This window comes from Gordonia sp. NPDC003425 (genome assembly GCF_053588635.1).
Genome location: NZ_JBSFQI010000012.1, coordinates 35,178 through 92,848 on the forward strand (window position 1 = coordinate 35,178; position 57,671 = coordinate 92,848).

Consider the following 57,671-nt stretch of genomic DNA (forward strand, 5'->3'; position numbering starts at 1 on the left):
GTGGTTTCGACAAGCTCAACCAGCGAGTGAACGCTCAACCAGCGGGGTGGTTTCGACAAGCTCAACCAGCGAGTGAACGCTCAACCAGCGGGGTGGTTTCGACAAGCTCAACCAGCGAGTGAACGCTCAACCAGCGGGGTGGACGGCTCAACCAGCAGGGTGGATGGACCCAACCGGCGGTTGGCTCCGACGGGTAACGTGAACAGACATGAGTGAGCAACAGTGGAAGGCGTTCGAGGTCTCGGTGTCCGACGGTGTCGCCGAGGTGATGCTCACCGGGCCCGGCAAGGGCAATGCGATGGGCCCCGATTTCTGGGACGAACTTCCCGAATTGTTCCGCGGACTCGACGCCGACGACGACGTCCGTGCCGTCGTCCTGCGGGGTTCGGGGAAGAACTTCTCCTACGGCCTGGACCTTCCCGCGATGGCCGGCGAGCTCGCGCCCGCACTCGCCGACAACGCGAAGGCCAAGCCACGCACCGCGCTGCTCAACACCATCACCCGAATGCAGAGCGGTCCCAACGCCGTCGCCGACTGCCGCAAGCCGGTCGTCGCGGCAATCAGCGGGTGGTGCATCGGCGGCGGAGTGGACCTGATCGCGGCAGCGGACATCCGCTACGCGAGTTCCGACGCGAAGTTCAGTGTGCGCGAAGCGCGTGTCGCGATCGTCGCAGACATGGGCAGCCTCGCGCGGCTGCCCGCGATCATCGGCGACGGCCACCTGCGTGAACTCGCGCTGACCGGCAAGGACATCGACGCCGCGCGCGCCGAAAAGATCGGACTGGTCAACGACGTGCTGGATTCACCCGAGGACGCTCTCACCGCCGCCCGGGACACCGCGGCCGCGATCGCCGCCAATCCCCCGCTGGTCGTGCAGGGGGTCAAGTCGGTCCTCGATCACACCCGCACGGCGGCCGTGCACGACAACCTGCGATTCGTGGCCGCATGGAATGCGGCGTTCCTGCCCAGTCACGACCTCACCGAGGCCATCACCGCGGCGTTCGAGAAGCGGCAGCCCAAGTTCACCGGGGCGTGAGCGGCGACCGCACCGACGGCTGGCGAATGGTCAGGGCGAAAACCGGAATGGCTCGGTCGGTGCGCTGTTCGTAGAGGTCGAAGTTGGGCCACACCGACCGCAGCGTCTGCCAGGCGGCCGATCTCTGGTCGCCGTCGAGTTCGACAACCTGTACGCCGACGGTTCGGCCGTGGTCGTGCACCTCGGCGGTGGCGGCCGCCCGCAGATTGAACACCCATTGCGGTGTTGTGGGGCCACCGAAGTACGAACCCGCGATCAGCCAACCCGTGTCGGTGGGAACCGCCAGCAGTTGCGTCCGGCGCATCACACCGCTGCGCCGACCGGGCACCGCGAGGGTGATATGGGGCAGTCCCGCGATGTCGAGCAGGCCGATCCGCTGACCGGTCACGAATTGAATTGCTCTGTCGCACTGGACAATCTGCGACAGAAACCGGGGCATCCAGGAGATCGATCCGATCCTGACCGCCAGTGGTGTGAGGATACCCATGACTGCCAGTCTGGCATGATCACAACGCCGATGACCTGGCCGTCAACTCCCCGGTCCACAATCGGGTGTTGTTGTGGACACTCATCTGCCGTGCTGCCCGCCGACCCCGATCATCGGTACATGACACACCACCACATCGCCACCGGTCAACCCGTCAACCATGCTGCCGCACAGCGAAACCCAACCGAGGATTCACTACCACCGCACATCGACACCGCCACCCTTCCGTTCAGGTCGACCGGCGAACTCCGGCAACGCTGGCGTGCACTGATGGGCCCCCTCGGTTTCGACGAACCGCGGCTCTGGTTCGGTGTCGTCGACGACGACCGACTGGTGCCCCCGCTCTCCTGCTTCACCCTGCCGACCCTGCCCGATCCGGTCGGTGTGGATCGCCTCATGGCCGCGCTGCACGAGATCACCCGAACCGGCTCGCGGTGCTCGGTGGCGATCCTGCTCACCCGGCCCGGATCCGACGGCGTCACCTCACGCGACCTGTGCTGGGCCCAACTCATCGAGGAGGCCGGCGCGCGCCACGGCACCCGGCTACACCCGATCCACCGCGCCAACGACATCGACCTGATCACCCTGCCGAACAGCGTCGACTCGGTCGCCTGAACGGGTAGTTTCGTGGCCAGGAGGCCACATGTCCGCACCCGATGCACCCACGGGCCGCCGTCTGATCATCGACGGCGGGCAAACGGGTACCCGTGTTCGCCTCATCATCGACGGCCACATCACCGAGCACGAAGCCGCCCCGGTGCGCACCGATCATCCGGTGGTCGAACAGATCGCCGATGTCGCGCGCGCCGCCCTCGCCGACCACCCGGACACCACGACGGTGCTCGCGGCCGGGGTCTCGGGGTTGACACCGGAACACAGTCGCCCCGGCGACCTGCTCCGCATGACCGCCACGATGGGCGTGAGCGAGGTCCGACTCGCACACGACTCGGTGTCGGCCTACCTCGGCGCCAACGGACTCGCATTCGGTGTGACGGCTGCCGTCGGCACCGGGGTGGTCACGCTCGGCGTGGGTCCGGCGGGCACGGCCCGTGTCGATGGCTGGGGACACATCGTCGGCGATGCGGGCAGCGCGTATTGGATGGGGAGGGCCGGGATCGACGCAGCGTTGCGCGCGTTCGACGGACGCGGCCAGGCCACCGGACTGTGCGAGGCCGCCGTCGCCGAATTCGGGTCGCTCCCCGAGATCTATATGAAACTGCAGGCCGATGCCGGCCGGGTGCGCCGTATCGCGGGGTTCGCCCGCACCGTCGGCCGGCTCGCGCAGGATGGCGACGACGTCGCGGTCACGATCATCCGCGCTGCGGCCACCGAACTGACCACTGCGGTGCGGGCCGCTCTCGATCGCAGCGGACGACAGCCGGGTGAACCCGCAAGGATCAGCTGGATGGGTGCGGTGCTGACCAACAATTCTCTGCTTCGCGCCGAATTCATCAGCGGCGTGCACTCATTGGGCCCCGGCGTGGAGGTGGGGCCACCGCGGGGTTCCTCACTCGACGGGGTGAATCGACTGCTCGATCTACCGCGCGATCATCCGCTGTGGGATCAGGTCTCCGCGGCCACCTGATCCCGGGCGTACGCTCAGCGGTCGGGCGTGTAGGTCGGCGGGTTCTGTGACAGATCCACCGAACCGTTCATGAAATCGGAATCGGTGGCGACGCTCGGACCCGACGAGGGCGAGGCGTAGGTCGCCGACCAGTTCACCTGACCGAGGACGTCGACCTTGTTGGGATCGTCGTACCCGATGCTGTAGCGCAGGTCGGAGAGATCGGTGGGCTTGGTCCATCGGACGCTGCCCGGCACCGCAGTGCGGTAGAGATCCTGTCCGCAGCCGGGCCGGTCGGTGGAGGCGTCATCGCTGGTCGAGGTGGCGCAATTGGCGAGGTACGCGTCGACGGCCTTGTTGACCGCCGATTTGCCCTGCGTACTCAGGTCGGCCTTCACCGATGACGACACGTAGTAGTCGCCACCGAGCGGAAACTCTTTGTCGTCGTCGGTGGTCGCGGTGAAGTTCGGGTTGCCCGATCCCCACAGCAGCGGTCCGGGAAACACGTAGACCTTGGTGTCGTTGCTGATGTCCACCCCGAACAGGGTCAGCTTGGGCACCTTGATGTTGCTGACGTCGACCGACAGCACGCCGTTGTCCACGGTCCACTTGCCGTCGGACTTGGTCAGGCGGTAGTCGACGTCGGCGTTGCGGTCGCCGAACTTGTAGGTGGCCTTCACGGTGGCGCTCGAACCGAAGTTGTTGGTGGGCTCGCTCACCGTGATGGCCGTGATCTTGGCGATCTCCTGCTGCTTGCGCAGGATGTCGTCGGTGAGCAGCTTCTCCGACGGCGGTGTGCGCACCACCCCGAGAACCTTCTTGGCGTCTGAGTTGGCGAGACCGTCGAGGTAGGTCTGGACCGCCCCGTTCGGCGACGAGCCCGGTCCCTTGTCGCGGGTGAGGACGACGACCAGCGCGATCACCAGCAACACGACGAGAACCAGTGCGCCGCCGGTCAACCACAGGAACAGTGCGCGGTTGCTCTTCTTCGGCGGGGTGGGCGGTGCCCCACCGCCGGGTCCCCAGGCGGCCTGAGGTTGTTGCCCGTATCCGGGGTAGGGCGCCTGCCCGGCGTGCGGATGGCCCTGTCCGTACGGAGCCTGGACAGGTACTCCGTACTGACCGGCGGTCGGCGCCACCTGGGTCGGCTGGTAGGGCTCACCCGGCGTATTCGGGTAACTCAACGGACTCCACCTCTTCGCGGTCATCGCGACCCCCCGGGTCGCAGGATCGCCCAACCTTAACGGACGTTGAGACAGCATTCCGCCCCGGGCCCGTCCACGGGTCCAAAACTATTCGAGCAGATGACAACCCGCGTGATGGGGAGTCTGGTTACGCCCCGTCGGTCGCCGACTCCGGGGATGCGGGAACGTCGTGTCCGACGCTCTCCGTCAGGGTGGCGGCCAGCAGCCGCGCGAACTCGGCGGGATCCTCGAGTTCGCCGCCCTCGGCGATGAGCGCCATGCCGTAGATCAGTTTGGCGGTCGCCTCGAGCGCGTGGTGATCGTCCGACGCGGAGAACGCGGTGTTCAACCCCGCGACGAGGGGGTGGTCGGCGTTGAGTTCGAGCACGCGCTTGCTCTTGGGCACGTCTTGGCCCGACGCGCGGTAGAGGCGTTCGAGTTGCGGCGACATCGAGTAGGTGTCTCCCACCAGACATGCCGGCGATTCGGTGAGGCGATGCGACAGACGCGCTTCGCTGACGTCGGAGCCCAGTGTCTCGCCCAGCCAGCCCAGCAACCCGGCAAAGTCGTCGCCGCGCTCGTCGGCGGTGTCCTTCTCCTCGTCGTCACCGTCGAGGTTGTCGAGGTCCACCTCACCCTTGGCGATCGACTGGAACGGTGTGCCCTCGAACTCGATGCCACCACTGACCCACATCTCGTCCACCGGGTCGCTGAGGAACAGCACCTCGATGTTCTTCGCCCTGAATGCCTCCATGTGGGGCGAGTTCTCGATCTGCTGACGCGACTCTCCGGTGAGGTAGTAGATCGCCTTCTGACCGTCTCGCATGCGTCCGACGTAGTCGGCGACAGACACCAGATCGTCGGAGCCGTAGCTTGATTCGAATGCCGACGCCTTGATAACCGCATCACGGTTGTCGAAGTCGTTGACCAGACCCTCCTTGAACACGCGACCGAAGTTCTGCCAGAACGTGCGGTAGTCCTCGGCGCGAGATGCCCGCATCTCGCTGATGGTCGAGATGACCTTCTTGGTCAGGCGACGTCGGATGGCTCGGATCTGGCGGTCCTGCTGCAAGATCTCGCGCGACACGTTGAGGGACAGATCCGCGGCGTCGACCACACCCTTGACGAAGCGCAGGTACTCGGGGATGAGCTCCTCACAGTCGTCCATGATGAAGACGCGCTTGACGTAGAGCTGCACCCCACCGACCCGCTCCCGCATGAACAGATCGAACGGCGCCTGAGATGGAATGAACAGCAGCGCTTGGTATTCGAAGGTGCCCTCGGCCTTGAGCGTGATGATTTCGAGCGGATCATCCCAGGCGTGGGCGACGTGCCGGTAGAACTCCTTGTACTCCTCGTCGGACACATCATCACGCGATCGTGCCCACAGTGCCTTCATGGAGTTGATGGTCTCGGTCTCGACCGTGGTGGTGGTTTGGGGTTCCTCGCCCTCGTTCTCGGGCTCGGCGGTGGTGGTCTTCTCCACATCCATCCGGATGGGCCAGCCGATGAAGTCGGAATACCGCTTGACCAGGGCACGCAGCTTGGTGGTGTCGGTGTAGTCGTACAGGTGGTTCTCGGTGTCGACCGGTTTGAGGTACAGGGTGACCGCGGTGCCCTGGGGCGCATCGGCCACCTCGGTGATGGTGTAGGTGCCGTCGCCGGTGGACTCCCATCGGGTGCCGGTCTGTTCGCCCGCCTTACGCGTCACCAGAACGACCTTGTCGGCAACCATGAACGTGGAGTAGAACCCGATCCCGAACTGGCCGATCAGTTCCTCGGTGCTCGTCGCGTCGGTCGCCTGGGCGAGCTTGGCGCGCAGTTCGGCGGTACCCGACCGCGCCAAGGTGCCGATCAGGTCGACCACATCGTCGTGTGACATGCCGATGCCGTTGTCGCGCACGGTCAACGTGCGCTGCGGCGCATCTCCCTCACCGGCGTCGGGTTCGAGGGTGATGTGCAGATCGGAGGTGTCGACGTCGAGATCCTTGTCGACGAGCGACTCCAGCCGCAGCTTGTCGAGTGCGTCGGAGGCATTCGAGATCAGTTCCCGCAGAAAACTGTCCTTGTCCGAATACACCGAATGCACCAGGAGGTCCAGCAGTTGCCGGGTTTCGGCCTGGAATTCACGGGTTTCAGTGTTGGTGCTCATCTCTTCGACCTCCGACGTGCCGTACGTGGCGTCCACATGATCCACGTGCCGCGGACGACCGTGCCCGGCGCCGCAGAACGCTCGCGCGATTCTACCGAGATGGCACGCAGTACCCTGAAACTGGGTGTCCGGGTTTCACCGATGCGAATGCCGGATACACCTGTGCTCTTGACCGCTACGGAAGCATGAGGATGTCGGCGCCTCGGATCATGTGTGTACACGCCCATCCCGACGACGAGTCGTTGTGGACGGGCGGTGCCATCGCGCGGAACGTCGAGCATGGCGGCGAAGTCACCGTCGTCACCGCGACATGGGCACCAGGCACATCGCGGCACGGCGAACTTCGCAACGCGCTGGCCGAACTCGGCGTCACCACCGAGCCGATCATGCTCGGGTTCGCCGACGACGGTGTGCCGGAGTCGGCGCCCGGCCGGCCACGGTTCTGCGACGTGCCCTTCGACGGACAGGTCCGCACGCTCGTCGGCCACATCCGCAAGTTGCGCCCCGAGATCATCATCACCTACGACCCGGTCGGCATCTACGGCCACCGCGACCACGTGCATGCGAGCCGGCTGGCGTGTGTCGCAGCCGACGCGGCCGCCGTGCCCATGCTGCATCGCAGCACCGGGCCGGCGTGGCGGGTGCGGTCGGTGTACATGGCGACGATCGCCGAATGGATGATCGAAGAGGTGGTCGACGACTTCTTCCCCACCATCTCGCGATACGCCCTCCCCGGCACCCCGGCGTCGGCCATCGACCTCGAGCTCGATGTCTCGGCGTGGGTGAAGCAGAAGGCGGCGGCCATCTCGTCGCATCGCTCCGAGGTGGAACGCAGCTACATGATCTCCAAACTGATGTCACTGCCCCAGGAACGACGTGACCGATTGCTGGGCACCGAGTACTACTTGCGGCGCGACCTCGTTCGCGGCGGGTGTGAACTCTAGGACGACCCGGGTAGGACTCTAGGACGTGCCGAGCGGCCGGATCACCGAACGCAGGCCGCTGGCCCGGTGCACCCGCCGCTGCACCGCCTCACGCAGCACCTCGGGGGTGCCGACGATCCGCACCCGCGTGCGGGCGCGGGTGATCGCGGTGTACAGCAATTCCCGGGTGAGCAGTTCCGATCCGCCCGGCGGGAGCACCACGGTGACGGTGTCGAACTGGCTTCCCTGGCTGCGATGAATGGTCATCGCATAGGCGGGCATCGTGTCGGCCAGGCGTGCCGGAGCGATCAGTCGTTCCTCACTGCCACGCCTGAAGGCGACAGCGGTGGGGCTCGCCGACCCGGCCGTGCCCGACCCCGCGGGCAGCGCGATGACCACCCCGCAATCGCCGTTGAACGTGGCGGTCTGCCGGTCGTTGGCGGTCACCAGGATCGGTTGCCCGGGTATCGAGGTGGCGGCATCGAGCAGAATCCGCGGATGACCGGGCAGCGCCGACAGCCAGTCCGCGATGCGTGACTGCCACCCGCGTACCCCCCAGGAACCGTCGCGGTGGGCGCACAGCACCCGGTGGGCGTCGAGTGCGCCGAGTGCGCCGTGCACATCCCCGTCGACAGCGGCCGCATGCAACCGCCGGCCCCACGCAACGATGTCGTCGTGTACCGCGCCCAAGGAATCCGGCGCGATCAGCTTCACGTCGTGCAGCGTCGGGGACGTCACCAGGTCGAGCACCGTGTCGGCATCGCCGGCGTTCACGGCGTCGGCGACCCGCGCGATCTGACTGCCGAACCGAAACCCGTGGCGCAGCGTCACCACACCGTCGCGCAGCCGCAGTCGTTCGTCGTCGGTGAGGCCCGCGTCGCCGGCGAGTGCTGCGATGGCCGGCTCGATCCCGCCGACGGCCGGGATCTGCGCCGGATCGCGTTCCACCAGATCCGCGAGCACGGCGCCGGCCTCGACGGACGCCAGCTGGTGGGGATCGCCCACCAGGATGAGACGCGCATCATCGCGGATGGCATCGAGAAGCCGGCTCATCGCCGTCATCGACAGCATCGACGTCTCATCCACGACAACCACATCGTGCGGCAGCTTGTTGCCTCGTCCGTAGAGCGGCGTCGATCCGGGACGCCACCCGAGCAGGCTGTGCACGGTGACCGCGTGCACCGTGCCGGGCAGCGACCCATCGTTGTCGACGGACGCCTGCAGCTGGGCGGCCGCCCGGCCGGTGGGCGCGCACATCCCGATGCGTGTTCGGCCTCCGGCGAGCAGATCGAGCACCGCGAGAATCCTTGCGACGGTGTAGGTTTTGCCGGTTCCGGGACCTCCGGCGAGGATCGAGGTCCACCGGATCGCCGCGAGCCGGGCGGCCACCCGCTGGCGGGGGGCCACGTCGCCACCGACGAACACCTCCGCGATGGCGGCGTCGAGCCGGTCGTCGTCGACGATGGGTGCTCGCTCCGCTCGCCGCGACAGGGCGGTGCGGATGGCCTGCTCCTGCCGGAAGTACTTCTGCAGGTAGAGCAGTGGACCGTCGTCGGATTCCATCAGCACCAACGGTCGAAGCGGCGCGCCCGGTGCCCCGATGACCAGCGGACAGTCCCGCAGTTCGGCGACGATATCGGCCGCCGACGGTAGCCGTACCGGTCCGGGGGTGGCGGCCGCGGCGACGTCGGAGACTGTCCCCAGCGCCAGGCACGTGGAGCCGAGGCGCACCGCGCGGACCGCGAGCGCGGTGGCCGCCAATGCGGCATCACCCACCGGCGCGCCGCACATGGTGACGAGTCGCTGCGTCACATGCACGTCGGCGGCGGCGAGAACACCGAGCGCGTTGAGGTCGTCGAGCACAGCCGGTGCGCGCCGAACCCGCTGCGCATCGTTGTGCGACCGCACCCCCTCAGCATTGCCGTTGCCGGGCGTGGGGGTGGACGTCGTGTCGACGCTCATGGCGAAACCTCCGTCATCGGTTCACCGGAATCAACCGGCGCGCCGGATGCCACACCGGCGAGCAGATCCGAGAGCGCCACGACCAGCTCCGGGGGAATCCGCCACTCGAACACACCACAGCCGGGTGGTGTCGACGGCCCGATCATCGCCCGCACGAAGTGGTATTGAACCGGGCCAAGGTGCCTGTCGGGCCGGTATCCGGGTTGCCGCCATCGCAGATAACGATGCAGGGCAACCGAATACAGCAACGCCTGCAACGGATAATGGGAGCGGATCATCTCCTCGGCCATCGCCGCGGGCGAGAAGTCGGTGGCGCGCAGCGGTCCGGGACGCAGTCGATTCGTCTTGTAGTCGACGATCACGAATCGGCCGTCGGACGTACGCAGCACCGAGTCGATGCTGCCGGTCAGATAGCCGCGCAACGTGCGTGAGGGAAGGTCGGCGAGAACCGCGGCATAGTCGCGGAGTCGATCGTCGGCAGTGAGGTGGGTATCCATCACAGCGGCGATGTCGGTGAGGGTGGCGACCCGCCCGGCGTGCCCGGCGGCACCGAGTGGAAGCTCGAATTCCAGCTCGGCCAGCCTGTTTCGGGGCTTCACCCCCCAGAGGTCGCCGAAACCGATGGGCGTGGTCAGTACCCCGATGAGCGCGGTGGCCAGGCGGTCGACATCCACGTCGGCGGCGTGTCGCGCCGCCGATACGCGACACAGGTCGCCGACATGGGTGGCCCGGTCCGGTTGTGCGGTGTCGACGTATTCCAGCACCTCGTGCACCAGGGTGCCGAAGGCGGCACCGAACGGCATACCGTTCATCAACGACGCGTCCGGCACGTCCTCGCTGGTTACGGAGCCACCCGGCTCGTCAGGAGGCTGCGGCGCCTCGGCCGGTTCGTCGTCGAGGACCTCGCGGCCACCCGGGTCGGCTTCGGGTTCGCTACCCGTCTCCACCACCGGGTGGGCGTGTCCGGCACCGGCGATGAGCGCCGAGTACGACGTGCGTCGCCACTGCTGATCGATGGTGCGGTCGAATCGCGCCACGTCCAACGCCGGTCGCGGCCCGTCGCCGTCACCGGGTTGCCAGATACAGGAGGCCCCGCGACCTGCGCGTTCGATCGCGATCGACGCCGATCCCGCGGCCAACCGGTTCAGGCGCGCACCCAGCGTGTCGGCGTCGGGCACTGGCGCCGACTCCGCCACCGCCCCTGCATGACCGGGGTCGCGCCCGAACAGAAGCCGGTGCAGTGGACCTCGGGCGGTGTTGTGCGATGGCGCCCACCAGGTGACCACCGCCGACGCGGCTCGGGTCAGCGCGACGTAGAGCAGTCGCAGGTCTTCGCCCGCATCGTCGGACTTCGATCTCGCCCAACGATCGGGACGTCCGGGGGTTCCCTTGCCACCCACGTCGAGATGCCGGGTCTCGTCGTCGTCGTGGTAGCGGAAGGTCTCCCGGTCGAAGGCGCCGAGGGTGTCCCAGGCGAACGGCACGTACACCACGGGAAACTCGAGTCCCTTGCTGGCATGGACGGTCATGATCTGCACCACGTGGGTGTCCCGGTCCAGGCGCCGGGTCTGGTCGTCCCTACTGTGCCAGCGTGACTCGTCGTCGATGCGGTCGGACAGCCAGGTGGTCAGGGCCGAGATCCCGCAGTCGGTCTCCACCACGTACCGGTTGGCCAGCGACGACACCTGCAACAGATCGGTGAGGGCGCGCTCGCCGTCGACGGTGCCCAGCACTCGGGGGGCCACGTCGCACCGGGCGAGTAGACGTTGGGTGAGCGCAGCGAAGCCGCCCTCGGTGAGTACGCGACCGAGTTCGACGCAGAACGCGGACAGCTCCGCGAGACCCTCGTCCCCGGCATCGGCGAGTCGGGTGGGGCTCCAACCGATCAGCGGCGTCAGCGCGGCCAGACGCACGCGGTCTGCACGGGCGGGTTGCTCCACCGCCCGCAACACCCACAGCCAATGCTGCGCGCCGACGGTGCGGAACACGCTGGTGCCGGTACCGATCACCGACGCGATGCCGCGAGCGGCGAGGGCGCGCTGCAGCGGGGCGATCGTGGGGTTGGTGCGGACCAGCACCGCGACGTCACCGGGATGTATGGCTCGCGGCCCCGAACCGTCGTCGATGCGGGCATCGGAGGTGAGCAGGCGGGCGATGTCGGCGGCCACATCGTCGATGACACGCTCGCGCACCGCACCGACTCCAGGCAATGGCTGGCTGCGGTTCGGGAAATCGTCGACGGTGAAGGCCCGCAACCGAAGTGCGGGCGTACCGGTGAGCCGGCTGCCCGGACGTGCCGCGGACACGGGACGCACCGTGATTGCCGGATCACCCAGGCTGGCGCCGCCGTACACACGGCCGAGCGCGTCGACCAGGTCACCGTCGGTGCGCCAATTGGTGTCCAGCGCCAGCCGCTGATCGGCGGACCGGACCGCCGCGAGATAGCTGCGCACCTCGGCACCGCGGAAGGCGTAGATGGATTGCTTGGGATCACCGACGAGCACCAGACGCCGATGCCCGTGAAAGCAGCGACGCAGGATCTCCCACTGGAACGGGTCGGTGTCCTGGAACTCGTCGACCAGCACCAACTGGAACACCGACCGGATACGTTGCGCAGCACGCTCACCCACCATCGGGTCGGTGAGGATGCGGTACAGGATCGTCTGCAGGTCGTCGTAGGTGCGCAGGCGGGCGGTGCGCTTGCGGGTGTCCACGATGTCCCGGACCCTGCGGCAGAACCGCACCCGTCGGTCGGCGACGGTGGGCTGATGATCGGACCCGCGCGGCGTCGCCGGCTCCGGGGACAACACCAACCCCGTGTTGCGGACGGCGTCGGTGGCGATCTCGGTGGCCACCTTCAATGAGAACGGGGGCTCGTCGGCATCGCCGGCGAACCCGGCGAGAAACAGGTCGCGGGCAACCTCCGCGACGAGATCATCGGTGTTCTCGACGATGTCGTAGACCATCTCACGTTCTCCGAGGAAGCCCAGCGCCTCGAGCATGCGGTTGCAGAACGTGTGGGTGGTGGCGATGGTGGATGCGTCGAAATCCGATAGTGCCCGGATGAGTCGTTCGCGGCGCACACCGACGTCGACGCTGCTACCCGAACGCAACCACGCCACGAGCGGATCGGGGTCCGGTTCGGCACAGTGTGCCGGATCGAGCGCAACCACCAATGCGCCGAGCCGATCTCGCATCCGTTCGCGCAGTTCGGCTGTCGCCGACCGACTGAAGGTGACCAGCAGCAGATCCCCGATCGGCACACCGTCGGCGACGTGCCGCGCGGCCACCCCGACGATCGCGTACGTCTTTCCGGTGCCCGCGCTCGCCTCGAGCACGGTGGTGCCCGCGGGTACTCCCTCAGCCAGGTGGAACGTTCCCTGTGCGTTCATGACAGCGTCTCGTGTCCGAGGAGGGGTTCCCAGAGCAGCCGGGCCAGACCGCAGAAGAGCGGTTCACCGGGTGCCGACGGCAGTTGCGGCCACTCTCCGTCGCCGTTGGCCGGGGTGGGTACCGCGAGGATGTCGTCAAACGTTATCGGCTCGGTGACATCGCCGACGTAGACCAACCGGTGGTACGGATCCTGCGCATCGCCGAACCTGCCCTCGAAGGTGCGGCGCGCGATGTGCAGGGCCGTGTCGTCGGAGGCTCTCCGCGCCCGCCGGGCCGCGTAGTCGGCGCCGGACCCCAGCGGCAGCGGGAGCGGTGTGCACAGTCCGCGATCACGCAGACGCACGAGATCGTAGATCAGTGATGCCGCGTCGGCGGGCGCCACCAGAAGCGATTGCGCCACGCCCGCATGACCTTCGCGCCCGAACACCCGCGCCGAGATCACCTCATCTGGCGTCTCGTGTGCCGCACTGAGGGCGAGGACTTTCAGCCAACCCTGCAGGCGATGTTTGGGAGCGAGCCTCGAATAGCTCGCCGCGATGATCGTCGGGCCGGCGCGACCGGCGAACACGTCGGGAATACTGCCCGACAGACGACGTCCGTCGGGCAACTCGATCACCACGTCGTGCGTCGACGGGTCCCCGACGCGATGCGGGGCCACCGCGTCATACACGGTGCCTGCGGCGTCGGCGATCGTCCTCAGGGCGCGCTGGCCGAACTCGAACGGCGGTAGATTGCCGCGCCGCAGTTCGGCGGCCCGGCACGTCGCGAGATCGTCGCCGGCGAGCATGCGTCGCAGGAATCGGTCTCCCACCTCCCACTTGTCGAGGTTGTCGAGGTCGACGTCGAGTTCGTCGTCATGCTGCCTGTCCTCACCGGGGATGCGGGCACCGAGTCGCTGCCGCACGAAACCCTCGACCGGCCCGACGAGAAAGGCTGTCAGGGTGGCCAGGTCGATGTCCTCGGCGCCGGTGCGTGACACCCGCACCCGGCCGATCGGCTGCGGGCTCACCGTGTCTGATTCCAGAGCTCTTGCCCCGGAGAGCAATTCGGCGTCGAAGCTGAACGGTCCGGAGGTGGTCCCGACCGCGCCCGGTTCGAAATTGCGTCGGTCGAAAGCGTGCAGGGTGTGATCGGTCACGATGACCGACGTGTCGGCGGCACCGCAGAGCACCGCAGCGGTCTCGGCCAGTTCGCTGACCACGACCGCAGGCGGAATCCGATTGCCACTCACCGGGTCCGCGCCGCTGTAGAACACCAGCAGGTGATCGCGTGCAGCACCGATGGCATCGAGGAAGAGCTGACGATCCTCGTCGCGTGGATTGCGTTCGCCGACCAGCGGAACCCGCCCCAGGACGTCATCGCCGTCGGTCCGCTGTGCTCGCGGATAGGCGTCGGCATCCAATCCGAGAATCACGATGGCCCGGTGGGGCACCGACCGCATGGGCACCATGGTGCACACGGTCAGTTCGCCGGTCCGGAAGTTCGCTCGGGTGGGACGTCCCGCGATCAACCCGGCGACCAGGTCGCGGATGTCGGCCAGGCGCAGTGCGATGCTCTCGCCGCCAGGTGCCTCGGTGACATCGTCGAGTGCCTCGGTGACATCGTCGAGTGCCTCGGTGATCAGCCGAATAGCCTGCGCCCGTTGCCATTCGTCGGTGCGCTCGGCTGCGGTGAGCCGGTCGACAATGCCGACGAGCCGATCGGTCCACACCGACTGCGATGCCTGCTTCCCCAGCGCTTCCAGAATGTCGGCGAGGCGGTCGAGGAACTCCGCGAACCGGCCGACGAGATCGATCTCGGTGCTCTCCACACCCGCCAGCGGCAGGGCCGTGCCCAGCCACTCGCCGTCGGTTTCCTCGGCGACCGCACCGAGCGCCACACGGTCGAGACCGGTGGCGAACGTGCCCTGCGGGAAGCCACCGAGACCAAAGCGCGCCCGGTCGGCGCGGCCCAGACCCCAACGGACATTGCTGTGCGCGAGCCAGTCCCGGATCATCTCGAGGTCGTCGTCATCGAATCCGAATCTGGCCGCCACCGGCGGGCGCGACGCGAGATCGGCGACGTCGGAGGCGGTGACCCGGCCGGCGGCGAGTTCGACCACGCACGCGACGGCGTCGAGAACCGGGTTGATCTGCCGCGGACCACGATCGGCGAGACGCACCCGCAGATCGAACGCCGGGTGCCCGAGACCCGGCTGACCGAACGCGCCGCGGATGAGTGGCGCGAAGGTCTCCACATCCGGGCACATCACGAGGACGTCGCGGGGCGTGAGCGTCTCATCGTCGGCGAACAGATGCAGCAGCCGGTCGCGGAGCACCTCGACCTGCCGCTCGGGACCGTGACAGGCGTGGATCTCCAAGGACGAGTCGACGTCGGCGACGCCGCCTCGCAGGTTGTCCTCGCGCAGACCCTGTTGCAGGGCCTGCAGCAACGTGGCGGGTTCGGTGCCGCCATCCGCGGCCTGATGGTGGACGTCGATGTCGACGATCGGCGCCACGCGTTGCTGCAACTCCTGCACGTCACGGGAGAGGCTCGCCAGCAGCGGATGTGTCAGCCGGGGTCCGGGACGGTCGGCACGCCGAGGACCACCGAGGGGTCCGGCCGCGGACACCGCTCCCCACAGGGCGGGCCCCGGATGGGGAACGAACAGGTGCACGTCGCGGTGTACCGCAAGCGCTGCGGCGACGGCGCGGAAGGATTCGGTGATTCGGGTGGGACCGAACACGGACAGCCTTTCGGGCAGGTCGACGCCCCCGGGTTCATCGCGCAGACTCGCGCACACCGTGTCGAGGTCGAGTGCGGGGTGGCGCACCGGGACCCTTTCGGCCAGTGTCCGCCAGAGCCACGGCTGCCACGCCATGTCGTCGGGTAGGCCGAGGCCGGTGCCGTCGGTGTCGTCGCCCGCGGCCCAGCCGATCAGCATCGCGGGCCGCTGACGCCCGTATCGCTCGAAGAGGTCGGCAAGGTGGCGGGCGGTGGCATACCGCCTGCCCGTCCGCATGCCCATCTCGTTGCGGGACACCGCGGTGTCGTCGGTCGCCGTCGCCCCGATATGGCGCGCGATGATCTCGAGGCGCCGGTCGTCGACGTGATCGTCGATCACCGCGAGCAATGGCCAGACCAGTGATGCGGCCTCCCAGGGATCATGCGCTCGGCCCCCCGGACCAGCCGCGGACCTCTCGGCCCCAGACGCCCGATCCCGCACCGCGGCAACCACCGTGTCGGTCAATGCCGCCGGTGACGAGAAGTCGATGTTCGCCGCGATCCCATCGGCCATGTCGTGACGCGAGCCCACCCCTCCCCCGGCCCGCTCACCGCACCCGAGGCGTCGCGCAAGGTGCTGCTGCAACCACCGTTCCACGCCACGCGCGGGAACGGCGACGATCTCGGCACACATCGGATCGGAGAGCGGCTCGGCCAGCACATCTGCGAGCGCGTCGGCGAGCGTGTCGGAACGTTCGGCCCGATGCAGGAACAGCACATCTCTCCGTTCGGTCGAAAACGATGCCGGGTGCCGGTCAGCCGGGCCGGTGGAAGGAAACGGGCGGCACGAGGTGGCGCTCGAGCACCGTGCGGCGATCCTCGCCGATCGGGGTCGGACGATTCGTCTGCGAATCGACCAAGATCATCGTGGTCTCCGCGATGGCGCAGGTCCGCTCCGCGGAGTCGACACACGTGGCCGCGACGACGAACGACGACGTGCCCAGCCGGCTCACCCCGACACGCACGCGCACCGGATCCCGGGTGGTCTCGATCATGGCGCGGAACTCGATGTCCTGGCGGGCCAACAGAATCGGCAGGCGACGGCCGTCCCCGAACCACTGCGTGAACGCCCGCACCCTGCCCTCCTCGAACAACCGGGCGTATTGCACGTTGTTGACGTGGCCGTTGATGTCCATGTCCGCCCAACGGAGTTGAACCGAGATCTCGGTGGGGCCAGACTCGGTGGGGCCAGAAACGGCGGACCCAGAAACGGCGGACCCAGAAACGGCGGGCACGTTCTCATCGGACACGGTGGCAGCCTATCCCCCGGTCCCGACACGACACGCGTGGCGCCGAATACGCCCGGTCGCAGGCAGCGAAACGTAGACTCACCCGGGAAAAGTATGGGGGATCAGTGATCGTAGAGACTCGGCGGATGCGGCTTCGGCCGGTGGATCTGCGCGACGTCGACGATCTTGTGTATCTCGACAGCGACCCGGCGGTGATGCGGTTCGTCAACGGCGGTGAGCCCACACCACTATCCGAGATCGCCGAGTGGGTGGTTCCCCGCGCGCAGAGCGAGCTGCGCACCGGCCGGGGCGGTATGTGGGTGGCCATCGACCAGCGCTACCAGGCCTTTCTGGGCTGGGTGGCGTTACGAGCACCGCGTCACAGTCACCGGCCCGAGATGGAACTGAGCTACCGGCTGCGGCGCGAGACCTGGGGGCGCGGTCTGGCCACCGAGGCAGCGCGGGCCGTCCTCACTCTCGCCTTCGAGGATCTGAACGCCGAGCGTGTGTTCGCGAGTACCACGATCGCCAACACCGCGTCGCGTCGCGTCATGGAGAAGCTCGACATGCGCGCGTCCTCGCCTGCCACTGCGATGAGGGGCGTCGACGTCGAACTCGAATACGAGTTGCTCCGGGCCAATTGGAACTCGGTGGCGTTGCGGTGGTATCCGCAGCGGTCGCGCCCGGCCGATCTGACCGCCTGACCCGACCGCCCGACGCCGGCCCGGCGCAAGTGTCGACGATGTCGGAATGTCGCATTTCGGGCATCGGTGGGCCATGCCGAAGCTCACCGCGACCTATGGTCGAACATTGACTACGGTAGGCGGTGTGCGCGTTTGCGCCGCCCGAATGTAATGAGGAGAGGTTTCCGGATGAGCAGCCCCGCTCCGACAACGCCCGCCCGGCCGCACGTCGTGATCATCGGCTCGGGGTTCGGCGGACTGTTCGCCGCACAGCGCCTGGCCAAGACACCGGTCGACATCACGCTGATCGCGCGAACCACCCATCACCTGTTCCAGCCGATGCTCTATCAGGTCGCGACGGGCATCATCGCCGAAGGCGAGATCGCACCCGCGACGCGCGTGGTCCTGCGCAAGCAGAAGAACATCCAGGTCCTGATGGGTGACGTCACCACCATCGACCTGACCGCACAGACGGTCACATCGCGACTGCTCGAACGCATCACGGTGACGTCGTTCGACAAGCTGATCATCGCCGCCGGCGCCGACCAGTCGTACTTCGGCAACGACCAGTTCGCCGAGTACGCACCCGGCATGAAGACCATCGACCATGCACTCGAGTTGCGTGGCCGCATCCTCGGCGCCTTCGAGCAGGCCGAACTGTCCGACGACCCGGCCGAGCGGGCGAAGCTGCTCACCTTCGTCGTCGTCGGGGCGGGCCCCACCGGCGTCGAATTGGCCGGTCAGATCGCCGAGATGAGCGACAAGACCCTCAAGGGCGCGTTCCGCAACATCGATCCGACCGAAGCCCGGGTCATCCTCCTCGATGCCGCGCCGGCCGTCCTGCCACCTTTCGGCGAGAAGCTGGGCCGTAAGGCCGCGGCACGACTCGAGAAGCTGGGCGTGGAGATCCAGCTCAACGCGATGGTCATCGACGTCGACTACGACGGCCTGGTGGTCAAGGAGAAGGACGGCAGCACCCGGCGGATCGAATCGCAGTGCAAGGTGTGGTCGGCCGGCGTCCAGGCCAGCGGGCTGGGCAAACAGCTCGCCGAGCAGTCCGATGTGGAACTCGACCGGGCAGGCCGCGTGAAGGTGCTCCCCGACTTGTCGATCCCGGGACATCCCGACGTGTTCGTGGTGGGCGACATGATGGCGGTCGACGGCGTGCCGGGTGTGGCCCAGGGCGCCATCCAGGGCGGGCGCTACGCGGCCGACGCGATCAAGGCCGAGCTCAAGCACGGCCAGACCCCGGATCAGCGCAAGCCGTTCAGCTACTGGGACAAGGGCTCGATGGCCACGATCTCGCGGTTCAGCGCGGTCATGCAGGTGCCGATTCCCGGGACGAAGAAGAAGTTCGAGACCGAGGGTTACTTCGCGTGGCTGGGGTGGCTCGCACTACACCTGGTGTACATGGTGGGCTTCCGCAATCGCCTCAACACCCTCATCAACTGGTTCTTCGCGTTCAGCACTCGCGGCCGCACCCAACTCGCGGTGACCGAGCAGCAGGTCTATGCCCGCACCGCACTCGGCCAGCTCGCCCAGATCGAGAACAAGTCGATTCCGGAGGTGGAGGCCGAGTCGGCGGGCGCAGACGACGCCAAGGATGCCGGTGCGAAGGAATCCGAGACGAGCGAGGCCGAAGCCGAGGCCAGCTGACGCTACCGGTTGTCGCTCACACGGTCAGGCCGGCGAGGTCCATCTCGTCACACAGCTGTCGTGTCCGTGCGACGACGCCGGCGAGCGCCGTGGTGAGCGAGGCGCCGTCGGCGAGGGCGAGTCGGGCCGCGAACGCATCCGGGTCGACGTGACCAATACGATCGTCGGGGTACCGGAACACGCTGCTCGCGGCGTGATGACCGGCGGGGTATGCGGTGGATCCCACCCCGAGCGCCATCCGATGCCGGAGCACGGGCCGCTCGGCGACGTCGACCCGCAGGGTCCCCGACCAGCAGCCGCGCAGGTCCTTATCCCGATACGCCGATGATCGCCCGATCTGGACGTGTTCGGCGATCACGACGGCGGCGTCCACTCCGACCGAGGCGACGATCGCGGACTGATGGTCGGCACCGCCGGCCACCACGGTGGGCTGCGGGTCGAGATGAAGCCGCCCGCCGTCGGCCACCTCGATGCGCCACCGGGCCCGGGAGTCGGCACGGTCGCGCGACGGCAGCGCGATCGTGGCCGCCACGGTGCTCAGGGTGAGGAACGCGCCCGGCTCGACGATCACCCTGATGTCGATCTCGTCTCCCCCGAGCGGTGTGGCCGCGGTGCCGATGAGGTGCGCCGCAGTCCGGCCGGTCTGACGCACCGACAGGCCTCCGGTGGCCTGGTGCCGCAGCGACCGGTCCGCGGTGGCGACGATCTCGACGCGAGTCCGCACTAGGCGGTCACCGCGGCATCGGACAGTTGCGCGCGCACCCACGTCAGGACGTCGGTGGCCGCGGGATCGTCGGTCAGCGAGATCATCGCGGTCGGCCTGCCGGCGCGGACACGTTCGGCGTCGCGGCGCATCACGTCGAGGTCGGCGTTGACGCGCTCGGCAAGGTCGGTCTTGTTGATCACCAGCAGATCCGAGTAGGTCACTCCCGGGCCGCCCTTGCGCGGGACCTTGTCGCCGCCGGCGACGTCGATGACGAAGATCTGCACGTCGATGAGCCCGGTGGAGAAGGTGGCGGTCAGGTTGTCGCCGCCGGACTCCACCAGGATCAGATCGAGCGGTGGGTTGGCCGCCACCAGGTCGTCAATGGCGTCGAGGTTGGCGGTGATGTCGTCGCGGATGGCGGTGTGCGGACACCCCCCGGTCTGCACCGCGGTGATGCGCTCGTCGGGCAGCACGGCGTTGCGCCGCAGGAAGTCGGCGTCCTCGGTCGTGTAGATGTCGTTGGTGAGGACTGCCACCGAGAGTTCGTCGCGTAGCTGACGGCACAGTGCCGCCACCAGGGCGGTCTTCCCGGAGCCGACGGGGCCGCCCACACCGATTCGCAGGGCCTCCCCCGGTTCACGGGTGCGGCGGGGTCGGTGATGGTCGTGGCCGTGGGGTTGACCGTCGATCAGATGGGGTGGCATCGGATTCCTCTCGGGTGGACGACTGCGGTGGTCAAGACAAGGGTGTTCAGGACCGGGGTGGTCAGGACATGAACAGCGGCATCGGTTGTCGCTCATGGCGTTCGGCGAACACGTCGAGCACGGGATCGGACAGGTCGGCGAGTTCCACCGCGGCCGCGGCGGCGACGTGTTCACATTCGGCGCCGAGATCGGCGATCATCAGGGCCACGTCGGCCGGGTCGAGGGCGAGGAGCCGCTGACCCGCGGTCGCCGACCCGCTCATCGTGGTGTACACGAGGACCAGCGCGGTGTGGAAACCCGACAATCCGCTTGCCCGACCCACCGCGCCGGAGATCACCGGAAGGTGGGTGGTCGGCGTGTGTGGTGACCAATCCTGTTGTGGCCACATCTTTTTGGCGAGCCGCAGCATTCCGCGTCCTTGCGTGAGCGACGCCTTGCGGGCCGCCGCGGACGGTGTTCGCGCGTCGGTCTCGGCCTGCGCGGGGGTCACGTCGAGTGCACCGTCGGCAACCGCCGCCGCGATCGACGCCGCGACGAGGCCGGTGGTGGTGACACGACGATGCAGATACGCGGCGAGATCGTCGACGCCGCGAACGAATCCATCGGCAATCGCCTGCTCCACCCCACCGGAGTGGACGTGCCCGCCGACCGGTAGCCGGGAATCGGCCAGCGTCAGCATCATCGCCAGCGGCGCGCCGGCATACGGCGCGGCGCCCGGGGCGCTCGGCTCGCCCGGAATGTTCGGATCAGGGGTCATTGCGATGTCAGAACAGGAAATACCGTTGTGCCATCGGCAGTTCCGACACCGGCGGGGCGTCCCACACCTCACCGTCGACGGTCACCGTGAAAGTGTCGGGGTCCACCGTGATCTCGGGCCGGGCGTCGTTGTTGGTCATGTCCGCCTTGCTGATCCCGCGGGTGTCGGTGACCGGCAGCAACCGCCGTTCGATACCGAGCCGGTCGGCCAGATCGGCATCACAGCCGGGTGCCACGAAACTGACCGAGGTGGCCGCAGCGACCTTCGGCGCCGCCCCGAACATCGGCCGCGGGAGCACCGGTTGCGGCGTGGGAATCGAGGCGTTGGCATCGCCCATCGCCGCCCACGCGATCGCCCCGCCCTTGATGACGAGTTCGGGCCGGACGCCGAAAAATGCCGGGTCCCACAGCACCAGGTCGGCGAGTTTGCCCTCCTCCACCGAACCGATCTCGCCGTCGAAGCCGTGCGCGATCGCCGGGCAGATCGTGTATTTCGCGACGTAGCGACGCGCACGCAGGTTGTCGGCGCGACCGTCGCCGGCCAGCGCGCCCCGTTTGCGTTTCATCACGTGAGCGGTCTGCCAGGTGCGAAGCACCACCTCGCCGATGCGGCCCATCGCCTGCGAGTCGGAGCCGATCATCGAAATCGCACCGAGATCGTGCAGGAGGTCCTCGGCGGCGATGGTCGACGGCCGAATCCGGCTTTCGGCGAACGCGAGATCCTCGGGGACCGTCGGGTTGAGGTGATGGCAGACCATCAGCATGTCGAGATGCTCGCCGAGCGTGTTGACGGTGTGCGGACGGGTGGGGTTGGTGGAACTCGGCAGCACGTTGGGGGCCGAGGCGACGGTGATGATGTCCGGCGCGTGCCCGCCACCGGCACCTTCGGTGTGGTAGGCGTGGATACTGCGCCCGGCGATGGCACCCAGCGTCTGTTCGACGAATCCGGCCTCGTTGAGGGTGTCGGAGTGCAGCGCCACCTGCACCCCGGTCTCGTCGGCGACGCGCAGGCATGCGTCGATGGCCGCCGGGGTGGAACCCCAGTCCTCGTGGAGCTTGAAACCCGAAGCACCCGCACGGACCTGTTCGTGCATGGCCTCGGCACTGACGGTGTTGCCCTTACCCAGCAGCGCGATGTTCATCGGCCACCCGTCGGTGGCGGCCAGAATCGATGCCAGGTGCCACGCACCGGGGGTCACCGTGGTGGCCTTGCTGCCCTCGGCTGGTCCGGTGCCGCCGCCGATCAGGGTGGTGATGCCGTTGCCGAGCGCCTCGTCCATGATCTGCGGGCAGATGAAATGCACGTGGCAGTCGATCCCGCCGGCGGTGACGATCTTTCCGTTACCCGCGATGATCTCCGTGGACGGGCCGATCACCAGGTCGGGATGGATACCGTCCATGGTGTCGGGGTTGCCCGCCTTGCCCATCGCGACGATGCGTCCGTCACGAATACCCAAGTCGGCCTTGATGATTCCCCAGTGATCAAGCACCACCACGCCGGTGATCACGGTGTCCGGGGCACCGTCGGCGCGGGTGGCGCGGCTTTGTCCCATCGATTCGCGGATCACCTTGCCGCCGCCGAACACCGCTTCCTCGCCGGCCAGACCCGGTCCGCCGCAACGGTCTTCGGTGACCTCGATGAGCAGGTCGGTGTCGGCGAGGCGGATCAGGTCGCCGGTGGTGGGGCCGAAGAGTTCGGCGTAGCGGTCGCGTCCCAGCAATGCCATGTCAGTCGATCCTTCCCGGCGCGTCGAGCGAGATTCCGTACACCTCGCGGGTGCCGCCGAGCGGTACGAGCGTCACCGTCATCTCGATTCCCGGCTCGAACCGCACGGCGGTGCCCGCCGGGATGTCGAGCCTGCGGCCGCGTGCGGCGGCGCGGTCGAAGTCCAGTGCGGCGTTGGCCTGCGGGAAATGCACGTGGCTGCCCACCTGCACCGGCCGGTCGCCGGAATTGGTGACACTCAGCGTCACCGCATCGGCACCCGCGTTGAGTTCGATGGTGCCCTCGGTGGCGATCACCTCACCGGGGATCACCGCATGACTGCTCTCGGACATGGGAACCTCTCGTGCTCACGGTCGCGGTTGGGGCTCTCGGTCGGGGTTGGGCGTGGGCCGGGCACTCAACCGATGGGATGGTGCACGGTGACGAGCTTGGTGCCGTCCGGGAAGGTCGCCTCCACCTGGACGTCGTGCAGCATTTCGGGCACCCCGGTCATCACGTCGTCGCGGGCGAGCACCTCACGGCCCGACGCCATCAACTCGGCAACCGAGCGCCCGTCTCGCGCGCCTTCGAGCACGTGATCGGTGATGATGGCGACGGCCTCGGGATGGTTGAGTTTGAGTCCGCGACCCTGCCGCCGACGTGCGAGTTCGGCGGCATAAGAGATCAGCAACCGTTCCTGTTCATGCGGCGACAGACGCACGACAACCTCTCTGTCGGGACCGGTGTGGCACAACACCACGAAGGTGAAGGTGGTGTCGTCATCCTGCCACGGTCGGGCGAGTGCGGCGCGCCGAAGAACCCGGACTCGGCATACCCGGCCACCGCACCCGGCACATCACTCGGAGATCAGCGCACCGCCGGTGGCGCGCAGCGCGGCCAGGCGTTGTGCGGTGCACAGCGGGGCGACGTCGGTCACCTCGTCGGAAGTGAACGCGCCGGCGGCCAGCCCGCGGGCAACGACCAGCGCCAGCGACATGGCGGTGGCCGGCTCGTCGACCACGTCACCCGAGCGTCGCTCGAAGTAGCCCTGCAGCCGGGCGGCCGCGGTGGGCATAGCCGAGCGGAAGAACCCCGTCACCGCGAGCCAACGCGTCACCAGATGTCCCGGGTGCATGTCCCATCCCTGGTAATAGCCCCGCTCCAGCGAGCGCAGCACCAAGGCGTGGTGGCGGGTGAGCGCGGCAGCCACCTGATCGGCGTCGCCGGTGGGCATCACCTGGGTCGAACCGTCGCTGATCCATACCCCGGTCTGCGCGGCGGCGGCCTGCATCACGGCCTTGGCGTGATCGGCCACGGGATGCGCCAGCGACTGCTGCGCCGAGACGATCCCGCAGGCCGCGCTGTAGTCGTAGGTGCCGTAATGCAGCCCGGACACGCGCGGTGCGCCCCGGTGCAGGGCATCGGCGACGGTGGCGCGGCCGTCCGGGCCGAGCACCGCCTGCGGGATCTCGACCTGGAGTTCGAACCGCAGCGAACCCTCGGCGATGCCGTGGACGCGTTCGAACTCGGCGCAGATCAGATTGACCGCGTCGACCTGACGTGCATCGCGCAACTTGGGCACGGTGAAGACGAAGCCGTCGGGCACCCCGCCTGCTGCGTCGAGCACCAGTTCGAGTGTGCGCAGGCCGCGGGATCGTTCGGCCGCGCCGAGCCCTTTGGCTCGTACACCGGCCATCCGGGGTGCGTGCGGACGGTCGGCGACCCATGCGGCCAGCACCCGTCCGGCGCGGCGGGCGTCGGCGTCCTCGGTGACATCCGGACGCCAGCCGTATCCGTCCTCGAGGTCGATGCGCAGATCCTCGATCGGATTCGAGGTCAGCCGATCCAGCACAATCCCGCGCACGTCGGCCGGGGCCAGGTCGGCCAGCACCGCGGTCGCGTCGTGAGCAATCGCCGTCGCCTTCTCACCCCACCGCTGCGGGGTCTGTTCGTCGACGTCGGCGGCGCTCACGTACACGGTGTGCGCCGGCTGCGCGGCCTGCCGGTCACCGGGAAACAGCCGGTCGAGATCCCGATCGACCGACGTCAGGATCTCGTCAACCGCCCGCCGGGTGTCGGCGCCGAGGCCACGGTGGTGTCCGCTCATGCCTGCGGCGCGCCGGCGGGGATCTCCACGTTCTGCAACCGCACCTGGGTGCGGGCCAGCGCGCGACCGTCCTGGTCGGTCATCTCGACCAGCCAGAGCTGCTGTCGCCGGCCGCGGTGGATGGGGGTGGAGCGCGCGGTGATCGTTCCGGTGCCGACCGATTTCAGGAAATCGGTGTTGTTGTTGACGCCGACGGCGGTCCCGCCCAGACCCGTATGCGCCAGCCAGGCGGCAGCGCTCATGCTCGCGACGCTCTCGCCGATGGCGCAGTAGACACCGCCGTGCACGATGCCGAAGGGCTGGTGATGCTTCGGCTCGAGCACGAGGGTCGCCACCACCGAGTCCGCGCCGACCTCCTGCAATTCGAGTCCGAGTGCACCGTCGAGCCCCTTGCCGGAGACGTATTTGATGAATGCGTCGGTGTCCAATGTCATGGCAACCAGATTCTCACGATCCGATTCTTCGGGAGAGTCGGACCTCGGTGAAGTGCCCGAGGAACCGATAGGCCCCACATCTCGTTGAGATGTGGGGCCTATCGTCGCGTGGACCGGGGGTCTCTGCAGCCCTCAGGACTCTCGCGCGGTCCAACGTGAGATGAATGTAGGCTAGCCTTACCAACGTTGTCAAGGGTTGTCTGCAACCGGGCTTCACCATGTCGCGGCAAAGAGGAGAGTCGGCAGTAAAATGCGAAAGATGAACGGATTGGGAGACCTGGAGCGCGCCGTCATGGACGCGCTGTGGTCGAGTCCGACGCCGCAGACCGTGCGTCAGGTACATGCCACGCTCTCTCGCGATCGATCACTTGCCTACACCACGGTGATGACCGTGCTGCAGCGGCTCGCGAAGAAGAACCTGGTGACCCAGATCCGGGAGGATCGGGCGCACAAGTACGTTCCAACCCGTCCGCGAGAAGACCTGGTGGCCTCACTGATGGTCGACGCGCTGAGCGAGGCCGACGCACCCGGATCGCGTCATGCGGCGCTGGTGTCGTTCGTCGGCAGGGTCGGCGCCGACGAAGCCGCCGCGCTGCGACAAGCGCTCGATGAGCTCGAAACCGCTCGCGCACCGCACGAATCCGGATAGATTTCCACCGAGAAGCACAGCAACACCGCACGAACACAGCAACACCGCTAGGACAGCCCACGATGACCGCCCTGCTCTGCCCACGATGACCGCCCTGCTCTTCGGCATCCTCACCCTGGTGCTCGTCGGCCCCGCACCCGAGGCGTTGTCGCGTGCCCGGTGGCCGGTCCGGGCGCCGCGCGGGGCGATGATGTTGTGGCAGGCGATCGCGTTGGCGGCGGTGCTCTCCGCATTCAGTTGCGGGCTGGCCATTGCCGCCAATCTGCTGTCACCGGGTGCCGACGGCGCACCGACCACCAGCCCGTTGCGCGAGATCGAACGACTGGGACTCGGCCTCTGGAGCATCTACGTCGGCGTTTTCGCCCTGACCCTGCTGATCGGCGCCCGGCTGATCTTCACCCTGGTACGGGTGGGTGTACGTACCCGCGCCCGCCGCGCGATGCACCGCGATCTCATCGACATCCTCGACCGCTGCGACCGCTCCGACGAGTCGAATCCCCTGTTCGGACGCGACATCCGGATGATCGACGTGCAGCAACCTCTCGCCTACTGCCTACCCGGCCTGCGGCAGCGGGTGGTGCTCAGCGAGGGGGTGGTGTCCCGGCTCACGCGCGACGAACTCGTCGCCGTGATCGCCCACGAGCGCGCGCATCTACGGGCTCGGCACGATCTGGTCCTCGAGGCGTTCATCGCGCTGCACGAAGCGTTTCCGCGGGTGGTCCGCAGCAGTTCGGCGCTGGGCTCGGTGCAACTCCTCGTCGAGGCCCTCGCCGATGATCAGGCCGTCCGCGCCACCGCTCCCACCACGCTGGGACGCGCGCTGGTGGCCTGCGCCGACGCGGTGGCGCCACGCGGGGCCATGGCGGTCGGCGGGCCGACCACCCTCACTCGCGTGCACCGGCTGCGGTACGGGCGGCCCCCGCGGTGGATGGCGCTGTGCGCCTACACGGCCGCGGTGGCCATTCTGGTGGTGCCCACCCTGGCCGTGGCCATCCCCTGGCTCACCGAACTCGGCCGGCTGGTGTCGGCCGTCTGACCCCGCCCGACAACGAGGTACGGCCACCAGACAGCCACCGATCGCGTCGAGGCAATAGGCTTGGGGACATGACAAACGCCGCCACACCGTCCACGTCGTCGAAGGCACAGATCGGGGTCACCGGCCTGGCCGTGATGGGTTCGAACATCGCCCGCAATTTCGCGCACAAGGGGTACACCGTCGCGCTGCACAATCGCTCGATCGCCAAGACCGACGCGTTGCTCGAAAACCACGGCAGCGAAGGCGATTTCATCCGCACCGAGACCATGCAGGAGTTCGTCGACGCATTGGAGAAGCCGCGCCGGGTGTTGATCATGGTGAAGGCTGGGGACCCCACCGACGCCGTCATCGAGGAACTGGCCGCGGTGATGGAGGAGGGTGACATCATCATCGACGGCGGGAACTCCCTCTTCACCGACACCATCCGACGTGAGGCCGCGATGGCCGATCGCGGCCTGAACTTCGTCGGCGCGGGAATCTCCGGCGGCGAGGAGGGCGCACTCAACGGCCCGTCGATCATGCCGGGTGGACCCGCCGTCTCCTACGAGTCCCTCGGCCCCATGCTCGAGAAGATCTCCGCCCACGTCGACGGTGAACCGTGCTGTACGCACATCGGCCCCGACGGCAGCGGTCACTTCGTGAAGATGGTGCACAACGGCATCGAGTATGCCGACATGCAGCTCATCGGTGAGGCCTACGACCTGATGCGACGGTCCCTCGGCATGGCCCCGGCCGAGATCGCCGAGGTGTTCGCCGAGTGGAACAAGGGCGAACTCGAGAGCTATCTCGTCGAGATCACCGCGCAAGTGCTCGCCCAGGTGGACGCCGACACCGGCAAACCGCTGGTCGACGTCATCGTGGACCAGGCGGGCCAGAAGGGCACCGGCCGGTGGACGGTGAAATCGGCCCTCGACCTCGGCATCCCCGTCACCGGCATCGCCGAGGCCGTGTTCGCTCGCGCACTGTCGAGCGCGGCCGATCAGCGCGCAGCCGCGCAGGGACTCGCGTCCGGCGACCAGGCCGACCCGCCCACCGACAAGAAACAGTTCGTCGAGGACATCCGCCGTGCGCTCTACGCCTCCAAGATGGTGGCCTACGCCCAGGGCTTCGACCAGATCAGTGCCGGCAGCAAGGAGTACGACTGGAACGTCGACCCCGGCGCCCTGGCGACCATCTGGCGCGGCGGCTGCATCATCCGGGCCAAATTCCTCAACCGGATCCGCGACGCCTACGCGGAGAACGCCGACCTGCCCAGTCTTCTGCTCGCGCCGTATTTCCGCGACGCGGTCGAAGGATGCCTGGACAGTTGGCGCCGGGTGGTGTCGACAGCCACTCTCACCGGGGTTCCGGCGCCGGCTTTCGCCTCGTCGCTCTCCTACTACGATGGCTTGCGCAGCGATCGGCTACCGGCTGCCCTGACGCAGGGACTGCGTGACTTCTTCGGCGCGCACACCTACCAGCGCACCGACAAGGAGGGCACTTTCCACACCCTCTGGGGTCAGGACCGCTCCGAGGTCGAGGCATAGTCAGGAGTCACGAACCGGAGTATGCGATTCATCGAGGGCCACCGCCCGGTCCATGACCTCACCTACGACGACGTGTTCGTCGTACCCAACCGTTCCGAAGTGACGTCGCGGTTCGACGTCGACATCGCCACCACCGACGGATCCGGCACCACGATTCCGGTGGTGGTGGCCAACATGACCGCCGTCGCAGGTCGGCGGATGGCCGAAACCGTGGCCCGGCGCGGCGGTCTGGCGGTACTCCCCCAGGATCTGCCGATCGGCGCGGCCGCGGACTCCATCGCCTTCGTCAAGTCACGCCACCTCGTCGCCGACACCCCGGTGACCCTGACACCCGACGATTCGGTGGCCCACGCCCTGGCATTGATCCCCAAACGTGCGCACGGCGCCGCAGTGGTCGTGGTCGACCGGGTACCGGTCGGGGTGGTCACCGAGCAGGCATGTCAGGAGATCGATCAGTTCACCCGGGTACGCGACGTCCTCGACAGTGAGATCGTCACCCTGCCGGCCAGCACCCCGCCACGCGTGGTCTTCGACACCCTCGTCGATCTGCATCGCGATCTCGCGGTGCTCGTCGACGACGACGGAGTGCTCGTCGGTGTGCTGACCCGCATCGGCGCGCTGCGGCACGGGATCTACCGGCCCGCGGTCGACGGCGCCAACCGGCTCCGGGTGGCCGCCGCGGTGGGCATCAACGGCGACGTCGCCGGCAAGGCCCGCGCACTCGTGGAGGCGGGGGCGGACGTGGTGGTGATCGACACCGCCCACGGCCACCAGGAGAAGATGCTCGCTGCTCTCGACGCGGTGGCAGGTGGCAACCCGGGGGTGCCGATCGCCGCGGGCAACGTGGTCTCCGCGGACGGCACGATCGATCTGATCAAGGCCGGCGCGTCGATCGTCAAGGTCGGGGTGGGTCCCGGCGCGATGTGCACCACCCGGATGATGACCGGAGTGGGCCGGCCGCAGTTCTCGGCGGTGGCCGAATGCGCCTCGGCGGCACGTGAACACGGCGCCCACGTGTGGGCCGACGGCGGTGTGCGGCATCCGCGTGATGTGGCGCTCGCGATCGCGGCGGGCGCCTCGAACGTGATGATCGGTTCCTGGTTTGCCGGCACCTACGAGTCGCCGGGTGACCTGCGCCGCGACGCGCAGGGACCGTACAAGGTGAGTTTCGGGATGGCGTCCAAACGCGCGGTGGCCGCCCGTTCGGTCGACGACAGCGCCTACGACCGTGCCCGCCGCAGTCTGTTCGAGGAGGGCATCTCCAGCTCGCGTATCCGCCTCGACCCCGAGCGCCCCAGCGTGGAAGATCTCATCGACCACATCTGCGGCGGACTACGCAGCACCGCCACCTACGCCGGCGCCCGATCGCTGGCCGAACTGCACGACAAAGCGCTACTCGGGGTGCAGTCGCCGGCCGGTTTCGCCGAGGGCCGTCCCCTGCCCGGCGGGTGGTGAGTCGTGCAGGTACTCATCTATGTGGCGAGCCTCCTCGGATTCATCGCGCTGACCCTCGGCACCGCCCTGTTCGTGGCCGCCGAGTTCTCGTTGACCGCATTGGAACGCTCCACGGTCGATCGCGACGTTGCCGAGCACGGCGACCGCCGGTCACGTCTGGTTCAGCGCGCGCATCGCACGCTGTCGTTTCAGCTCTCCGGCGCACAGCTGGGCATCACGATCACCACACTGATCACCGGCTACATCGCCGAACCGGTTCTCGCGCAACTCTTCAACCCCGCGCTGCAATCCGCCGGGCTGTCGACGCGAACCGCGTCGGGGATCTCGCTGTTGCTGGCCCTGTTCGTCGCGACCTCACTGTCGATGGTGCTCGGCGAACTGGTGCCGAAGAACTTGGCCATTGCCCGGCCGCTGGCCGTCGCCCGTGCCACCGCCGGACCCATGACCGTGTTCTCCGCCGCCTTCCGATGGGCCATCAACGGGCTCAACGGAGCGGCGAACTGGCTGGTTCGTCGTCTCGGGATCGAACCGGCGGAGGAGTTGCGGTCGGCTCGCTCGCCGTCCGAACTCGGGTCGCTGGTGCGGATCTCGGCACGTCAGGGTTCGATCGACGAGGACACCGCGGCCCTGGTGGCGCGCTCGCTGAAGTTCGGTGAGCTGACCGCGGAGGACCTGATGACGCCGCGGGTCACCGTGGAAAGCCTCGACCGCGACGACACGATCCGCGACCTCGTGATGGCGTCGGCGCGGACCGGGCACTCGCGGTTCCCGGTGGTCGACGACGGAGATCTCGACGACCTGCTGGGCGTGGTGCACATCAAACAGGCGTTCACGGTGCCCCCCGAACGCCAGTCGACCACCACCGTCGCCTCCATCGCCCGCACGGTGCCCACGGTGCCGACCACACTGGACGGCGACGCGGTGATGGAACGCATCCGTGCCGACGGCATGGAGGTGTGCGTGGTGATCGACGAGTACGGCGGAACCGCGGGCATCGTGACCACCGAAGACCTCATCGAGGAGATCCTCGGCGACGTCACCGACGAGCACGACGACGAGCGCGCCGACGTTCAGGTGGCCGGGGACGGATACCTGCTCGCCGGCCTGCTGCGGCTCGACGAACTCGCCGAGGCCACCGGCTATCGTGCGCCGGAGGGGTCCTACGACACGCTCGGCGGCCTCATCATGTTCACCCTCGGACGTATCCCGGAGGCCGGGGACGAGGTGGATCTCCCCGAGCGGGTGGTCCTCAACGAAGGCCGCGACGACGACGAGGAGGGTGTCGCGGGCACCGAGACCCTGTGGTGTGCGACGGTGGTGCAGATGGACGGCAGACGTGTCGACGTGGTCCGGCTGACCCCCATCGCCGGGGACGACGAGTCCACGGACGGGGAGGCCGGCGATGAGTGACGCCTGGGCGGTCGTCCTGACCGTCGTGCTGCTGGCCGGCAACGCGTTCTTCGTGGGCGCGGAGTTCTCGCTCATCTCCGCCCGACGCGACCGGCTCGAAGCGCTCGCCGAGGAGGGCAAGACCCGTGCCCGCACGGTCATCCGCGCCGGCGAACACCTCTCCCTGATGCTGGCCGGCGCGCAACTGGGCATCACGATCTGCTCCATCCTGCTCGGCCGGGTGGGTGAACCCGCGGTGGCCCACATCATCGAGAAACCCCTCGACCTGGTGCACGTGCCCGATGCGATGCTGCGCCCGATCTCGTTCGCACTCGCCCTGGCCATCGTGGTGGTGCTGCACATCCTGTTCGGTGAGATGGTGCCCAAGAACATCGCGCTGGCCGGCCCGGAGCGGGCCGCCATGCTGCTGGTACCGGCGCACCTGATGTTCATCCGGGTGGTCCGGCCGCTCATCGCGATCTACAACTGGCTGGCCAACATCACGCTGCGCGCGATGCGGGTGGAACCCAAGGACGAACTCGACTCGACGGTGTCGCCGATCGAACTGGCGCAGATGCTGGGTGAGTCACGCGAAGAAGGTCTCATCGACGCCGAGGAACACGAACGACTCACCCGTGCCCTGCAGTCCGTGGGGCGCACCGTGTCGGAGGTCATCATCCCGTCGGATCGCATGCGCAGCGTCGACGTCGAGGTGGATCCCGTGACCGGTGGTGTGGGTCCCACGCTCGGGGCGGTGGAGCGCGCGGTCACCGACACCGGGTTCTCGCGCTATCCGGTGCGCGGCCGGGACGGCACCTTCACCGGATACCTGCACCTCAAGGATGTGCTCGACGAGATTCTCGACGAGTCGATCGGACCCGACACGATCATCGGTATCGACAAGATCCGTCCGCTTCCGGTGATCGCCTCCGACACCCCACTCGACGACGCGACCCGCGCGTTGCGGCGGACGAGCTCGCACCTCGGTGCCGTGGTCGACGACTCCGGACGCACCATCGGGATCGTCGCGCTCGCCGACCTCGTCGAGGAGTTCGTGGGGACCGTCCGTGACGAGACCCACCGGGTGTGACATGACCGCGCCCGTCGTTCTCTCCCCGGCGGACTGGCGCCACCGGCGCGACACGCACCACCAACACGTCGAGAAGCTCGTCGGCGACTACCTGCGCGCCCGTGCGCGCGGCGAGAAACATCCGGTGATCGATTTCCTGTTCACCTACTACTCGGCGCGGCCGGCACACATCCGTCGTTGGCATCCCGGCTTCGGGGTGGTCCTGGCGGACGCCAGGCGCGGGTCGGACGCCGAAATGGCTGCCGTGGCCGGCGATCTCGCCGGGTACGCCGGTCTGCGCGGTTACACGCGAACCGCCGATGGGGTCACCGTTGACCCGGCGTTTGCCGCCGAACGTCGCGACATTCTGCGCAGCACCGTCGAATTACTCACCGCCACCGCGTCCCGGCCCGCGCGCCTGGGGTGTTTCGGACTGCACGAATGGGCGATGGTGTATCGCACCGACCGGCCGCGCCACAGCGTGCCGCTGCGACTGGGCGCCGCGGGCACCGACGCCGTGGTGCGATCGATGCCGTTGCGATGCACGCATTTCGACGCGTTTCGCTTCTTCACCGACGCCGCCCGGCCGCTGAACGACACCGAGTTGACGCGCCGGAGCGCACCCGCGCACGAACAGCCCGGCTGCCTGCACGCCACCATGGATCTCTACCGGCTGTGTATCACCCTGACACCGCTCATCGCGTCGGATGTGACGTTGCAGGCATTCGAACTGGCGTTACGTGCCCGCGAACTCGACATGCGGGCGAGTCCCTACGACCTGCGTGCCCTCGGGTACGAGCCGGTGACCGTGGAGACCGCGGCAGGACGAGCCGAGTACGTCCGCGAACAGTCGCGCATCGCCGAGTGCGGTGGCATTCTGCGTACCCAGCTCGCCGACCGGTGCCGGGAGTTGCTCGACACCAGGTGAAACGCTCATTTCCTGACGAGTAACATAGACGTGTTCATATTCTCCATCAGTTCGCAGAAAGGCTCTCATGTCGGACCCGAAGACCGAACGCGTGGATGTCGAGGGCTTGCAGGTTGCGAGTGTCCTCTACGACTTCATCAACAACGAGGCGCTGGCGGACACCGGGGTGGACAAGGACGCATTCTGGTCGGGTGCCGCCGCCGTGATCAACGATCTGGCGCCGCGGAACAAGCAATTGCTGGCCAAGCGGGATGACCTGCAGGCCAAGGTGGATGCCTGGCACCGCGACCACCGCGCCGCGCCCGCCGACTTCGACTTCGCCGCCTACAAGCAGTTCCTCGTCGACATCGGCTACCTGGTGGACGTGCCCGAGGATTTCCAGATCGGCACCGCCAACGTCGACCGCGAGATCAGCGAGACCGCCGGACCCCAGCTGGTGGTCCCGGTGCTCAATGCGCGTTTCGCGCTCAACGCCGCCAACGCCAGATGGGGCTCGCTCTACGACGCGCTGTACGGCACCGACGTCATCCCCGAGGCCGACGGCGCCGAGAAGGGCAAGGGTTACAACAAGATCCGCGGTGACAAGGTCATCGCCTACGCCAAGGACTTCCTGGACAAGGCGGTCCCGCTGGAGCAGTGCAGCTACACCGACGTCACCGGGTTCGCGGTGGCCGATTCCGCGCTTCAGGTGACACTCGCCGACGGCACCACCTCGACGCTGGCCGATCCGTCGGCCTTCTCCGGATACACCGGCGATCCGGCCGCGCCGACCTCGGTGCTGCTGCGCCACAACGGGCTCTACCTCGACATCGAGATCGACCCCGACTCGCCCGTCGGCAAGACCGATCCGGCCGGGATCAAGGACGTGGTGATGGAATCGGCGATCACCACCATCATGGACTTCGAGGACTCGGTGGCCGCCGTCGACGCCGACGACAAGGTGCTCGGCTACCGCAACTGGCTCGGGCTGAACAAGGGCGACCTCGCCGAGGAGGTCAGCAAGGGCGGCAAGACCTTCACCCGGGTCCTCAACGGCAACCGTGTCTATACCGCACGGGACGGCTCCGAACTCGATCTGCACGGGCGGTCGCTGTTGTTCGTGCGCAACGTCGGCCATCTGATGACCAATCCCGCGGTGCTCGACGCCGACGGCAACGAGGTGCCCGAGGGCATTCTCGATGCGCTCGTCACGTCGTTGATCGCGATCCACGGTCTCTCCGGCGGCGACTCCGGGCTCGCGAATTCGCGAACCGGGTCGATCTACATCGTGAAGCCCAAGATGCACGGACCAGAGGAGGTGGCGTTCACCGTCGAACTGTTCGGGCGGGTCGAGCAGGTTCTGGGTCTGCCGGAGAACACCCTCAAGGTCGGCATCATGGACGAGGAGCGCCGCACCACGGTGAACCTCAAGGCTGCCATCCTCGCCGCGCGCGACCGGGTGGTGTTCATCAACACCGGCTTCCTCGACCGCACCGGCGACGAGATCCACACGTCGATGGAGGCGGGTCCGATGATCCGCAAGGGCGAGATGAAGAAGCAGAAGTGGATGTCGGCCTACGAGGACTCCAACGTCGACACCGGCCTGCACGCCGGTTTGCAGCACAAGGCCCAGATCGGCAAGGGCATGTGGGCCATGACCGACCTGATGGCCGACATGGTGGAGCAGAAGATCGCGCAACCGCAGGCGGGTGCGTCGACTGCCTGGGTGCCCTCCCCGACGGGTGCCACCCTGCACGCAATGCACTATCACCTCGTCGACGTCTTCGAACGCCAGGATGAGATCGCCAAGCGTGATCCGGCGTCGGTGGACGACATCCTGACCATCCCGCTGGCACCCAAGCCCGACTGGTCGGAGGCGGAAAAGCGCGAGGAACTCGACAACAACTGTCAGTCGATCCTCGGATACGTGGTCCGCTGGATCGACCAGGGTGTCGGCTGTTCCAAGGTGCCCGACATCCACGATGTCGCACTCATGGAGGATCGCGCCACCCTGCGCATCTCCAGCCAGTTGCTGGCCAACTGGCTCCACCACGGGATCGTCACCGCCGACGATGTGGTGGCAGCGCTGGAGCGGATGGCTCCGGTGGTCGACCGGCAGAACGCCGACGACCCCACCTATCGTCCGCTGGCACCTGATTTCGACTCGAATATCGCATTTCAGGCCGCCAAGGAACTTATCCTCGAGGGTGCGAAGCAGCCGAGCGGCTACACCGAGCCGATCCTGCATCGCAAGCGTCGCGAGTACAAGGCGGCCAACGCTGCCGGCGCGTGACGACATATTTGTGATGTGACAGGGAGCCCGGGCCGTCCGTCGGCCCGGGCTGCCGTCTGCGAACGGAGGCGGTGTGGCGCATCATCGGGTAACCGGTGGCCGAGGCGGGATTCGCGGACGCGGCGTCAGTCGGGGCCTGGTGTTCGCGATGCTCGCGGTGGTGCTGGTGGCCGCAGTGATTGTCGCGTGGCAGCAGCTCGGCGACCATCTCGATCGGGAGGCCGACGAGGCCGCGGGCACCTGTGTGGAAGGCCGCGAAACGGTGTCGGTGATTGCCGACCCCGATCTGGTCTCCGGGTTGACCGCCATCGCGAAGGAATACGCCGAGACCAACCCGGTGGTGCGCGACCACTGTGTGACGATCGCCGTCCGCGCCGGTGACGCGAAGGTCACGCTCGATGGGCTCGCCGGAACCTGGGACACCGCGTCGATGGGCGCCTACCCGGCCGCGTGGATTCCGCAGTCGTCGGTGTGGTCGGCGGAACTCGAAACAGTCAAGCCGAATTCACTCGAGGGACAACCCCAGTCGTTGGTCACCACACCCGTGGTGCTCGCGACGTCGCCCGACCTCGGCAAGAAGTTCGACGACACGATCGACTGGGGTCAGTTGCCGCTGCTGCAGCAGCGCGACAACAGCCTGAGCGAGTTCGGGCTCGACGACTGGGGCTCGATCCGGATGGCGATGCCCGTCGGCGCACAATCCGATGCGTCGGCACTCGCCGCGCAGGCGGTGGCGATGCGGGTCACCCGCACCACCGGCGTGCTGACCGCCGACGATGCCGACTCTCCTCGTGTCGCCTCCAGCGTGGCGGCGATGACCAGCGGCGCGCCCGCCTCACCCGACGGAAGCCCCGGCGGGGCGGCGACAACCATCCGAGATGCCACCGACCCGTCGACCGCCGCCATCCACGCCGTGCCCATCACCGAGCAGAAGCTCTACCAGCTCACCCGTACCGACACGACAGCCCGCCTCGCCGAGGTCATTCCGTCCGGCCCCACACCCATCGCCGACTATCCGGTGATCCGGCTCGCCGGAGAGCAGGTACCCGCGGTGGCCGCCGATGCCGTCGCCGAGTTCCTGACCTTCGCCAGTGACGACAAGCACCTGCGGGTGTTGACCGAGCAAGGGTTCCGCGGCGACGCGGACCTGCCGAAACCCACACCCACGGTGACGTTCCCGCTCACCCGGGACCCGATGCCGAACCCCGAGAATCCGGCCATCGTCACAATCAACAAGCTTGTCTACGGTCCGGATTTCGGCCCGGGGGCCTGATCCTCACGCGAACGCTTCGATCGGCGGGCAACTGCATACCAGGTTGCGGTCGCCGTAGGTGCCGTCGATGCGCCGCACTGCCGGGAACACCTTGGCGCGCGCACCCGCCGACGGCAGGCCGTTGGGGTACACCGCAACCTCGCGCGAGTACGGGTGATCCCACTCGGCGACAAGGCATTCGGCCGTGTGCGGTGCGCCACGCAGCGGACTGTCGTCGACCGGCCAGGTGCCGTCGGCCACCTTGTCGATCTCGGCGCGGATCGCGATCATGGCATCGCAGAACGCGTCGATCTCGTCGAGGTTCTCACTCTCGGTGGGTTCCACCATCAGAGTGCCCGCCACCGGGAAACTCATTGTCGGCGCATGGAATCCGTAGTCGGCGAGCCGTTTGGCGACGTCGTCGACGGTCACCCCCGTCGCCTTGGTGAGTGGTCGCAGATCGAGGATGCACTCGTGCGCCACCCAATTGCCGTCACGAACACCCCCCGTCGCTCCGCTCGCCCCACCACCGGTGTAGAGCACCGGGTAGTGATCGTCGAGTCGGCGGGCGATGTAGTTGGCCGAGGCGATCGCGGTGAGGGTGGCCCGCCGCAGACCTGCCGCACCCATCATCGCGATGTAGGCGTAGGTGATCGGCAGGATGGATGCCGATCCGTAGGGCGCTGCCGAGATCGTCGCGGTACCCGATAGTTCCGCGGCAAGCGGGTGTCCCGGCAGGAACGGCGCCAGATGCGATCGCACCGCCACCGGCCCCACGCCCGGCCCGCCGCCGCCGTGCGGGATGCAGAAGGTTTTGTGCAGGTTGAGATGACTCACGTCGCCGCCGAATTGTCCGGGGCGCGCGACGCCCACCAGGGCGTTCAGGTTCGCGCCGTCGACATAGACCTGACCGCCCGCGTCGTGCACGGCGGCGCAGATGTCCTCGATGTCGTGTTCGAAGACCCCGTGCGTGGACGGATAGGTGATCATGATCGCGGCAAGCGAGTCGCGGTGAGTGGCGATCTTGGCCCGCAGATCGTCGACGTCGACGTCGCCGTTCGCGCGGCAGCCGACCACCACCACACGCATTCCGGCCATCACTGCCGACGCCGCGTTGGTGCCGTGCGCGCTCGACGGGATGAGGCACACGTCGCGCGCGGTGTCGCCGCGGCTGAGGTGGTACTGGCGGATGGCGAGCAGCCCGGCGAACTCGCCCTGTGAGCCGGCGTTGGGTTGCAGACTGACCCGGTCGTAGCCGGTGATGGCCGCCAACCATTCCTCCAGCGTCGCGATCAGTTCACGGATGCCCGCGGTGTCCTCGGCGGGTGCGAAGGGGTGCAGTCGGGAGAAACCGGGCCACGTGATGGGCTCCATCTCGGTGGTGGCGTTGAGTTTCATCGTGCACGAACCGAGCGGAATCATGCTGCGGTCCAACGCGATGTCCTTGTCGGAGAGCAACCGCAGGTACCGCAGCATCGCCGTTTCGGTGCGATAGCGGTGGAATGCCGGATGGGTGAGGTATTCGCCGTTACGATTCTCGATCGGCTGCGCGTACGCACGAGCCCTGACGCCGCGGGCACTGAACGCGTCGAGCACGGCATCGATGTCGGCCTCGGTGGTGGTCTCGTCGCAGGCGATCGACACGGTGTCGGCGTTTACCCGCCGCAGCAGGTAACCGGCACGATGCGCCGTGGCGACGATGGCGTCGGCCTGACCGGGGGCGCGCACCTCGACTGTGTCGAAGAACCGTGAGTAGGACACCCGGAAACCGGCGGCGGTGAGGCTGTCGGCGAGTCTCGTGGCGCGCTGGTGGACGCGTCGCGCGATCGCGCGCAGTCCGTCCGGCCCGTGATAGGAGGCGTACATGGCGGCCACCACGGCCAGGAGCACCTGGGCGGTGCAGATGTTGCTGGTGGCCTTCTCGCGCCGAATGTGCTGTTCACGGGTCTGCAATGCGAGCCGGTAGGCGAGGTTGTCGTCGGCATCGCGGGAAACCCCGACCAGACGTCCGGGAAGCTGTCGCGCGTGGCGGCTGTGCACCGACAGGTAGCCGGCGTGCGGTCCGCCGAATCCCATCGGGACACCGAACCGCTGGGTGGTGCCGAAACAGACGTCGGCGCCCTGCTCACCGGGTGGGGTGAGGAGGGTCAGGGCCAGCAGGTCGGCGCCCACCGCGACGAGAGCACCGGCATCATGCGCGGCGTCGATCACCGGCGCGGCGTCGAGAATGCGGCCGGACGCGCCGGGCACCTGCAGGATCACCCCGAAATACTCGCCGTCGGGCAGTCCGCTGCCGGGTAGATCCGGATTCAGTGACGCCTCCACCACCTCGATTCCGAGGGGCTCGGCACGGGTTTCGATGACGGCGCGGGTCTGCGGGAACAGATCCGCGTCGACCACCAGACGCGACGACTTCGACCTGCCGGCCCGGCGCATCAAGGTCATCGCCTCGGCCGCCGCGGTGGCCTCGTCGAGCATCGACGCGTTGGCCACCTCCATCGCGGTCAGGTCGGCCACCATCGTCTGGAAGTTCAGCAGCGCCTCGAGGCGGCCCTGACTGATCTCCGGCTGATAGGGGGTGTAGGCGGTGTACCACGCGGGATTCTCCACCACGTTGCGCAAGATGACGCCCGGAGTGATGGTGTCGTAGTAGCCGAGCCCGATCATGGACCTGTTGACCGTGTTGCGGGCAGCGAGCCCGGCGAGGCGGGTGAGCGCCTCGTTCTCGGTCAGCGGTGCGTCGAGGACCCCGAGACCGTTGTCGTCGACGGGGTCGACGATGACGTTCGGAACCACCTGCATGGCGAGTTCGTCGAGCGAGGACACCCCGATCATCGACAGGATGCGGCCGGTGTCATCCGCGTCGGGTCCCACGTGCCGATCGGCGAAGGACGCGCTGCGCGCAGCGGAGAAGTCATCGGGAAACGTGTTCATGGTCGGGTCAACCTCTCGCGGACGCCGGACAGCTCCGGCGGGTCGGCCCTCCCCCTCTGTCATGCCATCGTGTGGCGCCTGAGAGATTCGGCCGATGCGGCTGCTGTGGCGCGCCGGCCTTTCACCGTGGGCGGACGACCGGGACGATCGTCACTTTCCAGAGACGCCGTCGACATCACGGTCCGGGTGCCTGAGAGTTTGACGAGGAGGTGTTGCTCCTTCGGCGGCCATTCGAGATGACGCTCTCCCGCGATGCAGCGACGCGCCACCAGCTTACCGGTCGAGCCGATGTCAGCCGGTGCGGCGGGTCCGGTTCTTGCGCCGGGCCGCCAGTTCGTCTGTGCAGCCGTCAGCCGGTGCGGCGGGTCCGGTTCTTGCGCCGGGACGCCAGTTCGTCTGTGCAGCCGTCAGCCGGTGCGGCGGGTCCGGTTCTTGCGCCGGGCCGCCAGCTCGTCTTCGGGAGCGGTTTCGGTAACGCCCCCGTCGGCGCGCTCCCCCGGGAAATCGGCGATGGTGCCGGTGAGTTCACGCATCGCGCCGCTCACCGCGATCCCGAACACGCCCTGACCGCCCTGCAGCAGGTCGACGACTTCCTCGGCGGAGGTGCACTCGTAGACGGTGGTGCCGTCGGAGAACAGGGTGATCCGGGCCAGGTCCTCGACTCCGCGCTGGCGCAGGTGGTCGACGGCAACGCGGATGTTCTGCAACGAGATACCGGTGTCGAGAAGACGCTTGACGATCTTGAGGACCAGGATGTCCTTGAAGGAGTAGAGCCGCTGGCTGCCAGAACCGGCTGCGCCTCTGATCGAGGGCACCACCAGCGAGGTGCGCGCCCAGTAGTCGAGCTGACGGTAGGTGATGCCGGCGATCTGGCAGGCGCTCGGCACGCGGTAGCCGACGAGTTCGTCGGGCACCGTGTCGTTGGGGAAGAGTCCGGGGGCGATGTCGTCGAGGCTGCCCTGGGTGGCGGTCGCTGTGGTGTTGCCGTCGGCACCCACATCGCCGTTCGTCGCCGTGTCGTCGATCGACCGATCATCGATCAACCGATCATCGGACACCGCATCGCTGTCGAACGGCTTTTCGCCCACTGCAGACTCCTCGCCATGCTCAGACCGATGCGGATCTCGCTCTACCATACGCCGCGCCGCCCGATCTTCCGTCTCATCGTCGCGGGTGTCCGCGATGTCTGTTCGACCGTAGGGCCACGAATCATCGCCGATCAACACGACGCGCCCCAAACACTCGACCTCATGTAGAGATCGAGATCAATGGTGATCTGTCGGATGCGGATCCGTGACGTGTCGCTGCGCGATCGCGCTCACGCGCCGCCGCTGGCCTTGAAGTCGTCGGGCGAGACGTTGTCGAGGAATTCGCGGAACTTCTCCACCTCGTCCTCTTTCTCGTCCGGACCGTCCTCGCTGTCCTCGTCCGGGATCAACAATCCGGCCTCGGCGAGCACTTCCTCATCGGCGATGATCGGCACCTCGGCGCGCATGGCCACTGCGATCGAATCCGACGGCCGTGCCGATACCCGCACATCCCCGGAGAACACCATCTCCGCGTAGAAGGTGCCCTCCTGCATGTCGACGATGCGAACTTCGACGAGGGTTTGACCGAATTCCTCGATCAGGTTCACGATCAGGTCGTGGGTCAATGGGCGCGGCGGCTCGATACCCTTCTGGCGCAACGCAATCGACGCAGCCTCACTCTGTCCGATCCAAATGGGCAGATACCGCTCGCCGTCCACTTCACGCAGCAACAGGACCGGTTGACTCTGCGGCGGCTCGACCCGAATGCCCACCACACGCATCTCGCTCATCTCGCACCTCCGACCGCCTGGTAGTTGTCCACGACGCTACACCGCGTCAGTCGAGCACGCCGCGTACCGCCTGCTTGACCAGCTGGGTGTGCAGTGTCACCGACAAGGCGGCGATCTCGCGGACGAGTTCCTCGGCCCGGTCGCGGGCTCCGGTGCCCTTACCCTTCGCGATCGGGCTCGCGATCTGCGCGACGAGGCCGGCCTCACGTTCGGCCGAAACCTTGAACGCACGCAGGTGCCGGGTCTCGACGCCGTAGTTGGCCAGCGCCGCGGCCGCCTCGACCAGACGGACCGCGTCCTCGTCGAAGAATCCTGCGGGCCCCGGCGTCAGCAGTCCGTTGCGCTGTAGTTCGGTAACGAACGCCGAGTCGACCCCGGTGCGTTCGATCAGCGATTCGCGTGACACACGTCCGCCCCGGGCGGAGAAATCGGTGGCCGGGGCGACGACGCTGCGTGCCGAGGACAACGCCGTGGTGCCACCTCGACCGAATCCGCCGTCGCCGTTGTCGATGGCCTCGAGTTGTTCCTTGATGACCTTCAGCGGCAGGTAACGGTCGCGCTGCGCGGTCAGCACGAACCGCAGCCGCTCACAGTCGGCCTCACTGAAGCGCCGGTACCCCGAGGGCGCGCGTTCGGGCGTGATCAACCCTTCCGATTCGAGGAATCGGATCTTGGAGATCGTCACGTCCGGGAAGTCGTCGCGCAACAGCGCCAGGACCGATCCGATGGACATCGATCCTTCGCCGCGCTGTCCCGCAGTGGAGGCCGGCACTGCGCTCAGGCGCCGGTGCTATCGCGGGGACCGCTCAGGAACACCAGTCGGAACTTGCCGATCTGGACTTCATCGCCATTGGTCAGCGTCGCACTGTCGACGGGCTCGCGGTTGACGTAGGTCCCGTTCAGGCTGCCGACGTCGACCACCTGGAACTCGGTCTCGTTGAGCCGGAACTCCGCGTGCCGGCGGCTCACCGTGACGTCGTCGAGGAAGATGTCGCTGTCGGGATGCCGACCCGCCGAGGTCGTCGGCTGATCGAGCAGGAACCGCGAGCCCGCGTTCGGGCCGCGCTTGACGACAAGCAGCGCGGTACCGGGTGACAGTCGCTCCACCCCGGTATCGGCTGGTTCACCCGAGGACGCTCCCGCATCGAGTTCGTTGATGAACTCCTCACGGAACACCGATGTGGTTTCCACCGGCGCCTCGTAGTCATTGTCGCTATCGCTCACCGCTTCTCCTTCGTCGTCGTCCACTCGTCACCGGCGTCGACACCGAGTCGCACTGCGGGTGCAGGCCCATGAACGGGCACACATCCCAGCTGATTCCGATGAGGTAAACCGTACCGTCTGAGTCGAACACGCCTGCGCCCGACTCGACCGAACACCGATGATCATACGTTCCCGCGTAGCGGGAGGGGTCAGCCTTCGATGACCTCGCGGTAACCGTCGGCATCGAGCATGTCGGCCAGCTGTGCGTCGAGCTCCGCGGCGTCGGACACCGTGATCTCGACCAGCCAGCCGGAGTCGTAGGGTTCCGAATTCACCAGGTCGGGTGCCGATTCCAATTCGTCGTTGGCATTGGAGATCGTTCCGTTGAGCGGGCCGAAGATGTCGGAGACACTCTTGGTCGATTCCACCTCCGCGAACGATTCCCCCGCCTCGACCTCGGAGTCGATGTCGGGCAACTGGACGAACACCACGTCACCGAGCTGATCCTGTGCGTAGTCGGTGATGCCCACCCGCACCGTGGTCGGCCCGATCTTGCGCACCCATTCGTGCTCGGGGGTGTAGCTGAGTTCGGCCGGCACATTCGTATCGCTCACGTGGATACCCCTTTCTCGTCCCTGGCGACTCTAGGCCATGCCACCGGCGCTCGGCACGGCAGCGCGCGGCATGGTGCGCACAACCATGATCGTCTGCGCCCAGTAGAGGACGAACGACCACAGATAGAGTCCGACGCCCCAGATGAGGAATGCCCATCCGATCGGGTAGCAGATCGTGCCGACCACCGAATCGAGTTGTCCGGCAAGCAGCCACGGGAAGGCGCTCATCAACGCGAACGTCGCCGCCTTACCGATGTAGAGGACCGGCAACGCGAGCAGTCCCCGACTGCGCAGCAACGGGCCGGTGGCGAACAGCAGGACGTCACGCGCGATGATGACGCCGATCAACCACCACGGCACGAATTCGCGGATGCCGAAGGCGATCGGGATGATCACGATGTAGAGACGATCGGCGGCCGGGTCGAGCAGTTCCCCGATTCGCGACGACTGGTCGAGGATGCGTGCGAGCTTGCCGTCGAGCCAGTCGGAGAATCCGGAGAACAGCAGGATTGCGAACGCCCAGCCGTCGGCGTGCAGTCCCAGCAGCAGCCACAGGAACACCGGGATCAGGGCCAGCCGCAGCAGGCTCAGTGCGTTGGGAACCGTCAGGATGCGATCCCCGTTGTCGCCGGCCGGCGCCGGGCTCACCGGAAGATTCCGATGATGCCCTGCAGCGTTTTCGCCCCACCGGAGGCGAAGAGGTTGTCGTGGACCATGTACGTCCATGTGGTGGTCGACCGGTGCAGATGCGCGGACCCGAGGTCGACGCCGTCGTTGGTGATCGTCGCCTCACGGAAGGTCTTGCGCGCGTCCTCGACCGCCTGCGTCGGCAGGTTGGTGAACTCGTCGAGGATGAGGCGGTGGAACTCGTCGAGCGGGCTCTCCTTGCCGATCGCACGCAGGTGGATGCTCGCCCGGACGTCCGAGACGAACGCGAGGTGGTCGGCCCAGGCGCGGTCGAGGTGATAGAGCATGATCTCGCGGGCGGCCTGGACCAGCACGTCACGGTCGACGGGTTCGGTTGGCGCGGGCGCGGTATCGGGCTCGTCGGCGTCGGCAGCTGCCGCGGAGTCGGTGCCTGTTTCCGAATCGGTGTCAGTTGCCGAATCGGTGTCTTCCGAATCGGGGTCCACTGCCGAGTCGGTGTCCGCTTGCGAATCGGTACTGGTTCCGGTCAGCTCGGCGTATCGCGCGCTCTCGAGTTCGGCCAGTTCGTCGAGCGCGGTGTCGGTGGTGAGAACCTGCATCCGGCGGGCCACGACGATGTCGCGCTGCTGATTGACCAGCTTGTTGTAGCGCCAGGTATTGGCATGCAGTTCGAGCATCACGCCCTCGGCAACACGCTGCGCCTGCTCGATGAGGTCGATGCCCTTCTGACCCATCGACCCGTCCTCCTCCTGCGACACCGGGTCCCGCTTGAACGCGAGATTACGTGTCACCACCGGGTCCTCGAGGCTGCTGAAGAACACCGAGCGGCCGGGGTCGCCCTGTCGTCCCGCGCGGCCGCGGAGCTGGTTGTCCAGCCGCTCGGTGTCGTGGCGGCCGGTGCCCACCACGCAGAGGCCACCGAGTTCCACCACCTCGTCGCGGGCCTCCTCGTTCTCGTCGGAGCCGCCCAGCCTGATGTCGGTGCCTCGCCCGGCCATCTGCGTCGACACGGTGACCGCACCCTTGATGCCCGCCTCGGCGATGATCTTGGCCTCTTCGGCGTCGTTCTTCGCGTTGAGCACCACGCAGGGCACGCCGGCCTTCTCCAGGAAGTAGGCGAGCTCTTCGGATTCGGCGACGTCGTGGGTGCCGATCAGCACCGGCTGTCCGGTCTCGTGCACCTCGGCAACGTAGGAGACCACCGCTTCGACCTTGTTGGCCTTCGTGTCGTACACCCGGTCGGGCAGATCCTCCCGCACGTTCGGGGTATTCGGCGGGATCTGCGACACCCGCAGTCCGTAGAACTGGCGGAACTGCTCGCCGGCGGCCAGTGCCGTACCGGTCATGCCGCATACCGTCGGATACCGGCCGATCAGCGCCTGCACGGTGATCGTGTCGATCACCTCGCCCGAATCCGTTTGCGCGAGACCCTCTTTGATCTCCACGGCGGCCTGCACCCCGTCGGGCCAGCGCTGCAGTTGCGCCACGCGGCCGCGCGACGCGTTGATCAGGTGGACTCCACCGTCGCGCACGATGTAGTGCACGTCGCGGTCGAGCAGATAGTGCGCGTGCATCGCGATGTTGACGTGGACCAGTGTCGTCCCCACGTGCTCCTCGTCGTAGAGATCGATCCCGCCGAGTTCCTCTTCGACGAAGGTGGCGCCCTCCTCGGTGAGGGTGACGTTGCGTCCCTCTGCGTCGACCTCGTAGTGCTTGTTCTTCATCCGACCGACGACGTCGTGGATCGCGGTGTCGGGTACCTCCGCGTCGGTGGAGCCGGCAAGCACCAGCGGGATGAGCGCCTCGTCCACCAGCACCGAGTCGGCCTCGTCGATGATGGCGACATCCGGGGTCGGCGACACCAGATCGTCCGGTGACTGGGCGAGCTGGTCGCGCAGCACGTCGAAGCCGATCTCGTTCACCGACCCGTAGGTGACATCGGCGGCGTAGGCGCGCGTCCGCTCGGTCCGCGTCGAGTTCTCCGACACGGCGTGCACCGTGATGCCGAAGGCGTCGAACAGCGGTTTCATCCATTCGGCATCGCGAGTGGCGAGGTAGTCGTTCACCGAGATGACGTGTACCTGGTGACCCTCGAGGACGTGACCGACCGCCGCGATCGCACCGGCGAGGGTCTTGCCCTCACCGGTCGCCATCTCGATGACGTCGCCCTCGAGCAAACGCAACGCCCCCTGCAGCTGCACGTCGAACGGCCGCAGCCCGAGGGAACGGTCGGCGGCTTCGCGCACCAGGGCCATGAACTTGGCACGGTCGGCCGGTGAGTCGCCGATGTCGAGCTTCTCGGCCTCCGGCCGGAACTGATCGTCGTCGAGCTCCGCGGCCCATTCGGTGTGCTCCTCGGCGTCCTTGATCAAGCCCACCGATTTCGACTGATTGCGCGTCGACTGAGCTCCGAGCAACCGCCACATGCTGTTCGTCAGCTTTCCCACGAACGCCTCTCCTGCTTCGTCACCTGTTGCCGGCTCTGCCGACCCGGCGGAATCGACCACCACGGTACGCGGCCGCGATCTGCCCGCCCACGGTGGCGGTGGTGTTCGCCACACCCGCTCGACGCACCGTTCACGGATGTCGCCAAGATCACCGGTGATCGTCATCGCTGCGGCGCGGGCACGGTGCACCCTGCGCTGTTTCCTCGACTAACGTTTGTGACGTGGGCATCAATGTCGAAAGCTCGACGGATCCGCGGCACCAACACGGTTCACGCCCGGTGGTGGTGTGGCCCGTGCGTCGACGACGACCGGGTCGCGGTTTCACCAGATCACTGGTCGGCGCGACGTTGTTCGCCGTCGCCGCGACTGCTTGCGGGTCGAATTCCGCGACCGCGCATCCCTCGAATGATCCGGCCACACTCGTCGGGAAGTCCTTCACCTCGACATCGGTCTCCGGCACACCCATTCCCGGTGGCGGCCCGCTCTCGGTGGCCTTTCCCGAGGCCGGTCGCATCTCGGCCACCGCCGGTTGCAACCGACACATGGGTCGGCTCACCGTCAGTGGCGACACGATGTCCGCAGGCGATCTGGCATCGACGATGATGGCGTGCCCGCCACCACGCGACGGTGCCGACGCGTGGCTGAGCACCTTCCTGACATCTCCGGTGACCTGGAAGTACGGGGATTCGACACTCACCTTGACCTCTGCTGGGAGCACCGCCGTCCTCACCGAGGATCCCCCCAAGACCTGAGCGTGATCAGCTCGCTCACAATCACATTCACTCGAGACAGGAATTGCATTGACTGACGTCACGCCCACAGTGGTCACCGTCACCGGGGCCGCGGGCAGTATCGGATACGCCTCGGTTTTCCGGATCGCTGCCGGTGACATGCTCGGCCCCGACCAGCCGGTCGCGCTGCGTCTCCTCGAACTGCCGCAGGCGGTGGCGGCTGCCGGCGGGACGGCGATGGAGTTGCAGGACGGAGCCTTTGAGCTGCTCAGCTCTGTCGACATCTACGACGACCCCCGCGCGGCGTTCGACGGGGCCGACTTCGGCCTGCTCATCGGCGCCAAACCCCGCAGCAAAGGTATGGAGCGTGCCGACCTGCTGGCCGCGAACTCGGCGATCTTCGCCGAACAGGGATCGGTGATCAACGAGGTTGCCGCCGACGACATCCGCGTGATCGTGGTGGGCAACCCGGCCAACACCAACGCTGCGGTCGCCGCCGCGCACGCTCCCGACGTCCCCGGCGAACGCTTCACCGCGCTCACCAGACTCGACCACAATCGTGCGATCGCCCAGCTCGCCGCGCACACCGGGACCCCCGTGCGTGACATCCAACGGGTGGCGATCTGGGGTAATCACTCGGCCACCCAGTACCCCGACATCTTCCACGCCCGGGTCGGCGATCGCAGCGGCGCCGAGATCGCGACCGACGAGGATTGGCTGGTCAACGATTTCATCCCCACCGTGGCCAAACGCGGCACGGCGATCATCGAGGCTCGTGGCGCCTCGTCGGCGGCGTCGGCGGCCAACGCGACCATCGATCATGTCCGCGACTGGGTGCTGGGCACGCCCGGCGGGGACTGGACCTCGACGGCATTGCCGTCGCCCGGGGCGTACGGCATACCCGAGGGCATCCTCAGTTCGTTTCCGGTGCGTGCGGTCGACGGGCGCTGGGAGATCGTCGAGGGGCTCGAGATCAACGACTTCTCGCGGGCGCGGATCGATGCATCGGTCGCCGAGTTGCAGTCGGAACTCGATGCGGTGTCCAAACTCGCCGAAGCCTAGGACCAAAGACCCAACAGTCCAGCCTGAGAAGACACCCGGGCTTAAGCTTTGATTCATGGCAAAGAAGTCGAAGAGCAGTAAACCCCCGAAGATCTCGAACAAGGTGTACGAGGCGGAACTGTTCCGACTACAGACAGAACTGGTCAAACTGCAGGAATGGGTGCGCGAGACGCGGTCACGTGTGGTGGTGATCTTCGAGGGACGCGACGCCGCCGGCAAGGGCGGCACGATCAAGCGGATCACCGAGTACCTGAGTCCGCGGATCGCGCGCGTGGCCGCGCTGCCGGCACCGACGGATCGTGAACGCGGACAGTGGTATTACCAGCGCTACGTCGCGCATCTGCCTGCCCCCGGTGAGATCGTGCTCTTCGACCGCTCCTGGTACAACCGTGCCGGAGTGGAGAAGGTGATGGGCTTCTGCACCCCCGAGGAGCACACCCGGTTCCTCAGGCAGACACCGATCTTCGAACAGATGCTGATCGACGACGGCATCCTGCTGCGGAAGTACTGGTTCTCGGTCTCCGACGAGGAACAGTTGCGCCGGTTCCGTTCCCGCATGAGCGACCCGGTGCGCCAATGGAAGCTCAGCCCGATGGACCTCGAATCGGTCTACCGCTGGGAAGACTATTCGCGGGCCAAGGACGAGATGATGGTGCACACCGACACGGCGATGAGTCCGTGGTTCGTCGTGGAGTCAGACATCAAGAAGCATGCTCGGCTCAACATGATCGCGCACCTGCTCTCGACCATCGACTACGTGGAGGTGCCCCACCCCGAGGTGTCGCTACCCAAGAAGCCAGTCGAGAGCGGCAACTATCACCGCCCGCCGCGGTCCTTGTCGAAGTACGTACCCGATCACGTCGAGTTGCTGATCGAAAAGGACGACTGAGGCGAGTCTGCGACAACGATCCCCGCTGCCTGCGCGGCAGCGCGATATGCGGTGGCCAGTGAGTCCACCGTCTCGTGCGCATTGAGCCCACTGGGATTGGGTACCACCCACACCGCCGCACCATTCCAGTCGAGTGACTGTGGCCCCGGGGTGAGCGCACGGATGCCGAACGCCGTTCGATAGGCGGTGATCCCGGCGATCGCCACCACGGTGGGGCCGATCTCACGTACATGCTCGCGCAATTGCTCTGCGCCCGATCGGATTTCGGCGGCCGTCAGCTCGGCGGCTGCGGCCGTCGCCCGCGCCACCACATTGGTGATGCCGACTCCCCGGGCAATGAGGTGATCCCGGTCGGCGGCACGCATCCCGGCCGAGGCGTCGATCAGATGGTCGGTGATGCCGGCCCGGTACAGCGCCGGATAGAAGCGGTTGCCGGGACGTGCGAAGTGCGCGCCGGTCGCCGCGCTCCACAGACCGGGGTTGATTCCGACGAACAGCAGCCGACAACCCGGAGCGACGAGATCGGCGATCTCGCGGTCGCGATATCTCAGCAGTTCCGCGCGGGTGAATCGTGCTTTTGCCATCAAGTCACCGTAGCGACCGGCTTCACCGTAGCGACCGGCTTCACCGTGGCAACGGGTTGCGCCCGGCCCGCCGAGCGCCTTCGATCAGGAGAATGGGTGAGCACGGCACGTCCGGTGCGGACGGGATACCGCTGATCGTCGTCGATGCGGCCAATGTGGTCGGTTCGGTGCCCGACGGCTGGTGGCGTGACCGCCGCGGTGCCACCCGTCGCCTCCGCGATGCTCTCGTGCCGGTGGCCGCTGCAGGTCTGCCGGACTTCGCCGGCCCGGTGGAGGTCGTCATGGTGGTGGAAGGCGCCGCTCGCGGGGTCCCGTCGCGGCCCGAGGTGAGCGTCGTCGAGGCCGATGGTTCCGGTGACGACGCGATCGTCGCCCTGGTCGCCGCCCAAGCGGGCCGGACGGTGACAGTGGTCACCGCCGACCGCGAATTACGTTCGCGCGTCGAGTCTCTCGGTGCGTCGACGGCCGGTCCCAGCGCGGTTCGACGATGACCGGCCGAGGCGAAATCCCAGTCGCTACCATGGAAATTGGGGTTGCTCCCCCGGGATGCGACGAAAGGATGATCATGGCCCGCTATGAGCTGCCGACACTGGAGGATCTGCGAGATCTGGGAGTGCGGCAGGAGAATGCGATCACAATCTACGCGGAGACCTCGCCGGCACCCGATGAGCGCGAGGACAGCTACCTCAACGCCAAGAGTGCCTTCGACCGCGCGGTGCGCGAATTACGCGAATCGGGTATTCGTCACGCCACCGAGGAGGCGTTGCGTGAGCAGTGGGAGAAGGTCCGCACCGATGAGGCGTGGGCCCGGCTGTCCAAATCGCTCGCGATCTTCCTCTCCCCCAGCCAGGCGCAGGTGTTCATCCTGCCCAACCGGCTGGAGAACCAGATGCAGGTGGGCACCTACTTCGACCTCGGCCAGATCGTACGGGCGGTGACCAGCGAGCAGACCGCGTACGCGTTGACGCTGTCGGCCAATGGCTGGAATCTGTGGAAGGCCACTCCGACGACCGTCGCCACCGAGATGCCCCTCACCGGCGATCACGCGGTCGACGTCGCCGACGCCACCAATCGCGCCACCATCCGTGACCGCGGACATGTCCGCCGCCTGGCAGGCGACGAAGGCAAGAAGGTGCTGCTCGAGAAGTACGCCAAGCGTGTGGCCGAGGCCGTGCGCGCCGAGTTGGCCCCCGGAGACCCCAATGGGGAACAGCCGCTGTTCCTGTTCGCCACCGATCCGCTGCTCGACATGTACCGGGCCGCCGAGACCACCCGCCGCGTCATTGCTGTGCCCGGCGCCTCCGACGAACTGCGCGCCGACGAGATCGACGCCGCGATCCGCGCCGAGATGCCGGCGTTGAACGCCGAACGCGACAATGCCCTGGTTGAACGCATCGCCGACGGTGTTGCTCGTGGCCTGGTGGCCACCGACCTCGCCGACATCAGCAAGGCCGCCGCCGGCGGAGCGGTCGACACCCTCGTCTACGAGTTCACCGTCGACATCTTCGGCCACATCGACGCCGAGACGGGAGACCTCACCTACGACGACGAGGGCTACGACCTGCTCTCGAAGATCGTGGTCGCGGTCCTCGGTCAGGGTGGCACCGTGGTCGCCGTGCGCGCCTCGGAGATCACGTCGTCGGTGTGGAACGGCACCGCAGTCGCGGGTCTGCGTTACCCGATGAGTTGATTCACGAGCACCGCCGGGTCCTGGCACGGGACTCGGCGGTGAGTCATTTCCGGAGTGTTCGGACCGAAGAACCCACCAAGGAGTAGCTCTATGGCACGGACTGTGGCGGACAACATGATCGAGACACTCGGACGCTGTGGGGTGCAGCGTGTCTACGGGATACCCGGAGACTCGCTCAACGGCTTCACCGACGCCCTCCGCCGAGACGGATCCATCAGATGGCAGCATGTCCGTCACGAGGAGGGTGCGGCGTTCGCCGCGGCCGCCGAGGCCACCCTCACCGGCGAACTCGCCGTGTGCGCGGGGAGTTGTGGGCCGGGAAACCTGCACCTGATCAACGGATTGTTCGACGCCCAGCGCAGCCGTGTGCCGGTGCTGGCGATCGCAGCGCACATCCCCGCACCCGAGATCGGTAGCGGCTACTTTCAGGAGACGCACCCCGAGCAGTTGTTCGTCGAGTGCAGCGACTTCTGCGAGATGGTGAGTACACCGGAACAGCTTCCACGGCTCCTCGACGTCGCCATCCGGACGGCGGTGGAACGGCGCGGCGTTGCCGTCCTCGTGATCCCCGGGGAGATTTTCCTGGCCAAGGAGACCGATCGGCGCGACGGCAGTCCGATCCGGGCCATCGAGAAAGTGGTGCGTCCCACCGCAACTCAGTTGCAGCAGCTCGCCGATCACCTCAACTCGTCGGAGAACGTCACGATCCTGGCCGGGGCCGGAGTGCAGGGAGCCCACGATGATCTGGTGGAACTCGCCAGCGCCCTGCAGGCACCCGTGGTTCATGCGTTGCGTGGCAAGGAGTTCGTGGAGTACGACAACCCCTACGACGTCGGCATGACCGGTCTGCTGGGATTCTCGTCCGGCTATCGCGCCATCGAGAAGTGCGACACGCTCCTGATGCTGGGCACCGATTTTCCCTATCAACAGTTCTATCCGTCGAAGGCGACGATCGTCCAGGTCGACATCCGCGGCGAACAGATCGGACGACGCACCCCGGTGGACATCGGTTTGGTGGGCAGTGTCGCCGACACTTTGCCGGCGCTCACCCCGCTGATCAACCGCAATCGCAGTTCGGATCATCTGCGGTCATCCCGCGATCACTATGTGAATGCCCGTAATTCGCTCAACGATCTCGCCGTCGACGACGGCAAGACACCGATCCATCCGCAGTACCTCACCGCTCTGCTGAGCGACCATGCCGCCGAGGACGCGGTGTTCATCCCCGATGTCGGCTCACCGGTGGTGTGGGCCGCCCGCTATCTCCGCATGAACGGTGCGCGCCGGCTCATCGGATCGTTCACACACGGTTCGATGGCCAACGCGGTGTCGCAGGCCGTCGGTGCCCAGTCCGCGTTCCCCGACCGTCAGGTGATCGCGCTGGCCGGAGACGGTGGACTGACGATGCTCCTCGGCGAATTGATCACGATCACCCAGAACAAGCTGCCGGTCAAGATCGTCGTGTTCAACAATTCGTCGCTGAACTTCGTCGAGGTGGAGATGAAGGCCGCGGGATTCGTCAACTACGGCACCGATCTGCAGAACCCGGATTTCGCGAAGATGGCCGAGGCCATCGGCGTGTACGGGCGGCGGGTGGAAGCCCCGGGCGAACTGGATTCGGCGGTGCGCGAGTTCCTGGCGCATGACGGTCCCGCCTTGCTCGACGTCGTCACCGCTCGCCAGGAGCTGTCGATCCCCCCGACGGTGTCTGCTGCGCAGGCCAAGGGTTTCACGCTGTACGCGATCCGCACCGTCATGTCCGGCCGTGGTGACGAGCTCGTCGACCTCGCCGAGACCAATCTGTTCCGTCGCCTTTTCGACTGAAAACGTCGCGCGCCCAACGCGTCCGGCTTGTCAGCGGGTGATCCGCCGCAGATCGGTGCGCAGCATCATCACGTTGTAGTCGGTCCAGCGTGACGCGTTGAAGTACAGGTACGGCGAGTTGCCGGTCAGTGCAGGCGATTTCGGTTGCATCATCGGCGCGTACAACACCGGATACCCGGGTGTGACGATGTAATGCGCTGCGCTCCAAGGCCCCTGGGGATGGTCGGCTGTTCGCAGGCGTATGCCGTTGTCGCCGTCGAGCATGATGTATTTGTTTAGGTACGGGCTCCACGACACCGAGAGTTCGGTGATCGGCGCGGAAACGACCGTTCTGGCCGCGTCGATGTCGTTGACGATCCACCCCGTGCCGTTCCAGTACTCGTACTTTTCGAGAGTCATGATGTCCGCGGGATGAAACCGTGCCAGGTACGCAGCCCCATGTCGTCCGTTGGGTGTGCCGAACTGGTAGACGTATCCGACGTCGGCGCCGTGACCGATCGTGTAGGCGCTCTGTTGAAAGTTGGCATTTCCCGGCGTCACGGGCGGAAGCCCGAATGGGAGAACCACTTTCACCGGAGCGTTCACCAGATAGGTCGACTGATCCCGCGTCCACGTCTGACCGTTGTCGTCGGAATAGGCGATACCGGAGAAATTGGTGTCCCACACACCTGCCGAGCCCCAATGCCGCACCGACATGAAGTTGATGTACTGCCGATGACCGTCACCTCGCGGTAGCGAGATGGCGGCGGTGGGAATGTTGGTGACCTCGACATAGTCGACGTTGGCCGCCCGGAACAATTCCTTCGCAAAGGTGGGCTGGGCGGCGTCGACGATACTCCCCGAGGTCGCGTCTCCCGGCTTGGCGTCTGGCACGGCGATCCCGTTGGAGAGGTCGTTGTCGTTACTGCGCAACAGTACGTTGTTGCGCCATTGCTGACCGGCCACGCTGCAGTCACCGAAGGTGTCGCCGAAGGCCATCAACGTCTGCCCGGAACCGTTATCCCAGCTCACGCCGACATCGGTGCCCGAGATGGTGAACCGTTTGAATGTACTGTTCGCGCTTCGCGGTCCGGTCACCCAGGCGACGCTGCTAGTGCTCGCACTCGCGTAAACCGGCAGTGGTCCCTGAGTTCCCTGCGCGGGATTCGACGACGATCCCAGCGACCCCGACGATGAGCCCGAGGAGCCGAGCGATCCCGAACTGCTGCCCAGGTCGGGAAGTGAGCCCGTCCCCGAGTTGCCGCACGGTTCGGCGGCCGCCGTACCGGCGTACGCGGTGGTCAGCCAGGCCGCCGACGCGACGAGCGCACACGACACCAACAACGGTGCGATCCGTCGGCGCATCACCTCACCTGTCCTCTCACCGGAGCCGAACCACACGAACGATGTGGTCCATGTGACCAATGTGATTCAAGAGGAGATTGTGACAGAAGTGACTTCCGTTGCGCTTGACACCTGATCACGAACCCGTACCGGCTCGGACACGGTCCGCACCGACTACTCCGCGCGGGAGAACTCCGACGCTCGGGCCACCTGCTCGGCGGAGATCGCGACCCCGGTGTACTTCTCGAACTGGGCGGCCGCCTGCAACGCGATCACCTGGGCGCCGGTGATGACCTGCTTGCCGGCCGTTTCCGCGGCAACCACGAGCGGCGTGCGATCCGGGAAGGCGACCACGTCGAATACGACATCGGCGGCGGCGATGGCGTCGTCGGCAAACGACTGCACCTGCGAGTCGGGCCCCTGCATACCCAGCGGGGTGACGTTGACGATCACCGATGCGCCAGGCGGCACGGTGTCGGAGGTACTGCGGTAGCCGTACTTCGCCGCGAGCGCCGCACCCGCATCCGCGTTGCGCGCCAAGACAGTGAGATCGGTGAACCCGGCGCCGCGAAATGCCGCGACCACCGCCTTGGCCATGCCACCGGATCCGCGAACCACCACCGGGGCGGCCGGGTCGATCGCGGCGTCGGCGATCAATGCGGCGACCGCTTCGTAGTCGGTGTTCGACGCTATGAGCCGTTGTCCCTCGTGCACGATCGTGTTGACCGACTCGATGGCGGCCGCCGACGGCTCCACCTCGTCGACCAGCGGTATCACAGCCTCCTTGAAGGGCATCGACACCGAACACCCTCGAATACCCAGTGCCCGCACACCGCGGATCGCGCCTTCGATGTCGGTGGTGGTGAACGCCTTGTAGATGAAGTTGAGCCCGAGCTCGTCGTACAGGTAATTGTGAAAACGTGTGCCGATGTTCGACGGCCGGGCCGCCAGCGAGATGCACAGGGTCATGTCCTTGTTCAAGATCGGCATGAATACAACGTAGCCCCCTTCGCATCCCATACGGCCTCTGTCGCTTTTGCGGAGTACCGGAACGGCGTCTAGCCTCAGCCCCGGCGCACCAGACTAATTCCGGGAGGTCGGCACTGTGGGATGGAACACATATGTGGCACTGGGTGATTCGTTCACCGAAGGTGTGGGTGATCCTGATCCCGCTCGGCCCAACGGGCTGCGAGGATGGGCCGACCGCGTGGCAGAGCAGCTCGCCGTGACGAATCCGGACCTGCGCTACGCCAACCTCGCCGTGCGCGGCAAGCTGCTCGACGAGATCATCGACGACCAGCTCGCACCGGCGGTGGCGATGTCACCGGATCTGGTCACCATCCACGCGGGTGGCAACGATCTCATGCGTCCGGGCGTCGACATCGACGCACTCATCGACCGATACGACAATGCGCTGGGCGAACTCGCCGCCGGCGGTGCCACCGTGGTGGTGTTCACCGCGTACGACGCCGGTTGGGCGCCCGTGTTCCGGATGATGCGGGGTCGCTGCGCGATCTTCAATGAACTGCTCCGGGAAGCAATCGACCGTCACGGCGCGCGGGTCCTCGACTTCTGGCGCCTGTCCGGCTACGACGATTACCGCATGTGGGACACCGACCGGCTGCACATGTCCACCGCCGGCCACACCCGAATGGCCGCGGAGGTCCTCGATCTGCTCGGCGCACCCCACGACATCGCGATCACCCCGCTCGCCCCGCAGCCCACCATGCCGCGCGACGCCCGGCGCCGCGACGACCTGCAGTGGGCGCGCACCTTCCTCTACCCGTGGGTGATGCGGCGTGTGCGCGGGGTGTCGTCGGGCGACGGCGTCGCACCGCGGTGGGCCGCACCGGTCCCCGCGCTCGATACACTCGGCTGAGATCAGCGGCCGAATCCGGCGTCGCGCAGCGCCTGCGCCATCGATCCGCTCGGTGCCGAATCCCGTTGTGCCCGTTGACCTCGGCCACCCTGGCGGCGTCCGGCTGCTCCCTTCGCACGGTCTGCGCCACCGTCGCCGCGGGCCGCGCCACCCCGTTCGGCACGCCCACCGGGTTTCGCGGTTTTCGCGTCGTCGTCGAGACGCAGGCTCAGGCCGATGCGCTGACGTTGCACATCGACGTCGATCACCTTGACCCGTACCACCTGCCCGGACCGCACCACCTCGTGCGGGTCGGAAACGAATCGGTTCGCCATCGCCGACACGTGGACGAGCCCGTCTTGATGGACGCCGACATCGACGAATGCGCCGAAGGCGGCCACGTTGGTCACCACGCCTTCGAGCACCATGCCGGGGGTGAGGTCGGCGACCTTGGTGACACCGGCGGCGAAGGTGGCGGTGCTGAATGCCGGTCGCGGATCGCGTCCGGGTTTCTCGAGTTCGGCCAGGATGTCGGTGACCGTGGGAACCCCGAACCGGTCGTCGGCGAAATCGGCCGGTCGCAGCGAAGTGAGTGTGCGATGGTCGCCGATCAGTTCGGCCAGGGCCAGTCCGGATCGGTCGAGTATGCGGTGCACCACCGGATACGCCTCGGGGTGCACGCCCGACGCGTCGAGCGGGTCGTCGCCCCCGGTGATCCGCAGGAATCCCGCGCATTGCTCGAATGCCTTGGGACCCAACCGCGGAACATCGAGCAGGGCACCACGGCTAAGGAATGGTCCGGTGGCGTCGCGGTGCGCCACGATCGCCTCGGCCAGACCCGGCGTCACTCCTGAGACGCGCGCGAGCAGCGGTACTGACGCGGTGTTGAGGTCCACACCGACCGCGTTCACGGCGTCTTCGACCACGGCGTCGAGGCTGCGCGCCAGCGTGCCCGGTGTCACGTCGTGTTGGTATTGGCCCACACCAATGGATTTCGGGTCGATCTTCACCAATTCTGCCAGCGG

49 protein-coding genes and 1 riboswitch (1 of these 50 only partly in view) are annotated in these 57,671 nt (G+C 67.2%); of the genes, 22 read left to right on the plus strand and 27 right to left on the minus strand.

Annotated features, from left to right (window positions below; genetic code table 11):
- The first annotated feature begins 208 nt into the window (after positions 1 to 208).
- On the plus strand, positions 209 to 1,036 hold the full coding sequence (locus ACWDTD_RS14720) for a crotonase/enoyl-CoA hydratase family protein (RefSeq protein ID WP_449747865.1): 828 nt from the start codon (positions 209 to 211) through the stop codon (positions 1,034 to 1,036).
- Here the strand turns inward: ACWDTD_RS14720 and ACWDTD_RS14725 are convergent.
- The gene (locus ACWDTD_RS14725) at positions 1,023 to 1,523 is read right to left on the minus strand and encodes a nitroreductase family deazaflavin-dependent oxidoreductase (protein WP_449747866.1); all 501 of its coding nucleotides are present in this window, start codon (positions 1,521 to 1,523) and stop codon (positions 1,023 to 1,025) included. The genes ACWDTD_RS14720 and ACWDTD_RS14725 overlap by 14 nt on opposite strands.
- 120 nt (positions 1,524 to 1,643) lie before the next feature.
- Here ACWDTD_RS14725 and ACWDTD_RS14730 point away from each other — a divergent pair, with 120 nt between their 5' ends.
- Both ACWDTD_RS14730 and ACWDTD_RS14735 read left to right on the plus strand, forming a co-directional pair.
- Entirely contained in the window at positions 1,644 to 2,138 is a 495-nt protein-coding gene (locus tag ACWDTD_RS14730) for a hypothetical protein (RefSeq protein WP_449747867.1), read from the plus strand.
- Between the two features lie 28 nt (positions 2,139 to 2,166).
- Entirely contained in the window at positions 2,167 to 3,108 is a 942-nt protein-coding gene (locus ACWDTD_RS14735; RefSeq protein ID WP_449747868.1) for an N-acetylglucosamine kinase, read from the plus strand.
- A 14-nt stretch (positions 3,109 to 3,122) separates the two neighbouring features.
- On the opposite strand, the gene ACWDTD_RS14740 is transcribed toward ACWDTD_RS14735, so the two are convergent.
- Complete coding sequence (locus ACWDTD_RS14740; protein WP_449747869.1) at positions 3,123 to 4,271, minus strand: hypothetical protein; 1,149 nt, start codon at positions 4,269 to 4,271, stop codon at positions 3,123 to 3,125.
- Between the two features lie 148 nt (positions 4,272 to 4,419).
- A complete protein-coding gene (htpG, locus tag ACWDTD_RS14745) occupies positions 4,420 to 6,423 on the minus strand; it encodes a molecular chaperone HtpG (RefSeq protein WP_449747870.1) in 2,004 nt (667 codons plus the stop codon).
- Between the two features lie 191 nt (positions 6,424 to 6,614).
- On the opposite strand from htpG, the gene ACWDTD_RS14750 reads away from it, so the two are divergent.
- The gene (locus ACWDTD_RS14750) at positions 6,615 to 7,367 is read left to right on the plus strand and encodes a PIG-L family deacetylase (protein ID WP_449747871.1); all 753 of its coding nucleotides are present in this window, start codon (positions 6,615 to 6,617) and stop codon (positions 7,365 to 7,367) included.
- Between the two features lie 18 nt (positions 7,368 to 7,385).
- Here ACWDTD_RS14750 and recD read toward each other — a convergent pair whose 3' ends face one another.
- The 4 genes from recD to ACWDTD_RS14770 are packed head-to-tail and all read right to left on the minus strand — an operon-like array spanning position 7,386 to position 16,699.
- Positions 7,386 to 9,308, minus strand: coding sequence for an exodeoxyribonuclease V subunit alpha (recD, locus tag ACWDTD_RS14755; RefSeq protein WP_449747872.1), 1,923 nt, complete (start codon positions 9,306 to 9,308; stop codon positions 7,386 to 7,388).
- Positions 9,305 to 12,700: a UvrD-helicase domain-containing protein gene (locus ACWDTD_RS14760; RefSeq protein ID WP_449747873.1), complete on the minus strand. Its 3,396-nt coding sequence runs from the start codon at positions 12,698 to 12,700 to the stop codon at positions 9,305 to 9,307. Before ACWDTD_RS14760 ends, recD begins: the two co-directional genes overlap by 4 nt.
- A complete protein-coding gene (recC, locus tag ACWDTD_RS14765) occupies positions 12,697 to 16,182 on the minus strand; it encodes an exodeoxyribonuclease V subunit gamma (protein WP_449747874.1) in 3,486 nt (1,161 codons plus the stop codon). The genes ACWDTD_RS14760 and recC overlap by 4 nt, the downstream gene beginning before the upstream one ends.
- A 37-nt stretch (positions 16,183 to 16,219) precedes the next feature.
- Positions 16,220 to 16,699: an acyl-CoA thioesterase gene (locus tag ACWDTD_RS14770; RefSeq protein WP_449747939.1), complete on the minus strand. Its 480-nt coding sequence runs from the start codon at positions 16,697 to 16,699 to the stop codon at positions 16,220 to 16,222.
- A gap of 119 nt (positions 16,700 to 16,818) precedes the next feature.
- Between ACWDTD_RS14770 and ACWDTD_RS14775 the strand changes: the two genes are divergently transcribed.
- Together ACWDTD_RS14775 and ACWDTD_RS14780 are read left to right on the plus strand one after the other, a co-directional pair.
- On the plus strand, positions 16,819 to 17,397 hold the full coding sequence (locus ACWDTD_RS14775; RefSeq protein ID WP_449747875.1) for a GNAT family N-acetyltransferase: 579 nt from the start codon (positions 16,819 to 16,821) through the stop codon (positions 17,395 to 17,397).
- A 168-nt stretch (positions 17,398 to 17,565) separates the two neighbouring features.
- A complete protein-coding gene (locus tag ACWDTD_RS14780; RefSeq protein ID WP_449747876.1) occupies positions 17,566 to 19,032 on the plus strand; it encodes an NAD(P)/FAD-dependent oxidoreductase in 1,467 nt (488 codons plus the stop codon).
- Between the two features lie 16 nt (positions 19,033 to 19,048).
- Here ACWDTD_RS14780 and ACWDTD_RS14785 read toward each other — a convergent pair whose 3' ends face one another.
- The 8 genes from ACWDTD_RS14785 to ACWDTD_RS14820 form a co-directional block, all read right to left on the minus strand.
- The gene (locus ACWDTD_RS14785) at positions 19,049 to 19,756 is read right to left on the minus strand and encodes an urease accessory protein UreD (protein WP_449747877.1); all 708 of its coding nucleotides are present in this window, start codon (positions 19,754 to 19,756) and stop codon (positions 19,049 to 19,051) included.
- Positions 19,756 to 20,442 (minus strand): urease accessory protein UreG, encoded by a 687-nt coding sequence (ureG, locus tag ACWDTD_RS14790; protein ID WP_449747878.1) that lies wholly within the window; start codon positions 20,440 to 20,442, stop codon positions 19,756 to 19,758. The genes ACWDTD_RS14785 and ureG overlap by 1 nt, the downstream gene beginning before the upstream one ends.
- A gap of 61 nt (positions 20,443 to 20,503) precedes the next feature.
- Entirely contained in the window at positions 20,504 to 21,121 is a 618-nt protein-coding gene (locus ACWDTD_RS14795; RefSeq protein ID WP_449747940.1) for an urease accessory protein UreF, read from the minus strand.
- A gap of 85 nt (positions 21,122 to 21,206) precedes the next feature.
- Positions 21,207 to 22,925: an urease subunit alpha gene (locus ACWDTD_RS14800; protein ID WP_449747879.1), complete on the minus strand. Its 1,719-nt coding sequence runs from the start codon at positions 22,923 to 22,925 to the stop codon at positions 21,207 to 21,209.
- Position 22,926: 1 nt separating this feature from the next.
- Complete coding sequence (locus tag ACWDTD_RS14805; protein WP_449747880.1) at positions 22,927 to 23,256, minus strand: urease subunit beta; 330 nt, start codon at positions 23,254 to 23,256, stop codon at positions 22,927 to 22,929.
- A gap of 65 nt (positions 23,257 to 23,321) precedes the next feature.
- Positions 23,322 to 23,624 (minus strand): urease subunit gamma, encoded by a 303-nt coding sequence (locus tag ACWDTD_RS14810; RefSeq protein ID WP_449747881.1) that lies wholly within the window; start codon positions 23,622 to 23,624, stop codon positions 23,322 to 23,324.
- A gap of 135 nt (positions 23,625 to 23,759) precedes the next feature.
- Positions 23,760 to 25,010: a DUF6986 family protein gene (locus ACWDTD_RS14815; RefSeq protein WP_449747882.1), complete on the minus strand. Its 1,251-nt coding sequence runs from the start codon at positions 25,008 to 25,010 to the stop codon at positions 23,760 to 23,762.
- A complete protein-coding gene (locus tag ACWDTD_RS14820) occupies positions 25,007 to 25,444 on the minus strand; it encodes a PaaI family thioesterase (RefSeq protein ID WP_449747883.1) in 438 nt (145 codons plus the stop codon). Before ACWDTD_RS14820 ends, ACWDTD_RS14815 begins: the two co-directional genes overlap by 4 nt.
- 250 nt (positions 25,445 to 25,694) lie before the next feature.
- Here ACWDTD_RS14820 and ACWDTD_RS14825 point away from each other — a divergent pair, with 250 nt between their 5' ends.
- The 9 genes from ACWDTD_RS14825 (at position 25,695) to ACWDTD_RS14865 (ending at position 37,041) form a co-directional block, all read left to right on the plus strand.
- Positions 25,695 to 26,093 (plus strand): BlaI/MecI/CopY family transcriptional regulator, encoded by a 399-nt coding sequence (locus ACWDTD_RS14825; protein WP_449747884.1) that lies wholly within the window; start codon positions 25,695 to 25,697, stop codon positions 26,091 to 26,093.
- An 85-nt stretch (positions 26,094 to 26,178) separates the two neighbouring features.
- Positions 26,179 to 27,129 carry a M56 family metallopeptidase gene (locus tag ACWDTD_RS14830; protein WP_449747885.1) on the plus strand — a complete coding sequence of 317 codons (951 nt, stop codon included), beginning with the start codon at positions 26,179 to 26,181 and terminating at the stop codon, positions 27,127 to 27,129.
- A gap of 68 nt (positions 27,130 to 27,197) precedes the next feature.
- Positions 27,198 to 28,655: an NADP-dependent phosphogluconate dehydrogenase gene (gene gndA / locus ACWDTD_RS14835; RefSeq protein ID WP_449747886.1), complete on the plus strand. Its 1,458-nt coding sequence runs from the start codon at positions 27,198 to 27,200 to the stop codon at positions 28,653 to 28,655.
- Between the two features lie 21 nt (positions 28,656 to 28,676).
- Positions 28,677 to 30,110 (plus strand): GMP reductase, encoded by a 1,434-nt coding sequence (gene guaB1 / locus ACWDTD_RS14840; protein ID WP_449747887.1) that lies wholly within the window; start codon positions 28,677 to 28,679, stop codon positions 30,108 to 30,110.
- Between the two features lie 3 nt (positions 30,111 to 30,113).
- The gene (locus ACWDTD_RS14845; protein ID WP_449747888.1) at positions 30,114 to 31,520 is read left to right on the plus strand and encodes a hemolysin family protein; all 1,407 of its coding nucleotides are present in this window, start codon (positions 30,114 to 30,116) and stop codon (positions 31,518 to 31,520) included.
- Positions 31,513 to 32,589, plus strand: coding sequence for a hemolysin family protein (locus ACWDTD_RS14850; protein WP_449747889.1), 1,077 nt, complete (start codon positions 31,513 to 31,515; stop codon positions 32,587 to 32,589). Before ACWDTD_RS14845 ends, ACWDTD_RS14850 begins: the two co-directional genes overlap by 8 nt.
- 1 nt (position 32,590) lies before the next feature.
- Positions 32,591 to 33,496 carry a 3-methyladenine DNA glycosylase gene (locus ACWDTD_RS14855; protein ID WP_449747890.1) on the plus strand — a complete coding sequence of 302 codons (906 nt, stop codon included), beginning with the start codon at positions 32,591 to 32,593 and terminating at the stop codon, positions 33,494 to 33,496.
- A 67-nt stretch (positions 33,497 to 33,563) separates the two neighbouring features.
- Complete coding sequence (locus ACWDTD_RS14860) at positions 33,564 to 35,768, plus strand: malate synthase G (RefSeq protein ID WP_449747891.1); 2,205 nt, start codon at positions 33,564 to 33,566, stop codon at positions 35,766 to 35,768.
- A 73-nt stretch (positions 35,769 to 35,841) separates the two neighbouring features.
- Positions 35,842 to 37,041: a hypothetical protein gene (locus tag ACWDTD_RS14865; RefSeq protein ID WP_449747892.1), complete on the plus strand. Its 1,200-nt coding sequence runs from the start codon at positions 35,842 to 35,844 to the stop codon at positions 37,039 to 37,041.
- A gap of 3 nt (positions 37,042 to 37,044) precedes the next feature.
- On the opposite strand, the gene gcvP is transcribed toward ACWDTD_RS14865, so the two are convergent.
- The 8 genes from gcvP to secA2 form a co-directional block, all read right to left on the minus strand.
- Positions 37,045 to 39,954: an aminomethyl-transferring glycine dehydrogenase gene (gene gcvP / locus ACWDTD_RS14870; RefSeq protein WP_449747893.1), complete on the minus strand. Its 2,910-nt coding sequence runs from the start codon at positions 39,952 to 39,954 to the stop codon at positions 37,045 to 37,047.
- 168 nt (positions 39,955 to 40,122) lie between these two features.
- A riboswitch (glycine riboswitch) is annotated at positions 40,123 to 40,214 on the minus strand.
- A 147-nt stretch (positions 40,215 to 40,361) separates the two neighbouring features.
- Entirely contained in the window at positions 40,362 to 40,994 is a 633-nt protein-coding gene (locus ACWDTD_RS14875) for a MerR family transcriptional regulator (protein WP_449747941.1), read from the minus strand.
- Positions 40,995 to 41,272: 278 nt separating this feature from the next.
- Complete coding sequence (locus ACWDTD_RS14880) at positions 41,273 to 41,773, minus strand: bifunctional nuclease family protein (RefSeq protein WP_449747894.1); 501 nt, start codon at positions 41,771 to 41,773, stop codon at positions 41,273 to 41,275.
- Between the two features lie 46 nt (positions 41,774 to 41,819).
- Positions 41,820 to 42,506, minus strand: a complete 687-nt coding sequence (gene ftsR / locus ACWDTD_RS14885; protein ID WP_449747895.1) for a transcriptional regulator FtsR — start codon at positions 42,504 to 42,506, stop codon at positions 41,820 to 41,822.
- A 44-nt stretch (positions 42,507 to 42,550) separates the two neighbouring features.
- On the minus strand, positions 42,551 to 42,997 hold the full coding sequence (garA, locus tag ACWDTD_RS14890) for a glycogen accumulation regulator GarA (RefSeq protein WP_449747896.1): 447 nt from the start codon (positions 42,995 to 42,997) through the stop codon (positions 42,551 to 42,553).
- A gap of 188 nt (positions 42,998 to 43,185) precedes the next feature.
- Positions 43,186 to 43,590, minus strand: a complete 405-nt coding sequence (gcvH, locus tag ACWDTD_RS14895; protein ID WP_449747897.1) for a glycine cleavage system protein GcvH — start codon at positions 43,588 to 43,590, stop codon at positions 43,186 to 43,188.
- 30 nt (positions 43,591 to 43,620) lie between these two features.
- Positions 43,621 to 44,238 carry a CDP-alcohol phosphatidyltransferase family protein gene (locus tag ACWDTD_RS14900; protein WP_449747898.1) on the minus strand — a complete coding sequence of 206 codons (618 nt, stop codon included), beginning with the start codon at positions 44,236 to 44,238 and terminating at the stop codon, positions 43,621 to 43,623.
- Positions 44,235 to 46,685 carry an accessory Sec system translocase SecA2 gene (gene secA2 / locus ACWDTD_RS14905; protein WP_449747899.1) on the minus strand — a complete coding sequence of 817 codons (2,451 nt, stop codon included), beginning with the start codon at positions 46,683 to 46,685 and terminating at the stop codon, positions 44,235 to 44,237. Before secA2 ends, ACWDTD_RS14900 begins: the two co-directional genes overlap by 4 nt.
- 293 nt (positions 46,686 to 46,978) lie before the next feature.
- Between secA2 and ACWDTD_RS14910 the strand changes: the two genes are divergently transcribed.
- The 3 genes from ACWDTD_RS14910 to ppk2 are packed head-to-tail and all read left to right on the plus strand — an operon-like array spanning position 46,979 to position 49,367.
- On the plus strand, positions 46,979 to 47,437 hold the full coding sequence (locus tag ACWDTD_RS14910) for an META domain-containing protein (RefSeq protein WP_449747900.1): 459 nt from the start codon (positions 46,979 to 46,981) through the stop codon (positions 47,435 to 47,437).
- Positions 47,438 to 47,485: 48 nt separating this feature from the next.
- The gene (locus ACWDTD_RS14915) at positions 47,486 to 48,478 is read left to right on the plus strand and encodes a malate dehydrogenase (RefSeq protein WP_449747901.1); all 993 of its coding nucleotides are present in this window, start codon (positions 47,486 to 47,488) and stop codon (positions 48,476 to 48,478) included.
- Between the two features lie 55 nt (positions 48,479 to 48,533).
- Complete coding sequence (ppk2, locus tag ACWDTD_RS14920; protein WP_449747902.1) at positions 48,534 to 49,367, plus strand: polyphosphate kinase 2; 834 nt, start codon at positions 48,534 to 48,536, stop codon at positions 49,365 to 49,367.
- On the opposite strand, the gene ACWDTD_RS14925 is transcribed toward ppk2, so the two are convergent.
- A complete protein-coding gene (locus ACWDTD_RS14925) occupies positions 49,334 to 49,951 on the minus strand; it encodes a mismatch-specific DNA-glycosylase (protein WP_449747903.1) in 618 nt (205 codons plus the stop codon). The genes ppk2 and ACWDTD_RS14925 overlap by 34 nt on opposite strands.
- Before the next feature lie 92 nt (positions 49,952 to 50,043).
- On the opposite strand from ACWDTD_RS14925, the gene ACWDTD_RS14930 reads away from it, so the two are divergent.
- The 3 genes from ACWDTD_RS14930 to poxB all read left to right on the plus strand — a co-directional run bounded on the left by ACWDTD_RS14930 (position 50,044) and on the right by poxB (position 53,465).
- Positions 50,044 to 50,442: a hypothetical protein gene (locus ACWDTD_RS14930; RefSeq protein WP_449747904.1), complete on the plus strand. Its 399-nt coding sequence runs from the start codon at positions 50,044 to 50,046 to the stop codon at positions 50,440 to 50,442.
- A gap of 74 nt (positions 50,443 to 50,516) precedes the next feature.
- Positions 50,517 to 51,641, plus strand: a complete 1,125-nt coding sequence (locus ACWDTD_RS14935) for a baeRF11 domain-containing protein (protein ID WP_449747905.1) — start codon at positions 50,517 to 50,519, stop codon at positions 51,639 to 51,641.
- Between the two features lie 90 nt (positions 51,642 to 51,731).
- Entirely contained in the window at positions 51,732 to 53,465 is a 1,734-nt protein-coding gene (gene poxB, locus ACWDTD_RS14940; protein WP_449747906.1) for a ubiquinone-dependent pyruvate dehydrogenase, read from the plus strand.
- Between the two features lie 30 nt (positions 53,466 to 53,495).
- Here poxB and ACWDTD_RS14945 read toward each other — a convergent pair whose 3' ends face one another.
- Both ACWDTD_RS14945 and ACWDTD_RS14950 read right to left on the minus strand, forming a co-directional pair.
- A complete protein-coding gene (locus ACWDTD_RS14945) occupies positions 53,496 to 54,809 on the minus strand; it encodes a DUF4185 domain-containing protein (RefSeq protein ID WP_449747907.1) in 1,314 nt (437 codons plus the stop codon).
- A 153-nt stretch (positions 54,810 to 54,962) separates the two neighbouring features.
- Positions 54,963 to 55,778, minus strand: coding sequence for a shikimate 5-dehydrogenase (locus tag ACWDTD_RS14950; RefSeq protein ID WP_449747908.1), 816 nt, complete (start codon positions 55,776 to 55,778; stop codon positions 54,963 to 54,965).
- Positions 55,779 to 55,893: 115 nt separating this feature from the next.
- Here ACWDTD_RS14950 and ACWDTD_RS14955 point away from each other — a divergent pair, with 115 nt between their 5' ends.
- Entirely contained in the window at positions 55,894 to 56,667 is a 774-nt protein-coding gene (locus ACWDTD_RS14955) for an SGNH/GDSL hydrolase family protein (protein WP_449747909.1), read from the plus strand.
- 2 nt (positions 56,668 to 56,669) lie between these two features.
- On the opposite strand, the gene ACWDTD_RS14960 is transcribed toward ACWDTD_RS14955, so the two are convergent.
- On the minus strand, positions 56,670 to 57,671 hold the 3' portion of the coding sequence (locus tag ACWDTD_RS14960) for a Tex family protein (RefSeq protein WP_449747910.1). It continues 1,383 nt past the right edge of the window; the window shows 1,002 of its 2,385 coding nt (coding positions 1,384-2,385); the start codon falls outside the window, past its right edge; its stop codon occupies positions 56,670 to 56,672.

Excerpts from the sequence above, each read along its gene's own strand:
- ACWDTD_RS14735 (WP_449747868.1), top strand. The coding sequence starts at position 2,167 with ATGTCCGCACCCGATGCACCCACGGGCCGCCGTCTGATCATCGACGGC.
- ACWDTD_RS14720 (WP_449747865.1), top strand. The coding sequence starts at position 209 with ATGAGTGAGCAACAGTGGAAGGCGTTCGAGGTCTCGGTGTCCGACGGT.
- gcvP (WP_449747893.1), bottom strand. The coding sequence starts at position 39,954 with ATGAACACGTTTCCCGATGACTTCTCCGCTGCGCGCAGCGCGTCCTTC.
- ACWDTD_RS14815 (WP_449747882.1), bottom strand. The coding sequence starts at position 25,010 with ATGAGCGGACACCACCGTGGCCTCGGCGCCGACACCCGGCGGGCGGTT.
- poxB (WP_449747906.1), top strand. The coding sequence starts at position 51,732 with ATGGCACGGACTGTGGCGGACAACATGATCGAGACACTCGGACGCTGT.
- ftsR (WP_449747895.1), bottom strand. The coding sequence starts at position 42,506 with ATGTCCATCGGATCGGTCCTGGCGCTGTTGCGCGACGACTTCCCGGAC.
- ACWDTD_RS14805 (WP_449747880.1), bottom strand. The coding sequence starts at position 23,256 with ATGTCCGAGAGCAGTCATGCGGTGATCCCCGGTGAGGTGATCGCCACC.
- recD (WP_449747872.1), bottom strand. The coding sequence starts at position 9,308 with ATGAGCGTCGACACGACGTCCACCCCCACGCCCGGCAACGGCAATGCT.
- ACWDTD_RS14795 (WP_449747940.1), bottom strand. The coding sequence starts at position 21,121 with ATGCTGACGCTGGCCGATTCCCGGCTACCGGTCGGCGGGCACGTCCAC.
- ACWDTD_RS14855 (WP_449747890.1), top strand. The coding sequence starts at position 32,591 with ATGACCGCGCCCGTCGTTCTCTCCCCGGCGGACTGGCGCCACCGGCGC.
- ACWDTD_RS14880 (WP_449747894.1), bottom strand. The coding sequence starts at position 41,773 with ATGAGCGAGATGCGTGTGGTGGGCATTCGGGTCGAGCCGCCGCAGAGT.
- ureG (WP_449747878.1), bottom strand. The coding sequence starts at position 20,442 with ATGCCACCCCATCTGATCGACGGTCAACCCCACGGCCACGACCATCAC.
- ACWDTD_RS14930 (WP_449747904.1), top strand. The coding sequence starts at position 50,044 with ATGGGTGAGCACGGCACGTCCGGTGCGGACGGGATACCGCTGATCGTC.
- ACWDTD_RS14945 (WP_449747907.1), bottom strand. The coding sequence starts at position 54,809 with ATGCGCCGACGGATCGCACCGTTGTTGGTGTCGTGTGCGCTCGTCGCG.
- guaB1 (WP_449747887.1), top strand. The coding sequence starts at position 28,677 with ATGCGATTCATCGAGGGCCACCGCCCGGTCCATGACCTCACCTACGAC.
- ACWDTD_RS14800 (WP_449747879.1), bottom strand. The coding sequence starts at position 22,925 with ATGGCATTGCTGGGACGCGACCGCTACGCCGAACTCTTCGGCCCCACC.
- ACWDTD_RS14950 (WP_449747908.1), bottom strand. The coding sequence starts at position 55,778 with ATGCCGATCTTGAACAAGGACATGACCCTGTGCATCTCGCTGGCGGCC.
- ACWDTD_RS14830 (WP_449747885.1), top strand. The coding sequence starts at position 26,179 with ATGACCGCCCTGCTCTTCGGCATCCTCACCCTGGTGCTCGTCGGCCCC.
- ACWDTD_RS14850 (WP_449747889.1), top strand. The coding sequence starts at position 31,513 with ATGAGTGACGCCTGGGCGGTCGTCCTGACCGTCGTGCTGCTGGCCGGC.
- ACWDTD_RS14760 (WP_449747873.1), bottom strand. The coding sequence starts at position 12,700 with ATGAACGCACAGGGAACGTTCCACCTGGCTGAGGGAGTACCCGCGGGC.
- ACWDTD_RS14925 (WP_449747903.1), bottom strand. The coding sequence starts at position 49,951 with ATGGCAAAAGCACGATTCACCCGCGCGGAACTGCTGAGATATCGCGAC.
- ACWDTD_RS14860 (WP_449747891.1), top strand. The coding sequence starts at position 33,564 with ATGTCGGACCCGAAGACCGAACGCGTGGATGTCGAGGGCTTGCAGGTT.
- ACWDTD_RS14780 (WP_449747876.1), top strand. The coding sequence starts at position 17,566 with ATGAGCAGCCCCGCTCCGACAACGCCCGCCCGGCCGCACGTCGTGATC.
- ACWDTD_RS14730 (WP_449747867.1), top strand. The coding sequence starts at position 1,644 with ATGACACACCACCACATCGCCACCGGTCAACCCGTCAACCATGCTGCC.
- ACWDTD_RS14750 (WP_449747871.1), top strand. The coding sequence starts at position 6,615 with ATGTCGGCGCCTCGGATCATGTGTGTACACGCCCATCCCGACGACGAG.
- ACWDTD_RS14935 (WP_449747905.1), top strand. The coding sequence starts at position 50,517 with ATGGCCCGCTATGAGCTGCCGACACTGGAGGATCTGCGAGATCTGGGA.
- ppk2 (WP_449747902.1), top strand. The coding sequence starts at position 48,534 with ATGGCAAAGAAGTCGAAGAGCAGTAAACCCCCGAAGATCTCGAACAAG.
- ACWDTD_RS14725 (WP_449747866.1), bottom strand. The coding sequence starts at position 1,523 with ATGGGTATCCTCACACCACTGGCGGTCAGGATCGGATCGATCTCCTGG.
- gndA (WP_449747886.1), top strand. The coding sequence starts at position 27,198 with ATGACAAACGCCGCCACACCGTCCACGTCGTCGAAGGCACAGATCGGG.
- ACWDTD_RS14820 (WP_449747883.1), bottom strand. The coding sequence starts at position 25,444 with ATGACATTGGACACCGACGCATTCATCAAATACGTCTCCGGCAAGGGG.
- ACWDTD_RS14825 (WP_449747884.1), top strand. The coding sequence starts at position 25,695 with ATGCGAAAGATGAACGGATTGGGAGACCTGGAGCGCGCCGTCATGGAC.
- htpG (WP_449747870.1), bottom strand. The coding sequence starts at position 6,423 with ATGAGCACCAACACTGAAACCCGTGAATTCCAGGCCGAAACCCGGCAA.